The organism is Pseudomonas cannabina, assembly GCF_900100365.1.
GTDB classification, from domain to species: domain Bacteria; phylum Pseudomonadota; class Gammaproteobacteria; order Pseudomonadales; family Pseudomonadaceae; genus Aquipseudomonas; species Aquipseudomonas cannabina.
In genome coordinates, this window is record NZ_FNKU01000001.1 from 3,042,716 (window position 1) to 3,100,386 (window position 57,671).

48 protein-coding genes and 2 pseudogenes (1 of these 50 cut by a window edge) are annotated in these 57,671 nt (G+C 59.1%); 25 read left to right on the top strand and 25 right to left on the bottom strand.

Features of this window, described 5'->3' with window-relative positions:
* A protein-coding gene (locus tag BLT55_RS14325; RefSeq protein ID WP_055001412.1) for a dienelactone hydrolase family protein crosses the window boundary here: on the top strand, positions 1 to 474 show its 3' portion. The gene continues 315 nt to the left of window position 1, outside the view; only the last 474 of its 789 coding nucleotides appear in the window; its start codon lies beyond the left edge, outside the window; it ends in the stop codon at positions 472 to 474.
* A 73-nt stretch (positions 475 to 547) separates the two neighbouring features.
* Here the strand turns inward: BLT55_RS14325 and BLT55_RS14330 are convergent, their stop codons facing one another.
* Positions 548 to 1,081: an REP-associated tyrosine transposase gene (locus tag BLT55_RS14330; RefSeq protein WP_055001413.1), complete on the bottom strand. Its 534-nt coding sequence runs from the start codon at positions 1,079 to 1,081 to the stop codon at positions 548 to 550.
* A 210-nt stretch (positions 1,082 to 1,291) separates the two neighbouring features.
* Between BLT55_RS14330 and BLT55_RS14335 the strand changes: the two genes are divergently transcribed.
* A complete protein-coding gene (locus BLT55_RS14335; RefSeq protein WP_208601281.1) occupies positions 1,292 to 2,017 on the top strand; it encodes a 4'-phosphopantetheinyl transferase family protein in 726 nt (241 codons plus the stop codon).
* Here BLT55_RS14335 and fhuF read toward each other — a convergent pair.
* The 3 genes and pseudogenes from fhuF to BLT55_RS14350 form a co-directional block, all read right to left on the bottom strand.
* Positions 2,018 to 2,764 (bottom strand): annotated as a pseudogene (gene fhuF / locus BLT55_RS14340) (siderophore-iron reductase FhuF). It abuts the gene before it with no gap.
* Positions 2,722 to 4,326 (bottom strand): ATP-binding protein, encoded by a 1,605-nt coding sequence (locus BLT55_RS14345; protein ID WP_055001415.1) that lies wholly within the window; start codon positions 4,324 to 4,326, stop codon positions 2,722 to 2,724. Before BLT55_RS14345 ends, fhuF begins: the two are co-directional and overlap by 43 nt.
* 4 nt (positions 4,327 to 4,330) lie before the next feature.
* The gene (locus tag BLT55_RS14350) at positions 4,331 to 5,068 is read right to left on the bottom strand and encodes a response regulator (protein ID WP_055001416.1); all 738 of its coding nucleotides are present in this window, start codon (positions 5,066 to 5,068) and stop codon (positions 4,331 to 4,333) included.
* Between the two features lie 703 nt (positions 5,069 to 5,771).
* Here BLT55_RS14350 and BLT55_RS14355 point away from each other — a divergent pair.
* Positions 5,772 to 8,684, top strand: coding sequence for a ribonucleoside-diphosphate reductase subunit alpha (locus tag BLT55_RS14355; RefSeq protein WP_055001417.1), 2,913 nt, complete (start codon positions 5,772 to 5,774; stop codon positions 8,682 to 8,684).
* 124 nt (positions 8,685 to 8,808) lie between these two features.
* Here BLT55_RS14355 and BLT55_RS14360 read toward each other — a convergent pair whose 3' ends face one another.
* Together BLT55_RS14360 and BLT55_RS14365 are read right to left on the bottom strand one after the other, a co-directional pair.
* The gene (locus BLT55_RS14360; protein ID WP_055001418.1) at positions 8,809 to 11,316 is read right to left on the bottom strand and encodes a phosphoketolase family protein; all 2,508 of its coding nucleotides are present in this window, start codon (positions 11,314 to 11,316) and stop codon (positions 8,809 to 8,811) included.
* A 63-nt stretch (positions 11,317 to 11,379) separates the two neighbouring features.
* A complete protein-coding gene (locus BLT55_RS14365) occupies positions 11,380 to 12,603 on the bottom strand; it encodes an acetate/propionate family kinase (RefSeq protein WP_055001419.1) in 1,224 nt (407 codons plus the stop codon).
* Positions 12,604 to 12,844: 241 nt separating this feature from the next.
* Between BLT55_RS14365 and BLT55_RS14375 the strand changes: the two genes are divergently transcribed.
* The 7 genes from BLT55_RS14375 (at position 12,845) to BLT55_RS14410 (ending at position 20,170) form a co-directional block, all read left to right on the top strand.
* Positions 12,845 to 13,573 (top strand): helix-turn-helix domain-containing protein, encoded by a 729-nt coding sequence (locus BLT55_RS14375; RefSeq protein ID WP_055001420.1) that lies wholly within the window; start codon positions 12,845 to 12,847, stop codon positions 13,571 to 13,573.
* Between the two features lie 49 nt (positions 13,574 to 13,622).
* Positions 13,623 to 14,096, top strand: a complete 474-nt coding sequence (locus tag BLT55_RS14380; protein WP_055001421.1) for a potassium channel family protein — start codon at positions 13,623 to 13,625, stop codon at positions 14,094 to 14,096.
* A 98-nt stretch (positions 14,097 to 14,194) separates the two neighbouring features.
* The gene (locus BLT55_RS14385) at positions 14,195 to 14,842 is read left to right on the top strand and encodes a BON domain-containing protein (protein WP_055001422.1); all 648 of its coding nucleotides are present in this window, start codon (positions 14,195 to 14,197) and stop codon (positions 14,840 to 14,842) included.
* 105 nt (positions 14,843 to 14,947) lie between these two features.
* Positions 14,948 to 15,517, top strand: coding sequence for a GNAT family N-acetyltransferase (locus BLT55_RS14390; RefSeq protein WP_055001423.1), 570 nt, complete (start codon positions 14,948 to 14,950; stop codon positions 15,515 to 15,517).
* Positions 15,518 to 16,183: 666 nt separating this feature from the next.
* Entirely contained in the window at positions 16,184 to 17,431 is a 1,248-nt protein-coding gene (locus BLT55_RS14400) for a ribonucleotide-diphosphate reductase subunit beta (RefSeq protein ID WP_003393710.1), read from the top strand.
* 120 nt (positions 17,432 to 17,551) lie between these two features.
* On the top strand, positions 17,552 to 18,976 hold the full coding sequence (locus tag BLT55_RS14405; RefSeq protein ID WP_055001182.1) for an IS1182-like element ISPsy6 family transposase: 1,425 nt from the start codon (positions 17,552 to 17,554) through the stop codon (positions 18,974 to 18,976).
* Between the two features lie 228 nt (positions 18,977 to 19,204).
* Positions 19,205 to 20,170, top strand: a complete 966-nt coding sequence (locus tag BLT55_RS14410; protein WP_190934545.1) for an SRA domain-containing endonuclease — start codon at positions 19,205 to 19,207, stop codon at positions 20,168 to 20,170.
* 31 nt (positions 20,171 to 20,201) lie between these two features.
* On the opposite strand, the gene BLT55_RS14415 is transcribed toward BLT55_RS14410, so the two are convergent.
* From BLT55_RS14415 to recQ, 6 genes and pseudogenes are all read right to left on the bottom strand, one after another.
* A complete protein-coding gene (locus tag BLT55_RS14415) occupies positions 20,202 to 21,179 on the bottom strand; it encodes an IS5 family transposase (protein ID WP_007247761.1) in 978 nt (325 codons plus the stop codon).
* 396 nt (positions 21,180 to 21,575) lie between these two features.
* The gene (locus BLT55_RS14420) at positions 21,576 to 22,610 is read right to left on the bottom strand and encodes a methyl-accepting chemotaxis protein (protein ID WP_412778955.1); all 1,035 of its coding nucleotides are present in this window, start codon (positions 22,608 to 22,610) and stop codon (positions 21,576 to 21,578) included.
* Between the two features lie 249 nt (positions 22,611 to 22,859).
* Positions 22,860 to 23,141, bottom strand: a pseudogene (locus BLT55_RS34780) (PAS domain-containing protein); the annotation flags it as partial.
* Between the two features lie 92 nt (positions 23,142 to 23,233).
* Positions 23,234 to 25,417 carry a motility hub landmark protein FimV gene (locus BLT55_RS14425; protein WP_055000168.1) on the bottom strand — a complete coding sequence of 728 codons (2,184 nt, stop codon included), beginning with the start codon at positions 25,415 to 25,417 and terminating at the stop codon, positions 23,234 to 23,236.
* Between the two features lie 95 nt (positions 25,418 to 25,512).
* Entirely contained in the window at positions 25,513 to 25,950 is a 438-nt protein-coding gene (locus tag BLT55_RS14430) for a MarR family transcriptional regulator (RefSeq protein ID WP_007251539.1), read from the bottom strand.
* Positions 25,951 to 26,043: 93 nt separating this feature from the next.
* Positions 26,044 to 28,173: a DNA helicase RecQ gene (recQ, locus tag BLT55_RS14435; RefSeq protein WP_055000169.1), complete on the bottom strand. Its 2,130-nt coding sequence runs from the start codon at positions 28,171 to 28,173 to the stop codon at positions 26,044 to 26,046.
* A gap of 176 nt (positions 28,174 to 28,349) precedes the next feature.
* Between recQ and BLT55_RS14440 the strand changes: the two genes are divergently transcribed.
* The 3 genes from BLT55_RS14440 to BLT55_RS14450 all read left to right on the top strand — a co-directional run bounded on the left by BLT55_RS14440 (position 28,350) and on the right by BLT55_RS14450 (position 29,757).
* Positions 28,350 to 28,937 carry a UPF0149 family protein gene (locus BLT55_RS14440; RefSeq protein ID WP_007251541.1) on the top strand — a complete coding sequence of 196 codons (588 nt, stop codon included), beginning with the start codon at positions 28,350 to 28,352 and terminating at the stop codon, positions 28,935 to 28,937.
* Positions 28,938 to 28,947: 10 nt separating this feature from the next.
* Positions 28,948 to 29,349 (top strand): YbaN family protein, encoded by a 402-nt coding sequence (locus tag BLT55_RS14445; RefSeq protein ID WP_055000170.1) that lies wholly within the window; start codon positions 28,948 to 28,950, stop codon positions 29,347 to 29,349.
* A gap of 174 nt (positions 29,350 to 29,523) precedes the next feature.
* Positions 29,524 to 29,757, top strand: coding sequence for a hypothetical protein (locus BLT55_RS14450; RefSeq protein WP_055000171.1), 234 nt, complete (start codon positions 29,524 to 29,526; stop codon positions 29,755 to 29,757).
* A 51-nt stretch (positions 29,758 to 29,808) separates the two neighbouring features.
* On the opposite strand, the gene pap is transcribed toward BLT55_RS14450, so the two are convergent.
* Positions 29,809 to 31,305: a polyphosphate:AMP phosphotransferase gene (gene pap / locus BLT55_RS14455; RefSeq protein ID WP_055000172.1), complete on the bottom strand. Its 1,497-nt coding sequence runs from the start codon at positions 31,303 to 31,305 to the stop codon at positions 29,809 to 29,811.
* A 148-nt stretch (positions 31,306 to 31,453) separates the two neighbouring features.
* Between pap and mnmC the strand changes: the two genes are divergently transcribed.
* The 4 genes from mnmC (at position 31,454) to BLT55_RS14485 (ending at position 39,005) form a co-directional block, all read left to right on the top strand.
* The gene (gene mnmC, locus BLT55_RS14460) at positions 31,454 to 33,436 is read left to right on the top strand and encodes a bifunctional tRNA (5-methylaminomethyl-2-thiouridine)(34)-methyltransferase MnmC2/FAD-dependent 5-carboxymethylaminomethyl-2-thiouridine(34) oxidoreductase MnmC1 (protein WP_055000173.1); all 1,983 of its coding nucleotides are present in this window, start codon (positions 31,454 to 31,456) and stop codon (positions 33,434 to 33,436) included.
* Between the two features lie 1,349 nt (positions 33,437 to 34,785).
* Positions 34,786 to 35,454, top strand: a complete 669-nt coding sequence (locus tag BLT55_RS14475; protein ID WP_074800569.1) for an ABC transporter ATP-binding protein — start codon at positions 34,786 to 34,788, stop codon at positions 35,452 to 35,454.
* 1 nt (position 35,455) lies between these two features.
* Positions 35,456 to 37,936, top strand: coding sequence for an ABC transporter permease (locus BLT55_RS14480; protein ID WP_055000760.1), 2,481 nt, complete (start codon positions 35,456 to 35,458; stop codon positions 37,934 to 37,936).
* Positions 37,926 to 39,005 carry a lipocalin-like domain-containing protein gene (locus tag BLT55_RS14485; protein WP_055000759.1) on the top strand — a complete coding sequence of 360 codons (1,080 nt, stop codon included), beginning with the start codon at positions 37,926 to 37,928 and terminating at the stop codon, positions 39,003 to 39,005. The genes BLT55_RS14480 and BLT55_RS14485 overlap by 11 nt, the downstream gene beginning before the upstream one ends.
* Positions 39,006 to 39,050: 45 nt before the next feature.
* Here the strand turns inward: BLT55_RS14485 and BLT55_RS14490 are convergent, their stop codons facing one another.
* From BLT55_RS14490 to BLT55_RS14500, 3 genes are all read right to left on the bottom strand, one after another.
* Positions 39,051 to 39,350 (bottom strand): hypothetical protein, encoded by a 300-nt coding sequence (locus tag BLT55_RS14490; protein WP_223862806.1) that lies wholly within the window; start codon positions 39,348 to 39,350, stop codon positions 39,051 to 39,053.
* A gap of 129 nt (positions 39,351 to 39,479) precedes the next feature.
* Positions 39,480 to 40,457, bottom strand: a complete 978-nt coding sequence (locus BLT55_RS14495) for an IS5 family transposase (RefSeq protein ID WP_007247761.1) — start codon at positions 40,455 to 40,457, stop codon at positions 39,480 to 39,482.
* A 67-nt stretch (positions 40,458 to 40,524) separates the two neighbouring features.
* Complete coding sequence (locus BLT55_RS14500) at positions 40,525 to 40,740, bottom strand: hypothetical protein (protein WP_317846206.1); 216 nt, start codon at positions 40,738 to 40,740, stop codon at positions 40,525 to 40,527.
* A 273-nt stretch (positions 40,741 to 41,013) separates the two neighbouring features.
* On the opposite strand from BLT55_RS14500, the gene BLT55_RS14505 reads away from it, so the two are divergent.
* From BLT55_RS14505 to BLT55_RS14520, 4 genes are all read left to right on the top strand, one after another.
* Positions 41,014 to 42,786 carry an N-acetylglutaminylglutamine amidotransferase gene (locus BLT55_RS14505; RefSeq protein ID WP_055001307.1) on the top strand — a complete coding sequence of 591 codons (1,773 nt, stop codon included), beginning with the start codon at positions 41,014 to 41,016 and terminating at the stop codon, positions 42,784 to 42,786.
* Between the two features lie 3 nt (positions 42,787 to 42,789).
* On the top strand, positions 42,790 to 44,538 hold the full coding sequence (gene ngg, locus BLT55_RS14510) for an N-acetylglutaminylglutamine synthetase (protein WP_055001306.1): 1,749 nt from the start codon (positions 42,790 to 42,792) through the stop codon (positions 44,536 to 44,538).
* 82 nt (positions 44,539 to 44,620) lie between these two features.
* Entirely contained in the window at positions 44,621 to 45,817 is a 1,197-nt protein-coding gene (locus BLT55_RS14515; protein ID WP_055001305.1) for an osmoprotectant NAGGN system M42 family peptidase, read from the top strand.
* A gap of 95 nt (positions 45,818 to 45,912) precedes the next feature.
* Entirely contained in the window at positions 45,913 to 46,140 is a 228-nt protein-coding gene (locus tag BLT55_RS14520) for a YheU family protein (protein ID WP_003363315.1), read from the top strand.
* A 25-nt stretch (positions 46,141 to 46,165) separates the two neighbouring features.
* Here the strand turns inward: BLT55_RS14520 and csrA are convergent, their stop codons facing one another.
* The 4 genes from csrA to BLT55_RS14540 all read right to left on the bottom strand — a co-directional run bounded on the left by csrA (position 46,166) and on the right by BLT55_RS14540 (position 48,532).
* Positions 46,166 to 46,360, bottom strand: a complete 195-nt coding sequence (gene csrA, locus BLT55_RS14525) for a carbon storage regulator CsrA (protein ID WP_007248594.1) — start codon at positions 46,358 to 46,360, stop codon at positions 46,166 to 46,168.
* A gap of 170 nt (positions 46,361 to 46,530) precedes the next feature.
* Positions 46,531 to 46,863, bottom strand: a complete 333-nt coding sequence (locus BLT55_RS14530; protein WP_055001304.1) for a YnfA family protein — start codon at positions 46,861 to 46,863, stop codon at positions 46,531 to 46,533.
* A 371-nt stretch (positions 46,864 to 47,234) separates the two neighbouring features.
* Positions 47,235 to 48,050 (bottom strand): SDR family oxidoreductase, encoded by an 816-nt coding sequence (locus BLT55_RS14535; RefSeq protein ID WP_055001303.1) that lies wholly within the window; start codon positions 48,048 to 48,050, stop codon positions 47,235 to 47,237.
* Between the two features lie 104 nt (positions 48,051 to 48,154).
* On the bottom strand, positions 48,155 to 48,532 hold the full coding sequence (locus tag BLT55_RS14540; RefSeq protein WP_055001302.1) for a DUF2784 domain-containing protein: 378 nt from the start codon (positions 48,530 to 48,532) through the stop codon (positions 48,155 to 48,157).
* 323 nt (positions 48,533 to 48,855) lie between these two features.
* Between BLT55_RS14540 and BLT55_RS14545 the strand changes: the two genes are divergently transcribed.
* Positions 48,856 to 49,008, top strand: a complete 153-nt coding sequence (locus BLT55_RS14545) for a DUF3309 family protein (RefSeq protein ID WP_032606058.1) — start codon at positions 48,856 to 48,858, stop codon at positions 49,006 to 49,008.
* A 142-nt stretch (positions 49,009 to 49,150) separates the two neighbouring features.
* Here the strand turns inward: BLT55_RS14545 and BLT55_RS14550 are convergent, their stop codons facing one another.
* From BLT55_RS14550 to BLT55_RS32150, 4 genes are all read right to left on the bottom strand, one after another.
* Positions 49,151 to 50,809 carry a cation acetate symporter gene (locus tag BLT55_RS14550; RefSeq protein WP_054080101.1) on the bottom strand — a complete coding sequence of 553 codons (1,659 nt, stop codon included), beginning with the start codon at positions 50,807 to 50,809 and terminating at the stop codon, positions 49,151 to 49,153.
* Entirely contained in the window at positions 50,806 to 51,117 is a 312-nt protein-coding gene (locus BLT55_RS14555) for a DUF485 domain-containing protein (RefSeq protein ID WP_002552552.1), read from the bottom strand. Before BLT55_RS14555 ends, BLT55_RS14550 begins: the two co-directional genes overlap by 4 nt.
* 408 nt (positions 51,118 to 51,525) lie before the next feature.
* Positions 51,526 to 52,380 (bottom strand): glycine betaine ABC transporter substrate-binding protein, encoded by an 855-nt coding sequence (locus BLT55_RS14560; protein WP_055001308.1) that lies wholly within the window; start codon positions 52,378 to 52,380, stop codon positions 51,526 to 51,528.
* Positions 52,381 to 53,398: 1,018 nt separating this feature from the next.
* Positions 53,399 to 53,815, bottom strand: a complete 417-nt coding sequence (locus BLT55_RS32150; RefSeq protein WP_138936812.1) for a hypothetical protein — start codon at positions 53,813 to 53,815, stop codon at positions 53,399 to 53,401.
* Between BLT55_RS32150 and BLT55_RS14570 the strand changes: the two genes are divergently transcribed.
* The 3 genes from BLT55_RS14570 (at position 53,814) to BLT55_RS14580 (ending at position 56,666) form a co-directional block, all read left to right on the top strand.
* On the top strand, positions 53,814 to 55,112 hold the full coding sequence (locus BLT55_RS14570) for an alpha/beta fold hydrolase family protein (RefSeq protein ID WP_007248600.1): 1,299 nt from the start codon (positions 53,814 to 53,816) through the stop codon (positions 55,110 to 55,112). The genes BLT55_RS32150 and BLT55_RS14570 overlap by 2 nt on opposite strands.
* On the top strand, positions 55,105 to 55,917 hold the full coding sequence (locus BLT55_RS14575) for an MlaA family lipoprotein (RefSeq protein WP_007248601.1): 813 nt from the start codon (positions 55,105 to 55,107) through the stop codon (positions 55,915 to 55,917). Before BLT55_RS14570 ends, BLT55_RS14575 begins: the two co-directional genes overlap by 8 nt.
* A 161-nt stretch (positions 55,918 to 56,078) precedes the next feature.
* Positions 56,079 to 56,666: a DcrB/PsbP domain-containing protein gene (locus BLT55_RS14580; protein ID WP_055001301.1), complete on the top strand. Its 588-nt coding sequence runs from the start codon at positions 56,079 to 56,081 to the stop codon at positions 56,664 to 56,666.
* Positions 56,667 to 56,697: 31 nt separating this feature from the next.
* On the opposite strand, the gene BLT55_RS14585 is transcribed toward BLT55_RS14580, so the two are convergent.
* Positions 56,698 to 57,606 (bottom strand): LysR family transcriptional regulator, encoded by a 909-nt coding sequence (locus BLT55_RS14585; protein WP_055001300.1) that lies wholly within the window; start codon positions 57,604 to 57,606, stop codon positions 56,698 to 56,700.
* Positions 57,607 to 57,671: the final 65 nt, after the last annotated feature.

Genomic DNA, 57,671 nt, shown 5'->3' on the forward strand with positions numbered 1-57,671 from the left:
AAGGACAGCGATGCAGCCGACAAGCGCTTTGATGCCGGGCTTGAACAACTGAAGAAACAACCGCAGACCGATCCGAAAAAGATTGCAGCGGTGGGTTACTGCTTCGGTGGCAAGATTGTTCTGGATGCAGCGCGTCGCGGCGAACCACTGCTGGGCGTGGTCAGCTTCCACGGCGCACTGGTCACCAACACCCCGGCCAAACCGGGCATCAAAGTGCCGATGCTGGTCGAGCATGGTGCCAAAGACAGCATGGTCACACCGGAAAACGTCGCCGCTTTCAAGAAAGAAATGGATGACGCCAAGGCTGACTATAAATTCGTCAGCATCGACGGCGCCAAACACGGCTTCACCAACCCCGACGCCGACCGCCTGAGCCACGGCGAACACGGCGGCCCGGACATCGGCTACGACAAGGCTGCCGATCAGAGCTCGTGGTCGGACATGCAGGTGTTTTTCAAGAAAATCTTCGGTTGATAGAGTTGAAGTATCGTTCCCTGCGCTCCAGCGTGGGAATGCCGTTCTCGACGCTCTGCGTCGCAACAATGCTTTAATACCAACGCTGAATATCGATTAAACCACGCTGTCCCTCGTAGTCTCGAGCGCTGGAGTATCTCCAGTGCTCGCCAACGTCTACATAGCCCCTTTTTACCGGGTTATGGTGAATGTAATCGAGCTTCTGCCGCATGATTTTTTCACTCCACACAAGCTCGGCATGAGTCCCCTCCTGCCAGACCTGATAAACCCTGTCGGTCTTGTGCATGCGCTTGACGAAACGCAGGCGTTGCAACGTACTTTCAGCTTTCGACTTTTCGAGAGAGTCGACTATTTGCCTCGCTGTGAAAGACTTGAAACTACTTACACATTTGTCCAGTTCGGGTGCTTGAGCCACGAAGTGCAGGTGGTTTTCCAGAACGACATACCCATAAAGTTGCAGTCCTTGATGAGCCTGTTGGTAGCGCCATGCACTCAATAGAATGTCCACCAGCGCAGGCCGGGTAAAAAGCGGCAACCACTCCACCACGGTGCACGTTAGAAAGTGGGGGCTTTCAGGTTCGGTGATGGTGTATCTACTCCGGCCCATGCATTCATCCATGAATCATCAGAGGTCCGAACGGTACATCCCGACTGAGTGGGTGGAAATGATGAAAGTGTGACCAGTTTTTTGCTCTACTTGACTAAGAGGACGCAGAGCGTCCAGAACGGCATGCGACGCGGAGCGTCGCACGATAGTTGAGCTCGATGACACCCAGCGCCCTTCCCTCCACTCCATTCCCCCGGCAAAATGCCGCGCATGACTCAACTATCCAATCTCCCGCCCTGCTGCCCCGAGCTCGTCCAGCATTGGCCTTTGCCACATGCCTTGCCGGGCGCTCTGCTGGTCAGTGGGCGTTTTGATCCGCACAAGCTGGGTGCCGACGATTTCCAGCGTTGTGCGATAGAGACGCCGGCGAGCATTCAGCGCTCGGTTGCCAAGCGGCAGACCGAATTCCTCGCCGGACGACTCTGCGCCCGTGAGGCCATGCGTCGTCTTGATGGTCGCCTGCATATCCCCGCGCTGGGCGAAGACCGTGCGCCGGTCTGGCCAGGTGATGTTTGCGGTTCGATCACCCACAGTACCGGCTGGGCCGCTGCGGTGGTGGCGCACAGGCAGCAATGGCGCGGGCTGGGGCTGGACACGGAAAACCTGCTGAGCCACGAACGCGCTGCACGCCTGGCCGGAGAAATCCTGACCGCTGCCGAACTGGCCGATATGGCAGCGGGCCCGCAAGATCAGGTCGCGCTGCGCGTTACCCTGACCTTTTCGATCAAGGAAGCGCTGTTCAAGGCGCTCTACCCGATTGTGCAAAAGCGTTTCTATTTCGAAGATGCACAATTGCTGGAGTGGTCTGCCGACGGCAGTGCCCGTTTGCGACTGCTGATCGATCTGTCCAGCGAATGGCACGCTGGCAAGGAGCTGGAGGGCCAGTTCAGCGTGCTGGGCGATCACCTGCTGAGTCTGGTTGCGGTGCAGGCCTGATCATGCGGGCAGCGGGCAATGCTCGCAGCGTCCGACCCACTCGACCCGATGGCTCAAGCAACACACGCGCCGCTGCCGACGTGGTGTGACGCCCAGCACCTGCGGCACGTAGCGCACCGCCTGAAACAACGGATTGGTCCGTCCATCCGCTCGCCGTTTCTCACTCAATAGTGCAAAACCGGCTTCCAGTGACACACCACTGCACCCGGCCAGTTGAGTCAGACAGCCCTCCAGATAATCTCCGGCGCTGCTCCACAACACCGCGCCCGGCAGTTCGCCATAAGCACTGAGCGCCGCGATGAAAGGCTGCAGGTTATCGTCAAGCAACCCGGCAAATCGCTGAAACGGATCTGCCGGAACATCCCGGCTAACGTCGCCCTGCCCCGCCAGCCTGACGCCACGCGGCACGCCGCGCTCGTCCAGCGCCAAACCGACCTGTTCAAGCGCCAACGGCCAGTGCCAGCCGTGCACTAGACTGGCCACCAGCACCGGCGGAATCAGTTGCATGAAGTAATACTTGGCCCACTGCGAGACCAGCACCGGCAACTGGCCGGGCATCAGTTGCGGCCCGTAAACACTCAGCAGCAGTTGATCCAGACGCTAAGGCCGCAGCACTTCAGGCACCGCCACAACGACCTGCGGATCATCCGCCGCCAACAACGTGCGCCCGAAGTGCTCCAACGACCCGCTGAACAGGTGCGCACTCAACGCGGCACCTGCGTGCGCGGCCAGACCAGACTGAAACACGCACCGCCCAGGCCTCCACTGTGCCCGACCGAAGCGCGGCCTTCGTGCCAGTTGATGATCCGCCGCACAATCGACAAGCCCAGCCCATGCCCGCCCGACGCCCGGGTGCGACTGTCATCGATGCGCATGAATGGCGTGAAAATCTGCTCCCAGGCCTCTTCCGGCACGCCGGGCCCGTCGTCGTCCACGTCGATACGGCACTGCTGCGAACCCAGCCGGTAGCTGATGCGCACTTCGGTTTCGGCATGACGCAGCGCATTGCTGACCAGATTCTGCAGCGCCCGATGCAGGTAGCGCGGCTCGGCCTCGACCCAGGCGGTTTCGTCAGGCGCGAAACACTCGCCCCGCGACACCCTTACATCGGCACGCAACGGCGCCAGTTCGGCGATGACCTGATCAATCAGCGCATCCAGGTCCACACGCTGAAAATTCAAGGTCGGCGCGCCCTGCTCCAGGCGCGCGTAGGTCAGCATTTCATCCACCAGCTTGTCGAGGTCCTGAATATCGCTGTCCATGCCGCGCATGTACTTGAGCCGCGCCTCCGGAGTGGCGGCGTCGCTGACCATCTCCAGTCCGAAACGCAGCCGCGCCACCGGCGTGCGTAACTCGTGAGACACCGCTCGCACCAGTTCGCGCTGGATCATCAGCGAGCGTTGCAGGTTCTCGGCCATGCTGTTGAAGGCCGCCGCCACCCGCCCCACTGAATCGGACCCCTCAGTGGGCACACGGGTTTGCAGGCTGCCCTGAGCGATCTGCGTGGCAGTGGCTTCCAGTTCCAGCACGCGTCGTTCAAGACGCCGCACCAGCAGATACACCACCAGACCGATAAAGCACAGCCCAAGCAGGGCAATCAGCAGCAGCCAATGCAGCGGATAGGGGTTCATCTGGTAGAGCGGGCCGATTTCCAGCACCCAGTTGGTGTCGACGATCCCGGCCAGCACGCGGATCGAATCGCCGCCTTTGCCCAGCGCCATCACCGTGTCGCCTTCATAGATGCGGCGGCGCTGATCGTCATCCAGGTCGGCCTGATCCAGCGCCAGCAGATGCAGGTCGAAACCGAAGCCTTTGTCGATGCGCAGGGCATGCAGGCGCGCCGGTTGCTCATCGACCGGAAAGCGCACCAACTCATCGATCAATAAATACAGCGTCGCACGCGCCAGTTGCTCGGTGATCTGCTGCACTTCGCCGGTCAACAGCAGCGGCTCCTTGTCGCTCAACTGGCGATAGACCCTGGCGGCGTGCGGGCCGATCTGCTCGACCACCACTTGCCCGCGCGCCAGTTGACCCAACGCGCTGCTGTCGAGATGGGCCTCGTCGAGGCTTTGCAGGCTCAGCGGAATACCCAGCAGCCGCTCCCAGATCGCCAGGGCGCGACGGCGCTCGATGTCGTTGAGCGCAATCAGATTGTCGGCCATCACCGTAAACGTGCCGTGGGCCAGACGCTCGCGGTATTGCTCGCCGCGCGCCTGGTTGAGCACATGCAGCGCCAGCACGCCCAATAACGCGACCAGCACCAGCACGCCCAGCACGCCACCGTAGATGCGCAGAAAGATCGAATTCATCAGGTCAGCCGCTGAACACGTGGCCGCTCATGTCCTGCGCCGCTTCGGGCACAAACAGATAGCCCTTGCTGCGCACGGTCTTGATCAGACGCGGATGAATGGGATCGTCGCCGATCTTGGGGCGGATGCGCGAGATACGGACATCGATCGAGCGATCCTGCCCGTCGTAGCCGATGCCGCGCAGCGCCGTGAAAATCTCTTCGCGGGACAATGTGCGCCCGGCATTGGCGACCAGCAGCCAGAGCAGATCGAACTCGGCACCGGTCAGTTCGATGCTTTGCTCGCACAGCCAGGCCTCGCGCAGGGCGTTGTCCACGACCAGCGGACCGAACACCAGCCGCCGCAGCTCGGCAGCCGGCACCTGCGGCGCCTCGCTGCGGCGCAGCAGGGCCTTGATGCGCGCCAGCAAGACACGGGGATGCACTGGTTTGCAGACGAAATCATCCGCGCCAGTGTCCAGGCCTTGAATATGGTCGGTGTCATCGGTACGCGCAGTGAGCATCAGGATCGGCCCGTCGTAACGGTCGCGCACGCTGCGGCAGATGCTGAAGCCGTCTTCGCCGGGCAGCATCAGGTCGAGGATCACCAGATCGGGCTGCTCATCGATGATTCGCGCCGCCGCCCGCGCGCCGTTTCCTTCTATCGCCACGCTCAGGCCGTTGTTCTGCAGGTAATCGCTGGTCAATTCGGCCAGCCGCTGATCGTCTTCGACGATAAGCACGTGCCAGGTGTGTGGCTCCAAAAGACTCTCCCGTTGTGGTTATCGGCCCGTTGTGGTTTCGCCAAGCGGGGGGTTGCGGCGCTTCGTCGCAGGCCAGTGTAGCAAGCGCGAAAAGCATCGGGCGGCGTAGCACAGGGCATGCCAGATCGACCTTTCAACGCCGTTTTTTTGTGATAGGGTTCGCGCCCGCAAAAAACAGCACCATGCCGCCGATGTCTGCAAAATTCGGTGACAAACGGTCAGCTCCAGTAGTTATGCGGCCTACACGCGTGGCGGGCGTTTCATACACAAACTACTCACAAGTTTATCCACAGGCGGTGCGTTGCAATTCATGTCCAAAACGCATTATCTTGTAGCCCGACTGCGAGGGACACCCTACATGTAGGGTTTCCCTCCAAAAACCCAGCACAACTCAATCGAGAAACTCAAGCACTTTTCTTGCGTTTGCGGGGTTGAAATTCAAGTCGTTTTCGATAACCAGATCGCTCGCGCCGGACCGGGGCCGCGCAGTACACGGTTTGCAACATCAAAGACGCATTCTTCATCAGTTTTCAAAGGATCGGGCCTGGCCCGGTCCTTTTTGGCTTCAAAAACTGGCAGCGGTGACAGACCCCGCTTCCACTTTCGTTTTGGAGCCATTGAGTCGCCGTTTTGCGACTCACTGCTCGAAACGAAACGGTGGGCAGCAATGCCCGAACACATTTAAAGGAACGTGGAGTCACACATGCAAACAGACACAACTCGCGAGAACTCGCCGACCGGCGCGCCGCAGGCAAGCCAGACCCAACAGGATCTGTCTGCCACGGCTCCCGGTCAACTGCGTGTGATCAAGCGTAACGGTACCGTCGTCCCTTACACCGATGACAAGATCACCGTAGCCATCACCAAGGCGTTTCTTGCAGTTGAAGGCGGCAATGCTGCTGCCTCGTCGCGCATCCACGACACCGTTGCGCGCCTGACCGAACAGGTCAGCGCCACGTTCAAACGGCGCATGCCTTCGGGCGGCACCATCCACATCGAAGAAATCCAGGATCAGGTCGAACTGGCCCTGATGCGCGCTGGCGAGCAGAAAGTGGCTCGCGACTACGTCATCTACCGTGATTCGCGCGCCAAGGAGCGTGCCGGTCGCGCCACCGAAGAGCAGGTCCAGGCTCATCCGTCGATCCGCATCACCCGCGCCGACGGCAGCTTCGCGCCGTTGGACATGGGTCGCCTGAACACCATCGTCACCGAAGCGTGCGAAGGCTTGGCTGAAGTCGACGCCAACCTGATCCAGACCGAAACCCTGAAAAACCTGTACGACGGCGTGGCGCTGAAAGACGTCAACACCGCACTGGTCATGACCGCGCGGACGCTGGTCGAGCGCGAGCCGAACTACTCGTTCGTCACCGCCCGCCTGCTGATGGACACCCTGCGCGCCGAAGGCCTGGGTTTCCTCGGTGTCGCCGAAAGCGCCACCCACCACGAAATGGCCGACCTGTACGCCAAGGCGCTACCGGCCTACGTCGCCACCGGCATCAAGTTCGAACTGCTCAACCCTGTGCTGGCGGATTTCGACCTCGAAAAACTCGGCAAGGCGATCAACCACGAGCGTGATCAGCAATTCACGTACCTGGGCCTGCAAACCCTGTACGACCGTTACTTCATCCACAAGGATGGCGTGCGTTTCGAGTTGCCGCAGATCTTCTTCATGCGCGTGGCCATGGGCCTGGCAATCGAAGAGAAAGCCCGTGAAGACCGCGCCATCGAGTTCTACAACCTGCTGTCGTCGTTCGACTACATGTCGTCGACCCCGACGCTGTTCAACGCCGGCACCCTGCGTCCACAGCTGTCCAGCTGCTACCTGACCACCGTGCCGGATGACCTGTCGGGCATCTACCACGCGATCCACGACAACGCCATGCTGTCCAAATTCGCAGGCGGTCTGGGCAACGACTGGACGCCGGTTCGCGCGCTGGGCTCGTACATCAAGGGCACCAACGGCAAATCGCAAGGCGTCGTGCCGTTCCTGAAAGTGGTCAACGACACTGCCGTTGCGGTCAACCAGGGCGGCAAGCGCAAAGGCGCTGTCTGTGCCTACCTGGAAACCTGGCACATGGACATCGAAGAGTTCATCGAGCTGCGCAAGAACACCGGTGATGATCGTCGTCGTACCCACGACATGAACACCGCCAACTGGATCCCTGACCTGTTCATGAAGCGCGTCTTCGACGACGGCCCGTGGACCCTGTTCTCGCCCTCCGAAGTACCGGACCTGCACGACCTGACCGGCAAGGCCTTCCAGGAACGTTACGAGTACTACGAAGCGCTGACCGAATACCCTTGCAAGATCAAGCTGTTCAAGACCATCCAGGCCAAGGATCTGTGGCGCAAGATGCTCTCGATGCTGTTCGAAACCGGCCACCCATGGCTGACCTTCAAGGACCCGTGCAACCTGCGCAGCCCGCAGCAGCACGTGGGCGTGGTTCACAGCTCGAACCTGTGCACCGAGATCACCCTGAACACCAACAAGGACGAGATCGCGGTCTGCAACCTGGGCTCGATCAACCTGCAGAACCACATCGTCGACGGCAAGCTGGACACCGACAAGCTCAAGCGCACCGTCGACGTCGCCGTGCGCATGCTCGATAACGTGATCGACATCAACTACTACTCGGTGCCGCAAGCCCGCAACTCCAACCTGCGCCACCGTCCGGTCGGCCTGGGCATCATGGGCTTCCAGGACGCGCTGTACCTGCAACACATTCCATATGGTTCGGATGCTGCCGTGCAGTTCGCCGACACGTCGATGGAAGCGGTCAGCTACTACGCCATTCAGGCGTCCTGCGACCTGGCTGACGAGCGCGGTGCCTACGAGACGTTCCAGGGTTCGCTGTGGTCCAAAGGCATCCTGCCGCTGGATTCGCAACAGATCCTGATCGAGCAGCGTGGCGAGAAGTACATCAGCGTCGACCTGAAAGAAACCCTGGACTGGGCGCCGGTTCGTGCCCGCGTACAGAAAGGTATCCGTAACTCGAACATCATGGCCATCGCACCGACCGCCACCATCGCCAACATCACTGGCGTGTCGCAGTCGATCGAACCGACGTACCAGAACCTGTACGTGAAATCGAACCTGTCCGGCGAATTCACCGTGATCAACCCGTACCTAGTTCGCGACCTCAAGGCTCGCGACCTGTGGGACTCGGTCATGATCAACGACCTGAAGTACTACGACGGTTCGGTGCAACAGATCGAGCGCATCCCGCAGGAGCTCAAAGAGCTTTACGCGACCGCTTTCGAAGTGGACACCAAGTGGATCGTCGACGCCGCAAGCCGTCGTCAGAAGTGGATCGACCAGGCTCAGTCGCTGAACCTGTACATCGCTGGCGCGTCGGGCAAGAAACTGGACGTGACCTACCGCATGGCATGGTACCGTGGTCTTAAAACCACTTACTACCTCCGTGCCCTGGCGGCGACCAGCACCGAGAAGTCCACCGTCAACACCGGCAAGCTCAACGCCGTATCGAGCGGCGGCCACGGCCCGGACGACTCGGCGATCACCGCCCCACGTCCAACCGAAGCCGCTCCGGCAGGCCCGGCCCCAGTGCCAAAGGCTTGCGCAATTGACGAGCCGGATTGTGAGGCTTGCCAGTAACCGTCAAAGCCTGACTTGCCCCCACGTTGGCGACACCAGCGTGGGGGCAAACTGCTCCGCCCCTCACCCGCCTGTAAACGGCTCCCTGCCGTTGCGCAACACCACCATTCGCTCACGCAACCCCTCACGCATCGGTAAACGTCTGCCCCCGGCTATGCCCTTTGGCCAGCGGCGGCGGTGTCTGCGATTCGCTGAAATCGGCCGTCCAGCACCAGTTGCGAATCTCCGGCATGTCCTCAAAATGTTCACGGATCCAGGTGTGATGCTTGCGTAACTGACTCTCGAAAAAATGCACCGCATCCAGACTCTGCGCACGCAAACGGGGTACGTGACTCAACGCGTCGATGGCCAGTTGATAACGACTCAAGCGGTTGAGCACGACCATGTCGAACGGCGTCGTCGTGGTGCCACGATCACTGAAACCACGCACATGAAAGCGTGCCTCGTTGGCGCGACCATGCACCATGGAATGGATCACCCAAGTCGAACCGTGAAAGGCGAACATCACTGGCGCGTCGCGGGTGAACAATGCCTCGAACGACACATGGTCCATACCGTGAGGCCGATCTTCAGGTGCGCTTAAAATGCCGAGGTCGACGACATTAACCAGCCTTACGCGAATACCCGGCACATATTTTTGCAGCAACCAGGCTGCCGCCACCGCCTCAGTGGTCGGCACATCACCCGCACAGCCCAGCACCACGTCCGGCTGCTCTCCGTCGTCATTGCCTGCGAAGTCCCAGATCGACGCACCTTGCGAGCAATGTTTGAGCGCTGCATCGAAGTCCAGCCACTGAAAGTCGGGTTGTTTACCGCAGGTCACCACGTTTATGTAGTTGCGGCTGCGCAGGCAGTGGTCGAAGACGTTGACCAGGCAATTGGAATCCGGCGGGTAATACACCCTCACCACGTCGGCTCGGCGCTGCAACACGTTGTCGACGAACCCGGTGGACTGATGGCTGAAACCGTTGTGGTCGTTACGCCAGGCGTGGCTGCTGATCAGAATGTTGAGTGAGGCCAGCGGACGCCGCCAGGCAAACTCGCGGCTCTGCTGCAACCATTTGGCATGCTGGGTGACCATGGAATCGACCACTTGCGCGAACGCTTCGTAGGTTGACCACATGCCGTGTCGGCCGGTCAGCAGATATCCTTCCAGCCAGCCTTCACACAGGTGCTCGCTCAGCACTTCCATCACCCTGCCCTCTGCGGCCAGGTGATCGTCAATCTCCAGACACGGCCCTGGCGCAGTGCGGTCGCTGGCCTCGAACACAGCGTTGAGGCGATTGGAGTTGGTCTCGTCAGGCCCGAAGACACGGAAGTTATGCGGGTTGTTGCGCATCACATCACGCAAGTATTCGCCCAGGCGGCGCGGTGCTTCGGCGATGACCTGACCGGGGCCCGGCACTTCCAGGCCATAGTCGGCGAAGTTCGGCAAATCCAGCGCCACCAGCACGCGCCCACCGTTCACACTCGGGACAGCGCCCATGCGCAACGCCAATGGCGGGGTCAACGCCTGAAGTTCAGGCAGCAAACGGCCGCTCTGATCGAACAAGGTCTCGGGCGCGTAACTGCGCATCCAGCTCTCCAGTTGCTGGAGGTGCTGCGGGTTACCGATGACATTGGCCAGCGGCACCTGATGAGCGCGGAACGTGCCTTCCACCGGCACACCATCCACGATTTTCGGCCCGGTCCAGCCTTTCGGGCTGCGCAGGATAATCATCGGCCAGCGCGCACGTGCAGCGTCACCGCCGCTTCTGGAGCGCGCCTGTTGTTCGCGGATCGCGTCGTGACAGGTATTGAGCGCGGCCGCGAACCGCTGATGCATGCCCGGCAGATCATCACCCGCGACGATAATCGGCTGATAACCGCGCCCCCGGTACAGCTCGAGCAACTGCTCGTCCGGCAAGCGCGCTTCGACCGTCGGCCCGGAAATCTTGTAGCCATTGAGGTGCAGGATCGGCAGCACCGCCCCGTCCCGACGAGGGTCGAGAAAGTGAACACTTTTCCAGCTGCCTTCCAGCGGACAGGTTTCAGCTTCGCCATCGCCGATGACGCAGGCGACCAGCAGGTGGGGATTGTCGAAAACAGCGCCAAAGGCGTGCATCAGCGAGTAGCCCAGCTCTCCGCCTTCATGCAGGGAGTTGGGTGTGTGCGGGCCGCAATGGCTGGGGATGCCACCGGGGGTGGAGAAGCTGCGAAAGAAGTTCAGCATGCCCTCTTCATCCGCAGAGATGTCGGGATGCACTTCACTGTAAGTGCCTTCAAGCCAGGCGCAGGCGTTCAGGGTCGGGCCGCCATGACCTGGGCCGGAGATGAAAATCGTCTCGATCCGCCGCTCGCAAATCAGGCGATTGAGGTGCACATAGATAAAATTCTGCCCAACCGAAGTGCCCCAGTGCCCCAGCAGTCGAGGCTTGATGTGCTCGGCCAGCAACGGCTCGCGCAGCAGCGCATTGGCTTTCAGGTAGATCTGGCCGACGCACAGGTAATTGGCGGCGTTCCAGTAACGATGCAGGCGTGAGAGCAGATCGGCGTCCAGCGGTCCGGCTTCACTGCCTGTCAGTTCAGGCTGCGTGGCTGATTCAGCATCCGATTGTTCGGCGCTGGAAAGTGTTGAGTTGAAGTGATACATGGCGACTCCATAGGGTGCAATGCACAAGCCTTGCGACTCGCAGGTTCAAATGCATGGAAGGGTTCAGGTGCGGTCGTGCAGCAGCCCGAGCGCATGGCGGGCGATGATGGCGTTTTCGTCGGTGGCGATCGTCCAGGCCGAAACAGCGCTGTCGGGGCGCGACAGCCGGGCCGCAGATCGAGGCGGTGTAACCCGGTCGCGCGTGAGACCCAGCCAGGCGCAACCGTCAATAATCGCGTCGCGCACCTCACAAGCGTGCTCACCGATGCCGCCGGTAAAGACCAGCGCATCGATACCGCCCAAGATCGCGGCCAGGCTGCCTATCTCGCGCACCACACTGCGAACGAACAGCGCGATGGCGTCTCGCGCCTCAGGGGCCTGACTGGCAGACAACTCGCGCATGTCACTGGAAATGCCACCGGAAACGCCCAGCAGCCCGCATTCGTGATACAGCAAATGTTCCAGCGCCTGCACACTCATGCCGCATTCGCGCAGCAGATACAGCAGCACGCCCGGGTCCAGGCGACCGGGGCGCGTGCCCATCAGCACGCCGTCCAGGGTACTGAAGCCCATGGTTGTGCCGCGACTGACCCGGTTGTGCATGGCGCACAGACTTGCGCCATTGCCCAGATGAGCAACGATTGTCCGCCCTTGTGCCGCACGCTGATCGTAGTGCGGGAGCACGCTGGCGATGTATTCGTAAGACAAGCCATGAAAGCCATAGCGCCGAACGCCCTGCGCGGTGAGCGCCGCAGGCAGGCCGAAACGGGTTTCGAGCGCGTCCAGCGTGTGGTGAAACGCGGTATCGAAACAGGCGAATTGCACCAGCCCGCCGTGCTCACGGCTCAAATAGGTCATGGGTGCCAGGCACAACGGCTGATGCAAGGGCGCCAGCGGAACCAGCGCCTGCATGTCAGCGATGAGCGCAGCATCGACTCGCTCTGCGACGTGCGTCCGGCTGCCGCCATGAACGACACGGTGCGCGGCGGCGCAGATTTGCCCGCCCGTGTAGCGTTCGATCCAGTCCATCAGGTTGGCGAGCGTGCCGCTGTCTGGCGAGGCCCTGTCTGGCGAGGCATCGTTACGTAGCCACTCCTCACATTTTTGCGCAAGGCTGTCAGTGCTCTGGAAGATCAGCCTTTCGGTGTCCTTGCGCACCTCGAAACTGCCATTGCCCAGGCACTGCGGCCCGGACGCGGTCAGCGCAGCCGCGTTGTACAAAGAGAACTTGATGCTGGAAGAACCGGTATTGAGCACCAGCAGCACGGGCTGCGATTGATCCGTCATGGAGCACTCCGTCGATGGCTTGGGGTTCGCACTGGCGAAACCTGGCTCAATGCAAACAACCGGGGCCAGTCTGAGCGTCGCAATCACGACGGTATTGATCTGGATCAGAAAGCCACGACAGACTCGTCGATCAGCTCACTCAACACTGAAAACAGCATCCGGTCCCGCTCATCCACATTTCAAATGCCTGCTATCACTGCACGCTCGACGCGCCTATGCTGATTTGAACAGGGAGCACGCCATGACCGCCCATTTGGCAGCCATCAACGGTTCGTACCTCAAGGCAGAGTGCTCAAGTTGCAGTGTTCGAGAGCTGTGCCTTTCAGTCGGCATGAGCGTCAACGACACTGATCGCTTGTCCGCAATCATTCCTCAGCCCGTCAAAGTGAAAAAAGGCGCGGCGCTTTATCGCGCCGGCGATCCGTTGCGGTCGTTGTACGCGGTGCGTTTCGGTTTTTTCAAAACGACGATTTCTTCGCAGGACGGGCGCGACCAACTGACCGGCTTTCAGATGTCGGGAGAATTGCTGGGCTGTGACGCAATCAGCAACAACCGCCACGTATGCGACGCCATCGCACTGGAAGACAGCGAAGTGTGCCCTATTCGTTTCACCCATCTGGAACACCTGTCGCGAGAAATGCCCTCACTGCAGCACAACCTCAATCGCGTGCTGAGCAAAGAGATCGTCCGTGACCATCAGATGTTACTGCTGCTGGGCAACCTCAATGCAGAAGAGCGCATGGCCGCCTTCCTGCTCAACCTGTCCGGCCGAATGAGCAGCCGCGGCTATTCGGCGACAGCGTTTGTGTTGCGTATGACCCGCGAAGACATCGCCTCCTACCTTGGGTTACGACTTGAAACGATTTGTCGTGCCATCGCCAACTTGCGCAAACTGCGCATTGTCAGCATTTCCGGCCGTCAGGTAGAGATCCTCGACCTGGACCGCCTGCAAGCGTTGATTCACGGGTGAAGCTCCCGCGCAAAAACCCTGTGAATCCGTCCGGGCGGGATACCCTCCAATGATCGCTGTCACATTGATCAACGCCCTGATCATCACCACAGTGGTCATCGTTCATTACGAATGCCTGCTGCGCCTGAACCAACTGATGCCCAGACTCAACCTCTGGCATCGGTTCAGGATGGTCTTCGGCGTATTGGGCGCGCTGGTCGCCCATGCCATCCAAGTCTGGATATTCGCGCTGGGCTATTACCTGATGAACCGCTCGGACTCGCTGGGTCGTCTCACCGGCAATTTCGACGGCAGCTTCATGGATTCGGTGTACTTCTCGTTCACGACGTTCACCACCATCGGTTTTGGCGACATCACGCCCACTGGCCCGCTCAAATACCTGACTGGACTCGAAGCCCTGACGGGCCTGGTGCTCATCACCTGGACGGCGTCATTCCTGTTTATCGAGATGCAGAAGTACTGGAGCACACACGCCGACCGTTCGGCGGGCGCAGACCGACGGGCATCAAGCAAAAGGCTTTAACTGACAAAACTCAATGTTTGACGTGTTGGAGGGTATTCAATGGTGTGGCTGCGGCACGCCATGAACTGCCGCGCCGTCAATCATCAAGAGGGCTCAGCATGAGCGACCTGACGCTACGCAGAACGATTCTGGACGAGCTTGAGTTTTTGCCCCACATCGACGCTGCCGCGATTGGCGTCACGATTGAAAACGGCGTGGTGGTGCTCAGCGGGCATGTGAAAACCTTCGCCGAAAAAATCGCGGCCGAACGCGCAGTCAAGAGCGTCAAGGGCGTCAGAGCCGTGGCTGAAGAACTCGATGTGCGAGTGCCGAGCGAGCTCTACATTGACGACAGCGTGATCGCGTCGCGTTGCCTGGACCTGATTCACTGGAACAGCGCATCACGCGAGCAGGCCATTCAGATCAAGGTGCAGCGGGGATGGGTCACGCTTGAAGGCGATGTGGAGTGGCAGTACCAGAAAGAAGCCGCCCAAAAAGCCATCAACACCCTCGCTGGCATCGCGGGCCTCGACAACCTGCTGATCGTCAAACCTGAAAGCGTTGCCCTGGACATCAAGACATTGATCGATCAGGCACTGGCGCGAAGTTCGGAACTGGATGCCAGCAAAATTCGCGTCACCGCCGAAGGCAATCAAGTGACGCTTGAAGGCTACGTTCATCGATGGCGTGAACGCAAAGCCGTCGAGCATGCCGCCTGGGCAGTGCCGGGGGTTAAAAACGTCGACAACCATCTGCTCATCAACTGACCGACTGTCTGCCGACCCGGTCAGCGAGCCGATAACAGCGGTGTCGTACATTGACCGGACTAGCTTGCAAAAGGACATTCCTTTCGTACATCCGGAGCTACTCGCATGCCTCACACAGCAGACATCCTCAAACGTTTCGACGAAGAAACTCACGATCTGACCGACGGTTACTGGATCGAGAAATTAGCCGATGGAACCCCGATGCTGATTCGTCAGCTGGCAGATAAAGACCGAGCCAGGGAATTCACTTTTCTCAAGGATCTGGGCGAGGACATGGCGCATTTCCGCTTTCTGGGCTCTTTCAGCGATCAGGCAGAGGTGCACGATCAGCTCATGGACATCGACTCGCGAAATCGTAACGCCTACCTGGCACTGGCCTTCGAAAACGATGCACTGACGGAAATCGGCGTTGCGCGTTACGGCGCCTATGAAGGCGACGTTCATTGCGAGTTCGCCGTTGCAGTTTCCAAAAACTGGCAACGTCGAGGCGTAGCCACTGCGTTGCTGACACGCCTCATGGAAACAGCGACGAAGAAAGGCTTCCGCAAGATATCGTCGATGGACGCTGCCAGAAATGAGGCGATGGACGAACTGGCGAAGAAAATGGGTTTCACCTGCCGTGTGGACGAAGAACATGGACCGCGAGTTTTTCATGAGTACGTTCTGGTGATGTGAACGGTCCTTCCCGCATCCCCCCTTCACAGGTAACAGCGATGCCTGACCGCATCGCTCATAACCATTCGTCGCCTGTCATGGCGGCTTGATTCCCGCACGCAATCGGTCCGTGTTCGTTACAGCCCGCGATTTGCAGGTAACAGAGAACCTTTGACCGCATCACATCCCGAAAGATAACCGCATATCCGGTTGCGCAGCCGATTGCAGCATTTCACGCATCACTATATGCTGCGCTCCAGTTACGAAACAAACACTACATAAGGGATTTACGCCCCGATATCGCGCAGTCATTAAGCCGCTCACCGGTCGGCGACGTTATCGAAAAACAGGCGAAATTCCCGCATCGAAGTCACGCACGCACGCACAAGAGCCGGACAAAATCTGTATAATCCGCGCTCGCTCAAGGGTACTCAAATGACCATTTGCAAAAGCAAACCTGGCTTGTCTGAAAGCAACCTCGAGTTTTCGATCTGCTCGCCTGTGAGGCACAGCCTCGGCAGCACATTCAAAGAGCGACCGGCACACTCATAAGCCGGCCGATCGCAACAACAGACCCCGAGTAAAAAATTCCATTGCCAGCGCACGTTCAGCGCGACGCTGGCAGCCCATACTTTGAAAATCCAACAGGGGTGCCACAGGCAACCCCTCAGGCAGGAGACGTACACCATGCTGAGCTGGGACGAATTCGATAAGGAAGACGGCGAAGTAGTCGCCAAAGCGACCAACGCCGGTCATGCCAACGAAGCCAACATGGACCGCCTCGACAGCGCCGGTGGCTTGGCTGCGCAAGAAGCACGCGCCGTCACCGCCGCCGACTCCGCTGCCCTGATCCGCGCCAAGAAAGCGCTGGACGCACTGGACGTCGCTGAAGGTCTGGCCGAACTCGAAGGCGCCAGCGCCCGCGTCGCCGTTGATGAAAAAATGATGATCAACTGCCGCGCTGACCTCAACCAGCTCGTGCCTTTCAAGTACGACTGGGCCTGGCAGAAATACCTGGACGGTTGCGCAAACCACTGGATGCCGCAAGAAGTCAACATGACCGCCGACATCGCCCTCTGGAAAAACCCGGAAGGCCTGACCGACGACGAGCGCCGCATCGTCATGCGCAACCTCGGCTTCTTCTCCACCGCCGACTCACTGGTTGCCAACAACCTGGTGCTGGCCGTGTACCGCCTGATCACCAACCCGGAATGCCGCCAGTACATCCTGCGCCAGGCCTTCGAAGAAGCGATCCACACCCACGCTTACCAGTACTGCATCGAATCGCTGGCCATGGATGAAGGCGAGATCTTCAACATGTACCACGAGATTCCGTCGGTCGCGAAAAAGGCAGCCTGGGGCCTGAAATACACCCGTTCGATCTCCGATCCGAAGTTCGAAACCGGCACCGTCGACACCGACAAAGAGTTGCTGCGCAACCTGATCGCCTACTACTGCGTATTAGAAGGCATCTTCTTCTACTGCGGCTTCACCCAGATCCTCTCCATGGGCCGCCGCAACAAAATGACCGGCGTCGCCGAGCAGTTCCAGTACATTCTGCGCGACGAATCCATGCACTTGAACTTCGGCATCGACGTGATCAACCAGATCAAAATCGAAAACCCGCACCTGTGGGATGCCGAGATGAAAGAAGAAGCCACGCAAATGATCCTGCAAGGCACCCAGTTGGAAATCGAATACGCCCGCGACACCATGCCCCGCGGCGTATTGGGGATGAACGCGGCGATGATGGAGGACTACCTGAAATTCATCGCAAACCGTCGTTTGAGCCAGATTGGGCTGAAGGAAGAGTATCCTGGGACGACGAATCCGTTTCCTTGGATGAGCGAGATCATGGACTTGAAGAAAGAGAAGAATTTCTTTGAGACTCGGGTTATTGAGTATCAGACGGGTGGGGCGTTGAGCTGGGATTGATTAGCAACCAGCCAGTTCTACACAAAAGAGGTCGCCGAAACAGACTGTGTGAAAACCTAGCAATCTGCGCAGCGCTCAAAGAAAATGCTCCGTATCGAAAGATACAGAGCATTTTTCGTTATGGCCTACATCCAAGGTGAGTCCCGCAGCCAGACCAGCCTATTCCCGGTCTCGCTGGAAGAGTTGATCCCCGAGGATCACCTCGTTCGTGTCATTGACCTGTACGTTGCCAGGCTCGATCTGGTGCAACTGGGCTTCGATAAAGCGATTCCAAAAAGCACGGGGCGCCCTGCTTATGATCCCGCCGATCAGCTAAAACTCTACCTCTACGGCTATTTTCAGCGGATTCGCTCATCGCGACGTCTTGAAGCCGAGTGTCAGCGCAACATCGAAGTGATGTGGCTGATCAACCGGCTCAAGCCCGACTTCAAGACCATCGCCGATTTTCGCAAGAACAATAAACCCGCCTTCATCGCGACCTGCCGTGCTTTCGTTCGGTTTTGTCGCACGGCAGGCTTGATCGCCGGTGAGTTGGTGGCCATCGACGGCAGCAAGTTTCAGGCGGTCGCATCCTCACGGCGTCATGTGAATTTGAAGCAGCTCAAGCGCCAGGAAGAAAAACTGGATAAGCGCATCGCTCAGTATCTGGCCGAGCTGGATGAGGCCGACAAGGCTGAAACCACAGATTCAATTGATCGCAGCGCAATCAAGGTAGCCCTGGCACAGCTTGAGGCTCGACAACAGGATAATCAGAGTTGCCAGGCACTGATGCGTTCGATGGGCATCGAGCAGTTCAACACCCATGAAAGCGATGCCCGAATGATGCGCACGGCCAAAGGGCCACGTGTGGCCTACAACGTGCAAACCGTCGTGGACGCCGAGCATTGCCTGATTTTGCATCATGAGGTCACCCAAGATGGCGATGACCGAAAGCAACTGGAGCCGATGGCCAAGGCCGCCAAAGCAGAGTTACAGCAAGATGATCTGACGGTCACTGCCGATGCCGGCTACTCCAATGGCAAGCAGTTTCAGGCCTGCGAGGATGCTTCGATTACGGCCTATGTACCGCCCAATCGTTCGAAAAACCCTGGCAGTCAGGAAGAGCAGCTCTTTGAGCGAAAAGACTTTATCTATGAGACCGGACACGATCGTTTCCAGTGTCCGGCAGGCAAATGGTTAACGCTAAAACAGCACAACAAAGGTGATCGGATCTATCAGGCTGAGGTCGATGACTGCGCCAACTGCGCGCTGAAAACGCAATGCACTCGAGCCCGGCGCCGTTATGTCTCACGACATGCCCATGAAGAGGCTTTCGAGCGGATGGAGCAAAGAATGCAGGCGCATCCTGAGATGATGGCCAACCGAAGATCCATCGTTGAGCACCCCTTCGGCAACCTCAAGCAATGGCTATTTGGTAATGGCCGTTTCTTGCTGCGACAACTGGAGGGTACAAAAGCTGAAATGGCCTTGGCGGTGAATGCCTATAACCTGAAACGAGCGATTAAAGTGCTCGGTGTGCGCCATCTGATGGCTTTGATGGGCTGAGCGGACATTTTTTTCGTCTGCTGCCAATACAAAAAAAACGCCCCGAACAAGTCGGGGCGTTTGCTTGGGCCTTCATCAGTGTGTTTTCACACAGTCTGGAAAGGCGGCCTTTTTTATGTGATGCGGAAAGGCATCTGAGAAATTTCTGACCTCAGCAATCGTATCGGTAGCCAAGACGCTGACCAATTTCGTACAGTTGTAGGAGATTTTTCCTACAAGGACGACGAAATGGCTATTCCGGCGGTTGAACAAAAAGCTATCAATCAGGCACTAAAAAAATTCGATAATGAGTTCAGAAAGCAGCCTGAGTGGACTGCATGGGAATCGAATAGATCACATAAATTTGCTATCCGCGTTGATGGTCAGCTGTACCCCGCAAAAAAAATCGTGTCACTCGCGACTGGCATTGCCGTTCATGACTTTACCGGTGGCAGGCCGACAAATGGATATCTTCGCGCCCGAGGGTTCGAGATAGTCGATCTTCGAAAAGCGCCGAGACTCGAATTCATAAAGGGAGAAATATATGACCGTAGATCTGAGATCCACGCTCCTTTTGGTGGAAGTTTTCAGAGCGGGATAGCACCATCAGATAAAGCTCCCGCAGTATTTTTATTTACTGGTTCGTCAGGTGAACAATACGGGTATCGGGATGAAATAGACGCTCGCGGTGTTTACTCATATACAGGCGAGGGGCAGACCGGCGATATGACTCTAACTCGAGGAAATTTGGCTATTCAAACACATGCAGAAACCGGTCGATCACTGCATCTTTTCAAGGCACTTGATAAGAGTAAGGGACAACAATACATCGGTGAGTTTGCATGTGCGGAGATTTCGTGGACCGACGGCCTAGATCAAAAAGGAAACATCAGAAAAATTGTCATATTCCACCTAGTTCCTGCCGCAGATCTATTAGCCCATGAGGAAAGTCCAGGTGAGAATTCGGAAACTGATCACCGCGAATTAAACACTAATGTACTGCGCAACCGTGCGTATGAAGCAGCAATTGCATCGGCTAGCAAAAGCAATATAACAGCCGTTCGCACAGTATATGCTAGAAGCCAAACTGTGAAAGACTATGGAGACGCTGAACAATTAACCCGTTCGCACCGTCCCCATTTCCAAGCCGGTTTTTTTCAACCTGCCGGCCTTATTTTACGTTTCTCGAGCAGATTTCTGCCCTCATTTTGCTGAAAGGCGGGCCAGTCCCGCCTTTCAGACGGATTTATCCTGCCGTCTGTTGTAAATACCGCTTGGCCAGCATCAGATTGGCCAACCCAAACAAACTGAACAACTGCGCTGTATTCTTTTCCAGCCCACGGTAGCGAACCTTGCGATGATTGAAGCGCACCTTGATTACCTGGAAGGGGTGCTCGACCTTGGCACGCAGTTGCGCCTTGGCATATTCAATTTTGCGCTTGACCCGATACAGCACGCTGCCTTCGCCGTGCTGCTTGTAACTGCTTGGCCGTTCTGCAATCGACCAGATAACGTCCCGTTCAGCATGCTCCGGTCGCTTGGCCGCACCGGTGTATCCAGCGTCACCCGAAACATAGGTTTCGTCACCGTGAAGCAACTGGCCAACCTGGGTGACATCCGCCACGTTAGCGGCCGTCCCTACTACGCTGTGCACCAGCCCCGACGTGGCGTCTACACCAATGTGGGCCTTCATCCCAAAGTGCCATTGATTGCCTTTCCTGGCCTGATGCATCTCAGGATCACGCTTGCCTTCTCGGTTCTTGACCGAGGGCGGCGCGGCGATCAGAGTAGCGTCGACGATAGTGCCTTCCTTGAGCAGCAGCCCCCGGCTGGCCAGATGCTGGTTAATCGTTTCAAACAGCAGCCGGGTTAGCTGATGGACTTCCAGCAAGCGGCGAAAACGCAGCAAGGTGGTGGCATCCGGTGCAGACTCGCGACCCAGGTCGATACCCATAAAACCGCGGATGGCCTGGCTGTCGTAGACGGCATCTTCGCAACCTTCATCGGAGAAACCGAAACACTGCTGCACGACGTACATGCGCAACATGCGCGACACCCCTATCGCAGGGCGTCCGCGCTTGCCTGCGGTGTTGCTATAAAACGGCGCCACTTGCGCCTCCAGCAGGGCCCAGGGCACCAACTGTTCAAGGTCAGCCAGGAAGCGATCTCGGCGAGTCTGCTTTTTCTTGCCGGTATATTCGAGTTCGGAGAAGGTCTTCTGCACGCGCGTAACGCTCACGGAGAGGGAGGCTGTTGAAGGAACTTAGTGTGCCAAGGGTGGGGACAGTTGGCTATTTTTGCAGCGCCTCCTTAGGTTCATTAATTATCCGGAGAGGTGAAAGTTGTCCGACAATAATGGATAACGATTGAATGGAGGCAGTAACGAAGAGTGACGCGGAGCGTCATGAACTGCATGCCCACGCGGAGCGATGGGCACGATAGGGGTTGGGGGTTGTGATCAGATTACGGTTTTGCTGCCGGTTCCCGGCAGTTCGCGGACAAGCGAAGCGTCGCCCGGTCCGCTCCCACATAAGCGAAGCGCCGCCCGGTCCGCTCCCACATAAGCGAAGCGCCGCCCGGTCCGCTCTCACTCGCGCTCTGCGGGCAAAAGCCCCGGAGTCTACCGGCTGAACCGTTCCGCCAGGCTGTGCAGGTACTGCGCCATTTCTTCCAGTTCGGTGCTGATCTGTGAGCCTTGTTGCGCCTGGGCGGCGCTTTGGTCGCAGAGTTGGGCGATGCGGGTGATTTGCTGGCTGATGTTTTCCGCAACGTGGCTTTGTTCTTCGGACGCTGAAGCCATTTGCTGGCTCATGCCGGTGATGCGGCTCACGGCCTGGCTGATGCCGTCCAGCGCCTTTTGCACCGCTTCGACGCTGGCGACGCTTTCCAGAGAAATCTGCTCGCCTTTGTTGGCCGTCAGCACAGCCCGGTTGGCGTTGTCGCGCAGGGAGGTGATGATCTGCTGAATCTGCTCGGTCGAGGACTGCGTGCGTGACGCCAGCGAACGCACTTCATCGGCCACTACCGCAAAACCACGCCCCTGCTCACCCGCGCGCGCCGCTTCAATGGCCGCATTGAGCGCCAGCAGGTTGGTTTGCTGAGCGATGGCGTTGATCACGTCCACCACACTGACAATCGACTGCGTCGCGTCAGCCAGCTCGCCCACGGCGCTGCCGATGTCGGTGACCGAATTGGCCATGTGACGAATCGCCAGCAGGCTCTCATCGGCCAGGCCGCGTCCCTGTTGCGCCAGCTTGTCGGCTTCCTCGGCAGCATGGGCGGTGTTCTGTACGTTGTGGGTCACTTCCTGAATGGTTGCGGCCATCTGGTTGATCGCCGTCGCCGATTGATCGGCTTCGCTGCGCTGCTGATCCAGCGACTCTGCCTGACGCAGCGACAGTTGCGCCGATCGCCCGGCATGCTGACGAACGCTTTCGCCGGTGTCGGCCAGTCGCGTCAATGCGGTCTGCAAACGCGCTTCTTCACTGAGCATGGCCAGATCGAGTTGCGCCTGCGGGCCACGGTTGTCGCTGTAAGTCAGCGCGACCAGCGCACTGGTGAACGCTTTGGGATGTTCTGCAAGCGTGTTGCTGATACTGCTGCGCTGGCGCATTTCCAGGAAACCGCCCAAGGCAACCATCACGATCGGAATCATGATGATCGAAGGCAGATCGTCCAGCAGGTAGACGCCGGCAGCGAGCGCCAGGGCGCAGAGGATCATCGGCAGCTGACGAACCAGATGGTAAGCCGCCGTGCTGGTCGCAGACACGGCCGGTTTGCCCGCACGCAGTCGCGCATACAAGGCTTCGGCGCGACGTACCTGATCGCGGGTCGGCAGCGAACGCACGGACTCGTAACCGACGATTCGGCCATTTTCGTACACAGCTGTAACGTAAGCGCTGACCCAGTAATAATCGCCCTGCTTGGAGCGGTTCTTGACCACGCCCATCCAGGGTTTGCCCTGTTTGATGGTTTCCCACATGTGCGCAAACACTGACGCGGGCATGTCCGGGTGGCGCACCAGGTTATGCGGCTGCCCGACCAGCTCTTCACGGGTAAAACCGCTCAGAGTGACGAAGGCGTCGTTGCAATAGGTAATGTGACTGTTGAGATCGGTGGTGGAAATCAGCCGTTCAGATGCCGGAAACGTTCGCTCAGTCTGGGTAATGGGCATATTGACGCGCATGAAAATTCACTCCTTGAAATACTCGATATTCCATGCCGGCCCTGCGCAATGGGCAAGACCGGTTTCGACACATTCTCAGCAGAACGTTGCGTTCAACTAATCCGCGCCAACAATTCCCGCGCCATGCGGCGATGCTCTTCGTCGGACTCGTCAATGACCTGCTGCAGGAGTTCTCGGGCCGACTCGACCTGCCCGTCTTCAATCAGTACCTGGGCCTGATTGATCTGACTCAAGGGCGGCTCTTCAAGATCGAGCAGGTCGAAATCCGAGTCATCGTTCATAAAGCTGTCGAGGAACTCGTCGCTCAGGTCATCGACCGCCGACGGGGCGACGACTTCAATAGGCTCTACAGCATCGGGCTCGGCGAAGTCGCTGAGGAACTGCTCATCAGACAGCTCGAAAACCTCCGGCAGCCGGGTCAGGTCCGAAGAGAAACCGGGGTCCACTTCAACGGGCGGGGTCTCGACTGCAGGTTTGCTGCGCGGCGGCGGGCTGTCGAATGGATCGACCAGATCCCAGTCAGCGTCCATCGACAGGTCATCGAGGTTCAACTGGAACTCATCGGCGTGCTGCGGGTTCAGGGCGGCGGCGGTGGTCTCGTCGAGCTGCGCGACCGGCTCGGGCTGAAGGTCGGCCTGCAAGACATCGTCGGCCTTATCGATGGACAGCGTGCTGGCAGCAGCGACCGCCGCTAGCGGAATGCTCGCAGCAGGCGCGGCTGAAGGCGCGATGTCGGCAGCCTTGAGCTGCGGGAAGCGATCGCGGATGTCCTGAATGGTCTGCGGATCGACACCGTGTTCCAGCGCCGAACGCTCCTCACGGACAAACCCGACGCCATCACCCTGCTCTGCCAACAACTCCAGCAGCCTGACCCGAATGTCGTCCCGCTTCGGCTGCTTCTCGAGCGCGCTGCGCAAAATGCCCATCGCCTCGCTGAAACGCCCGTAGGCGATGTAGATGCTGACGCCGTCCAGCGCATCCGGAACCGCACCGGCCGCACGTTGCGGCGTCGCGGTTCTTGTCGCTGCGGGCGGAGATGACGGCTGCGGCGGCGCGACGGCAGGCACTTCGAAAACCGGGAGCATGGCGGCCTGCGCAGGTTTGATCAACGGCTCGTCCGGCGTCGCCGCCGAGGTCGCAGCCAGTTTGCGCTGACGACGCTTCGAATAGACCAGCGCCAGCAGCAGCGCCACGATCAATAAAGCCGCGAGCAGAATCGGCACGCTGATAAACGGTTCGCTCGATGCCGTAGCGACCGGCGTCTGCACGGATGCAACAGGCACGGCTGGCGGATTGACCGGGGTGGCAGCAGGTCGCGCGGCGGACTGCGCCAGCGCCAGGTCGCTGCGCAGCGCGATGATCTGCTTGTCCTTGCCGCTCATCTGCTCTTGCAGGTCCTGAGTCTGGGCTTTGAGGGCTTCCAGCGACTGGGTCAGCTGCTGGTTTTCAATCGCAGCGGTCGATAGCTGATCGGCCGTGCGCTGCAATTCGGCAGGCGGCGTTGGCGCGGCAGCAGGCGCAACGGGATTGCTAGCCGTGGGCATGACCGCCGAGTCCGGCAGCAACAGGTCCTGACCCACTTTAAGCCCGCTGCTCGCGCCACCGGCGAACGCCTGCGGGTTGAGCAAGCGGATACCCTCGGCCAACTGACTCGCAGAGACCTTGTTGCCCGGGCCTTGCAGCCGGCTGGCAATGCCATTCAGCGTATCGCCGCTGACCACTGTGTAATGCTTGCCTTGCACCGCTGCGGGCGGCGCCACCGGCATGCGGCTTTCCGGAGCCGAGCTGGCCGAGCGCGGCTGATTGCGGCTGCGCGTGGCGGCCAGGCCCTGGGGCGAAGTGGCAGGGTCGAGCAGCACGGTGTATTCGTGCAGCAAGTCGCCATTCGGGCACGCCAGTTGCACGAGGAAGCTCAGATAGGGTTCGGTCACCGGCTTGCTGGAAACCACCCGGATGACACCGCGATCACCCCGCAGCACTGGCGTGAAGCGCAGATCGTTGAGGAAGAACACCCGCTCGATGCCGGCTTTGGCGAAGGCCTCGGGCGAAGCGAGCCTGGCGACGATGTCTTCGCTGCTCAGGCCACCGGTCTCCAGCAGCTCGATCTCGGCATTGAGCGGCTGGTTGAGTGCCGAATGCAGGCTGATTTCGCCCAGCCCCAACGCAGACGCCAACGTGGAACAGCTCAGCAGCGAGATCGCCAGCACGCTCTTGCGCACTACGTTGCGCGCCGTGCGGCCTGCACCTTCGACAGCAGCCAGGGAATTCTTGAGCATGCGAACCCTTATGGAAACCACTGCAGGCTTCTCACGTAATCAGATGGACTTCAGTATCCGTCGCCAGAGTATGGTTGAGAACTCGCTGCTTCGTCTCAGGATCTTTCCAGATTGGCCAGAATCTGTGAATGCACACGCATGCTGACAAGCAGGTCTTCCTCGCTCACCCCCTCGAACAACTCTTTGCGCAACACATTGGCGATGGTTTCGATCTTTTCGATCAAGGGCAGCGCCGTGTCGCACAACAGGATTTTCTTGGCGCGCCGATCTTCGGCCACCGCCACACGCTGCACCAGCCCTTGAGCTTCAAGGCTGTCGAGCAGCCGGGCCAGGGTCGGCCCTTCAACGCCGACGCTTTGCGCCAATTCGCGCTGGGTAGGCGGTTCGCTGAAGAAGCGTGCAAGGTGCAGAAGAACCAGCCAGCGCGCCTGCGACAGGCCCAGGCCGGCCAGTCGACGGTCCAGCTCGGCGCGCCAGCCGCGAGTCAGGTGTCCGAGTTGCATCCCGAAACGATGGTCTTCAGTCAATGGCATAAGGAAACTCATGATAAAAACTAATTATTAGCGAGCTAAGCATGGTCCTTATGATCAGGCAAGCAGGAAGCGGTGACGATTCGTCGCACGCCGTTATACCTCAAACTCCGATTGCAGCGCCGCACGCACGCAATACAGCACGCCTTCCGGGACCCGTCCGGCAAATTGCTCGGCAATCGCCGAGACCGGCGGCAGCTCGCCTTCGCCGTCGAGAAAGGCATCCTGCACCTCACCCAACAGGTCTTCCGGCAGATCGAGCGCCTGCTCGATGGACAATTGCTGCTTGCCGATGGCCTCGGCCAGCAGGGTGTAGACATTCTTCTCCGAGCACTGCAATTGCCCGGCGATCTGCGTCGGGGTCATGCCCGCACGCGCCAGGCTGATCAGTTCGTGGCGAATGTCGGCAACCACTCGCGGCGCCTCGGCCTTGCCGCTGAGCACTTCGAGGAAAGCCTCGCCGTAGCGGTCCAGCTTACGTGCGCCGACACCACTGACTTTGGCCATCTCGGCCATCGAACCCGGTTTGCTGCGCAGCATTTCCAGCAGGGTCGAGTCGGGGAAAATGACATACGGCGGAACGCCATGCTCTTCGGCCAGTTTGCGCCGCAGGGTGCGCAGCGCTTCCCATTGCTCGCGCTCTTCGCCACGCACCAGTTGACTGGCCGGGCTGCCGGAGCTGCTTCGCGAGGTGGTTTGTGGCTTGAGATCACGGCGCAGTTCCAGAGACACCTCACCGCGCAGCAACGGCCGACAGGTGTCGCTCAGGCGCAGGCCGCCGTAGCCTTCAAGATCGATGTCTGCCAGCCCGCGCGCCACCAGTTGGCGGAACAGCGAGCGCCATTCAGCTTCGCTGCGCGCCTTGCCGACGCCGAACACGGACAAGTGCTGATGACCGAAGCTTTCTACTTTATCGTTGGACTTGCCGAGCAGCACATCCACCAGATGCCCGACGCCGTAGCGCTGGCCGGTGCGGTAGATGGCCGAGAGCGCCTGACGCGCAGGCTCGGTAGCGTCCCAGGTCTGCACGCCATCGACGCAGTTATCGCAATGGCCGCACGGGTTGGGCATGTCTTCGTCGAAATAGGCCAGCAAGGTCTGACGCCGGCAGCGGGTTTCTTCACACAGCGCCAGCATGGCATCGAGCTTGTGCTGCTCCAGACGCTTGTGGCGCTCGTCGCCCTCAGAGTTCTGCAACATCTGCTTGAGCATCAGCACGTCTTGCAGGCCGTAGGCCATCCACGCATCGGCCGGCAGACCGTCGCGCCCTGCCCGCCCGGTTTCCTGATAGTAGGCTTCCAGGGATTTGGGCAGGTCCATGTGCGCCACAAAACGCACGTTGGGTTTGTCGATGCCCATGCCGAACGCGATGGTTGCTACCATGATCAGGCCTTCCTCATTAAGGAAGCGCTTCTGATTGGCGGCGCGGGTTTCCGATGGCAAACCGGCGTGGTACGGCAACGCCGGGTAACCGTTGTCGCTGAGAAACACCGCCACTTCGTCGACTTTCTTGCGTGACAGGCAATAGACGATACCGGCGTCGCTACGCCGCTCGGAGAGAAACGCCAGCAGCTGTTTGCGCGGCTGCTCCTTGGGCACGATGCGGTAAAAGATGTTCGGCCGGTCGAAGCTGGACAGAAAGCGTTCGGCGTTTTGCAGATGCAGGCGGGTGACGATTTCTTCCCGGGTGCGCTTGTCGGCGGTGGCGGTCAACGCGATGCGCGGCACATCCGGAAACAGTTCAGCCAGTTGCCCCAGTTGCAGGTATTCCGGGCGGAAGTCATGCCCCCATTGCGACACGCAGTGCGCTTCGTCGATGGCGAACAGGGCAATTTTCAGGTTCTGCAGAAATGACAGCATGCGCGGCTGGACCAGCCGCTCGGGGGCGAGGTAGAGCATTTTCACTTCGCCCAGACGAATCCGGTTAGCCAGCTCGCGCTGCTGTTCGGCGTTAAGGGTCGAGTTGAGGGCCGCCGCGGAGACGCCCAGCTCATCCAGCGTGGCAACCTGATCGTCCATCAGCGCGATGAGCGGCGACACGACCACGCACAGGCCGTCACGCAACAGACCCGGCACCTGGAAACACAAGGATTTGCCGCCGCCGGTAGGCATCAGCACCAGTGCATCGCCGCCGTTGGCTACACGCTCAATAATGGCACCCTGGCGACCACGAAAGCTGTCGTAGCCGAAGATGTCTTTAAGTACGCGTTGTGCCTGCTCAAGCATAAAAACCCCGGAATATCCTGCTGCACTGCAAAACGCAGGAGTATACCCGAGCGCTCGGGGGCAATGGATGAAGGAGACATGAGTGGTCGAAATTAACTGCAATTGACCTGCGCGCTGGCGCCTCGGACGCTCAGGGCCTAGAATTCAGCATCGTTTATTTCCAAGGTAGTGCCTCCATGTCCTTCGCTGAGCAATTGACCCGCCTGCAAGTCTTCCTCGATGCAGATGAACTGCACGATGAAGCACTGGACTACGTGGCCGCGCATGGCTATCTGACCGCCCTGTCCATCTGCTCCGAAGAAGTACCGGAACGTGAATGGATAGACGCCCTGTTCTCCGAACCTCCGCATTACGCCAGCGACGAGCAGCAGATAGAAGTCGAAGCGACACTGGTTGCACTGAAGGCGCACATTGCCCGCCAGCTGGCGTCGGACGAAGAGTTCGACCTGCCCTGCGAGCTGGACCTGGGCGACGACCCGGATGATTCGGACCTGCGTGGCTGGTGCATCGGTTTCATGGAAGGCGTGTTCTTGCGTGAAAATGCCTGGTTCGAAAGTGCCGAGGAAGAAGTCAGCGAGATGCTGTTGCCGATCATGGTCGGTTCGGGCCTGTTCGACGAGCAGCCGGAGTTTGCTGACATCGCTCAGGACGCCAACCTGATGGACGACATGATCGTGCAGATCCCCGAGGCGCTGACCGCGCTGTACCTGCTGTGCCAGGCGCCGGACGAAAAGCCGGCGATTCTCAAACCCCGTCACCACTGAGTCGGCGCCTATGGCGCAAGATGCACCGCGCACTAGCCGCCATTGGTGGGTGCGCTATCTGCTTACAGCGGTCGGCTGGCTGAGCGTTGCGCTGGGCGTCATCGGTATTTTCCTGCCGGTGCTGCCTACCACGCCCTTCCTGCTGCTGGCCGCCGCCTGTTTTGCGCGCAGTTCTCCACGCTTCTATCACTGGCTGATCAACCATCGGCAGCTCGGCCCGTGGATTCGGGATTATCTCGAAGGCAACGGCATTCCGCTCAAGGGCAAGATCTACGCGATTGGCATGATGTGGGCGAGCATCAGCCTGTCCTGTTACCTGGTGCCCTCGAACTGGGCTCGCGGGTTCATGCTGACCAGCGCCGTGCTGGTGACGCTCTATATTCTCAAGCAGAAGACGCTGCAAAAGCGTTGAGCACGACTGCCGTGTATCTCCCATGAAACAGCATGTTTTCTGGCATAGCGCCTATGCGAAAACCGTCTGAGGTCGCGCTGAAACTCGCTTAGGCTTCAGTGACACGTCGCGAATGGACTGAGGCGGTTGATTCGCCAGCGACAGGCCGTCTGACCTGTCTCAGGGAGAAAAAACATGCGAGATCTGACCCCCCTTTACAGCGCCGTCCTGCAAGCGGTGGAGGCGATGGCTCCTTCCGGACAACCGCCAATGCCCGAAGACATGACGCCGGACGAGCACGTACCCCAAACGCAGCACTACACTGAGTCCCAATTGCGCCTGCATCGATTGCTGAACGGCGACTTTCAGCCAACAGCTGAACGGGTAGACACCGACCCGATTGCGCAGCCTGCAAGTGAACAGCAATGACCGTTCACTCTGCGCGCACTCAAACCGCGTGGCGAGAGGCGTTGAAGACGATCACTTCTTCCTGTCCTTGGCAAAGGCCTTCTCCAGCGCTTCATTGATCGTGCGCAACACCTTGACCCTCGCCCAGCGCTTGTCATTGGCTTCGATCAGGGTCCACGGCGCAATCTCGGTGCTGGTGCGATCCACCATGTCGCCGACGGCCTGACGATAGTCGGGCCATTTCTTGCGGTTGCGCCAGTCGTCCTCGGTGATCTTGTAGCGTTTGAACGGGATCTTTTCACGCTCCTGAAAACGCTCCAGTTGGGTCTGCTGATCAATCGCCAGCCAGAACTTGACGACCACCACACCCGCCTCGGTGAGCTGCTCTTCGAAATCGTTGATTTCAGCGTAGGCACGCTTCCAGTCGGACTCGCTGCAAAAGCCCTCGACCCGCTCGACCAGCACCCGGCCGTACCACGAGCGGTCGAAGATGGTGAATTTGCCGCGTGCCGGTATCTGTCGCCAGAAGCGCCACAGATACGGCTGCGCGCGCTCGTCCTGGGTGGGCGCAGCAATCGGCACGATGGCGTATTGTCGCGGGTCAAGCGCTGCCGCGACCCGGCGGATTGCCCCGCCTTTGCCCGCCGCGTCATTGCCTTCGAACACCGCCAGCAGCGCATGGTGTTTCATGCGCTTGTCACGCATGTTGCCCGCCAGCCGCGCCTGCTCGGTAATCAGTTGCTGCTGGTAGTCATCCTTGCTCAGTTGCAGGCTCAGGTCGAGGCTGTCCAGCAACGTGCGTTCGTCGTTATGAATGGCCAGCGGCCCGACCGTCAGCGCGCTGGGCTCGGGTTCAACCTTATTTAGCGCGGCCTGCATGCCTTCCAGCAGCAGGCGACCAACCGTCAGGCTGCGATAGTTGGCGTCCACGCCTTCGATCACATGCCAGGGCGCGTACTCGCGGCTGGTGCGACGCAGCACCCGCTCGCCGAAGCGCACGAATTTGTCGTAGGTCTTGGATTGCTGCCAGTCCAGCGGGCTGATCCGCCAGCTGTGCAGTGGGTCGTCCTTGAGGGTCTTGAGGCGCAGCTTCATCTGTTTCTTGGACAGGTGAAACCAGAATTTGAAGATCAGTGCGCCTTCGTCACAGAGCATCTTTTCCAGACGCTCCGCGCCGCTGATGGCCTGATCGAGCACCGCATCCTTGTAACGACCGTGCACGCGATCCTGAAGCATCTGGCTGTACCAGTTGCCAAAGAAAATCCCCATGCGCCCCTTGGCGGGCAGTTGTCGCCAGTAACGCCAGGCCGGCGGGTGCGCCAGCTCTTCGTCGGTCTGCTGGTCGAAGGTGCGCACCTCTATCAGGCGCGGGTCCATCCATTCGCTGAGCAGTTTGACCGTCTCGCCCTTGCCCGCGCCTTCGATGCCGTTGATCAGCACGATGATCTGTCGCCCGGCCTGCTCGTGCAGGTCGATCTGTGCCTCCAGCAGCGCTTCACGCAGGTCGGGCAAGTCTGCCTCATAAGTGTCATCGTCAATGGCATGACCGATTTCAGCGGATTCAAACATGCACAGCTCCTGATTGATGTGGGCTCGGAGAACGCCTGATGCAGAGTGTGACCACTGATGACGGGCATCGGTCAATCCGCACATCCTTGATAGCACTTTTACCTGCGCAGACGGCTAAAATGCGCCCACTGCCTTTGCTGAGCCTGACATGACTATGACCCGCCACGCCCGGATCGACTGGGACGAACAAGGCAATCCGCGTTCCCGCGACTTTTCCGACGTGTACTTTTCCACCGAATCCGGTCTGGACGAGACGCGCCATGTGTTTCTGGTGCAGAACGACTTGCGTCGACGTTTCACCGAACTGCCGGTCGACGGACGACTGATCATTGGCGAGACCGGGTTTGGCACCGGGCTGAATTTTCTGTGTGCCTGGCAGTTGTTCGATGAATGCGCACCGGCGGGTGCGCGCCTGCATTTCGTCAGCGTCGAAAAATACCCGTTGAGCCGCGCCGATCTGCAACGGGCCCTGGCGCTGTGGCCTGAGCTGTCGACGTTCGCTCGACAATTGCTCGATCAGTACGTTGCAATACATGAAGGCTTTCAGCGTCTGGTGTTCGATGACGGCCGGGTCAGCCTGACGCTGCTGGTCGGCGATGCCTTGCAGATGCTGCCGCAGCTCGACGGGCCGGTCGATGCGTGGTTTCTCGACGGCTTCGCTCCGGCGAAAAACCCGGAAATGTGGACCCCGGAGCTGTTCGCCGAACTGGCGCGGCTGTCCACCCCGAACACCAGCATTGGTACGTTTACCAGCACCGGTTGGGTGCGGCGCTCGCTGAACGCGGCGGGCTTCAAGATGAAGCGGGTGCCGGGTATCGGCCATAAATGGGAGGTGCTGCGCGGTGTTTTTATCGCGTGGCCAGAGAACGTCGCATCGGCACCTGCGGCCAAACCCTGGTTCGCCCGCCCGGCCCCGCGTGTAGGCGATCGCAAGGCGCTGGTGATTGGCGCCGGGCTGGCAGGGTGCGCGACGGCGCAAAGTCTCGCGCAGCGCGGCTGGCACGTCAGCCTGCTGGAACGCCATGCGGCACCGGCGCAGGAAGCGTCGGGCAATCCGCAGGGCGTGCTGTATCTGAAGCTGTCGGCGCATGGCACCGCGCTGTCGCAGTTGATCCTCAGTGGCTTTGGCCACACGCGCAGGCTGCTTGAGCGCTTGCAGCGGGGTGTCGACTGGGATGCTTGTGGCGTGCTGCAACTGACCTTCGACGACAAGGAAGCGCTGCGTCAGCAGCAACTGGCCGAGGCTTTTCCCGAATCGCTGCTGCACTTGCTGGACCAACCCGCCGCCGAGTTGCAGAGCGGCGTTGCGCTGAACAGCGGCGGGCTGTTTTACCCTGAGGGCGGCTGGGTGCATCCGCCCGCCTTGTGTCACGCGCAGATCAAGCATCCGAATATCCGCCTGATCGCTCATCACCAGGCGCTCGCGCTGCGGCGTGTCGATGATCAATGGCAGGTTTGGGATGACGCGCATCTGATCGACAGCGCGCCAGTTGTGGTGTTGGCCGGGGCGGCGGATATCAAGCAGTTTTCGCAGAGCGCCGACTTGCCGCTCAAGCGCATTCGCGGGCAGATCACGCGCTTGGCGCAGACTCAGGCCAGTACCGCGTTGCGCACCGTGGTGTGCGCTGAAGGCTATGTCGCACCGGCGCGTCTGGGCGAGCATACGCTGGGCGCCAGCTTTGATTTCAACAGCACTGATCTGACCCCGAACCTGGCCGATCACCTGGATAACCTGGGATTGTTGCGAGAGATTTCGCAAGACCTCACCGCACGCCTTGAGGCCGCCGACCTGCCGCCCGAGCAGTTACAGGGTCGCGCGGCGTTTCGCTGCACCAGCCCGGATTATTTGCCTATCGTTGGGCCGTTGGCAGACCGCGAGGCATTCGTTCAGGCCTATGCCGTGCTGGGCAAGGATGCGCGTCAGGTGCCGGACATCGCCTGCCCGTGGCTGGATGGTCTTTACGTCAACAGCGGTCATGGCTCACGCGGCTTGATCACCGCCCCGCTGTCCGCAGAGTTGATCGCCGCCTGGCTCGACAACGAACCGCTGCCCTTGCCACGTAGCGTCGCCGAGGCGTGTCATCCCAATCGCTTTGCGCTGCGCGGGCTGATTCGGGGTGGCGGGAAGTAGCGCCAGGGTGTCGTGCCAATGCGAGTTTTTACAGACAAGCTCTGAAGAGCCCAAAAAAGGGGCTCAAACCACGATGGTTATCGTGCCCATGCTCCGCGTGGACATGCCATCTCGTGACGCTCCGCGTCACACAGCGGTTCTGCGATGTCAGTGATGTCTGCTTACGACTCAAGGCACCTTTTCACCCCTCGGCGAGTTACTTTGATGGGGCCAAAGTAACCAAACCCCTTGGCTCCGTTTCCGGCCCGACTTCGTCGGGTTCCTTCGTCCTGACACTGATCCGGGGGTCGCTGCAACGGGCCATCCTTGGCCCGGTGCAGCTTGCTCGGCGTCCTGCCTCGCATCCCCCGGATCAGTGTCAGGACTCAGCCGTCACTTACGTCGCAATCGGCGTTGTCAGTGCCATCGCGATAAAAAAGCGTTTTCGTTTATGTGCAGTGCCAGCGGGCAGGGCATGACGTTGTGCGGCAACGCAGATGTGACGCTCCGCGTCACACGGTTATGCGATGTCAGTGATGTTTGTTTCTGACTCAGGTCACTTTTGCGCCCTTACGGCGCCCTACTTTGAGGGACCAAAGTAGGCAAAGTCCCAGCTCCATTTCCGGCCCGACTTCGTCGGGTCCCTTCGCCCTGTCACTGATCCGGGGGCCGCCGCAACGGGCCATCCGTGGCCCGGTGCGGCTTGCTCGGCGTCCTGCCTCGCATCCCCCGGATCAGTGTCAGGACTCAGCCGTCACTTACGTCGCAATCGGCGTTGTCAGTGCCATCGCGATAAAAAAGCGTTTTCGTTTATGTGCAGTGCCAGCGGGCAGGTCATGACGTTGTGCGGCAACGCAGATGTGACGCTCCGCGTCACACGGTTATGCGATGTCAGTGATGTTTGTTTCTGACTCAGGTCACTTTTGCGCCCTTACGGCGCCCTACTTTGAGGGACCAAAGTAGGCAAAGTCCCAGCTCCATTTCCGGCCCGACTTCGTCGGGTCCCTTCGCCCTGTCACTGATCCGGGGGCCGCCGCAACGGGCCATCCGTGGCCCGGTGCGGCTTGCTCGGCGTCCTGCCTCGCATCCCCCGGATCAGCGCCAGGACTCAGCCGTCACTTACGTCGCAATCGGCGTTGTCAGTGCCATCGCGATAAAAAAGCGTTTTCGTTTATGTGCAGTGCCAGCGGGCAGGGCATGACGTTGTGCGGCAGCACAGATGTGACGCAGAGCGTCACGAGATGGCATGACGACGCGGAGCGTCGCACGATAGCCAAGGAGGATGCAGAGCGTCGTTAAGGGCATCTACCCGCGACGCGCACGCGTTCAGGCGCTACTCTTTGAACTCAGTCAGGAATGTAGAGCCGCTCATGCTGCAAGTGCGAAACGTATTCAAGCGCTACACCACGGTCCAGGGTCCGCTGGCTGTTCTGCGCGGTGTCGATCTGCAATTGGCGCAGGGTGAGAGCCTTGCGCTGATGGGGGAATCCGGCAGCGGCAAGAGTACGTTGTTGCACCTGATCGCGGGCCTTGATCAGGTTGATGAAGGCAGTATCGAGGTCGCAGGCCAGCGTCTGGACCTCATGAATGAAAGCCAGCTGGCTAACTGGCGGCGCACCGAAATCGGCCTGGTGTTTCAGCAATTCAACCTGATCGGCAGCCTTAAAATCGCCGACAACCTGGCGTTTCAGGCACGACTGGCCGGGCGATTCGACGCTGCCTGGCAGGCACACTTGATCGAGCGGCTGGGCCTGGGGGCTTTGCTGGATCGCTATCCAGAGCAATTGTCCGGCGGTCAGCAGCAGCGTGTCGCGATAGGTCGCGCCCTGGCCTCACGTCCCGGTCTGTTGCTGACCGACGAGCCTACCGGCAATCTTGACGAAGCCACCAGTGACGAAGTGTTGCAGCTGTTGCTGGATCTGCTCGGCGACAGCACCACCAGCCTGCTGATGGTCACCCACAGCCCAAGGGTTGCCGAACGCTTGTCGCGCCAGGTGACACTGCAACATGGGCGACTGGCCAGCGAAGGCGAGCACTGAGATGCGCGTTTTTTACTGGACGTTGCGCGCCCTGCTGAGCCACTGGAGACGCCATCCGGTGCAGTTTTTCAGCATATTGACCGGCCTGTGGCTGGCCACCGCACTGCTGACCGGCGTGCAGGCGCTCAACAGTCAGGCGCGAGAAAGCTATCAGCGAGCCAGCCAGTTGATTGGCGGCGAACCGCAAACCAGCATTTCGGCCACCAGCGGCGGGCTGTTCGCTCAGGACCTGTTCATCCAGTTGCGCTGCGAAGGCTGGCCTGTGTCGCCCATGCTGCAAGGTCGCGTCGTGCTTAAAGGGCTCGAAGATCGCCGCTTGCAGTTGATGGGTATCGAACCGGTGACGCTTCCCCCTGGCTCGGCCCTGGCCGGACAAACCCTGGACTCCGATCAGGTTGTTGACTTCCTCACACCGCCGGGCATGACCTGGATTGCGCCGCAGACCCTGCAAACACTGGGGTTTAAGGAGGGCCAGCAACCGCTGACCGAAACCGGTGTTCCACTGCCCCCCTTGCACGTCAAAGCCGACATGGCGCCCGGCGTGCTACTGACCGACATTGGCTTCGCGCAAGCGCTGCTCGACCAGCCGGGTCAGTTGTCCCGAATGCTGGTGGCCAAGGATTTCGCCCAGCAGAGCCCGGCATTGCCACCCGCGCTGAATAACCTGCTGGTTATCAAGAAAAGTGGCGAAGAGAACAACCTGGAACGCCTGACCGAAAGCTTTCACCTGAATCTGAATGCACTCGGGGTGCTGTCATTTATCGTTGGGCTGTTCATCGTCCACGCGGCCATTGGCCTGGCACTGGAGCAGCGCCGCGGCTTGCTGCGCAACCTGCGCGCCTGCGGGGTGAGCGCCCGTTTGCTGATGACGACGCTTGGCGTCGAGCTCGGCGTGCTGGCCCTGATCGGTGGTATTTTCGGCGTGATCAGCGGCTATCTGCTGGCCAGCCTGCTGCTACCGGATGTCGCGGCCAGCCTGCGAGGGCTTTATGGGGCTGAGGTCGCCGGCCAGTTGAATCTGAGTCTGTGGTGGTGGTTGAGCGGGATTGGCCTGAGTCTGTTTGGCGCACTGCTGGCGGGTGCGAACAGCCTGTTGCGTGCGGCACGCTTGCCCTTGCTGGCGTTGGCCGATGCGCAAGCGTGGCAACAGGCTCATGCGCGCTGGCTGCGACGGCAGGCTTGGGTGGCCGCGACCGGGGCGCTGGTTGCTGCAGCGGCCTTGCTGTTCGGCGATACGCTGATGCTGGGTTTTGTGATGATGTCTGCTCTGTTGCTCAGTGCGGCGCTGGGCCTTCCGGTATTGCTGGATGCCATGCTTGGTGGCCTGCTCAAGCGCAGTCGTTCGGTGCTAGGCCAGTGGTTTTTCGCCGATTGCCGTCAACAGTTGCCAGCCTTGAGCCTGGCGCTGATGGCATTGCTGCTGGCGATGGCTGCCAATATTGGCGCAGGCAGCATGACCTCGGGGTTTCGTGAAACCTTCAACAGTTGGCAGGAGCAACGCCTCACCGCCGAACTGTATGTCAGCCCGCAAGACCCGGCGCAGGCCGAGCCCTTGCAAACCTGGCTGAGCCAGCAACCGGAGGTCAGCGCAGTGCTGCCCAACTGGCAGGTGCCGGTGCAAATTCAGGGCTGGCCTGCCGATCTGTTTGGCGTTATCGACCACAGCACCTATCGCCAGCACTGGGAATTGCTCGAATCGGTCTCCGGCGATCCGTGGAATCTGTTGCGCGATGAAGACACGGTGATGCTCAGCGAACAGTTGGCGCGCCGCCTTGGTCTGGGGCTGGACGATACGCTGAACATTCCGGTGCCCAACGGCACGTGGGCGGTGCGTATCATCGGGATCTATGCCGATTACGGCAATCCCAAGGGCCATCTTCTGGTTAATTCGAACCATCTGCTTGCCCACTGGCCGCAACTGACGCCGGTTCGTTTCAACCTGAGGATGGATCATTCGGCAACCACACCCTTGGCCGCCAGACTGCAAGACCGCTTCAAGCTGGACGACAACCACATCATCGATCAGAGCCAGCTCAAGCGCTGGTCAAGCCAAGTCTTTGAGCGCACGTTTGCTGCCACTGCTGCACTCAACAGCCTGACCCTGGGTGTGGCCGGTGTCGCACTGTTCATCAGCTTGCTGACCCAGAGCCAGAGCCGGCTCGGGCAACTGGCTCCGTTGTGGACGCTCGGTGTGACGCGACGGCAACTGATGCTGTTGAATCTGGGACAGACCTGGCTGCTGGCGGTGCTGACGCTGGTCCTCGCGCTGCCGCTGGGCCTGACGCTGGCATGGTGTCTCGATGCGGTGATCAACGTTCGGGCCTTCGGCTGGCGGTTGCCATTGCAGGTGTTTCCGATGCAATTGCTGCAACTGATGGCGCTGGCGATGCTGGCGACCTTGCTGGCCTCAGCCTGGCCACTGTTGAAGTTGTACCGCAGTCGCCCGGCTGATTTACTGAGGACATTCGCCAATGAACATTAACTGGCTGATGCCGCTGGCGTTCGCCTTGCTGCTCGTTGCCTGCGATGACAAACCGCAACCCGAAAGCGGTTTCGCCGGGCTGGGCAATGCCGCCGACGCCTACACGCAGGTGACGCCGGGCAAGGTTTTTTCATTTCCCGAGGATCACGGCCAGCACCCGGGCTTTCGCATCGAATGGTGGTACATCACCGCCACCTTGAAAGATGACACCGGGCAACCCTTCGGTGTGCAATGGACCCTGTTCCGCAGCGCTCTGCGCCCAGGCAAGCAGCCCGGCAGCGGCTGGAATGACGGCACGATCTGGCTGGGCCACGCGGCTGCGACTTCAGGCAGCGGCCATTACGTGGCGGAGCGCTACGCACGTGGCGGAATCGGGCAGGCCAACGTGACGCTGGCGCCCTTCTCGGCCTGGATCGACGACTGGGGGTTCACCAGCGATGCCAAACCCGGTGACCCGCTGGTCACGATGCAGTTGAAAGCCAGCGGCAAGGGTTTTCGCTACGACCTGCACCTCACTTCCAGCAAACCGCTGGTGCTGCAAGGTGAACAAGGCTACAGCCAGAAATCCGAGGCCAGTCAGGCCTCCTACTATTACAGCCAGCCGTTCTTCAAGGCCAAAGGCAGTGTAGAAATCGAGGGCAAAACCCATCAGGTCACCGGCAACGCCTGGCTGGACCGGGAATGGAGCAGTCAGCCATTGACTGCCAATCAGAGCGGCTGGGACTGGTTCTCCCTGCAACTGGCCGACGGCGACCGCCTGATGCTCTACCGCATCCGCTACAAGAACGGTACACCCTACCTGACCGGCAACTGGATCAGCGCCGACGGCACGACCACATTACTGCACGCCAGCGAGATCAGCCTTGAACCGTTGAACGAAACCTCGATCGGCGACCACAAGGTACCCACCCGCTGGGCGATCAGAATTCCCGGCAGGAACCTGAACATCACCACCGAAGCGCTGAACCCCAAGGCCTGGATGGGCACAAGCATCCCCTACTGGGAAGGCCCGGTGAAGTTCAGCGGCAGTCAGCAGGGGGTCGGGTATCTGGAGATGACGGGGTATTAATAGTCTTTATTGAGACTGCGGCGTCTCACAGGACCGGGACGCGGGCTAGCCGTTATGAGGAGCGAATCTTGCCATTCCCAAAACGTTTCCGCGAGCATCGACAGCGGGCCTGAACTCTTGCGGAATATCGGATTGAGCGCGCATTGCTTCATCAAGTGCTTCACGCATATCGCTCCACTCAGTCAGCTTGGTGCTAATCTGCTGGACAATATTTTCAGAAGTATCACCGGTGTTAAAACCGGTATCGTTGGTCAGGTATCGATGATGCGCAGCAGCTGTTTGCAGCAGTGCGTCGGTGACCCGGTGAAGCCGATGGTAATGCTCTCTAAGGAGACGCTGAACAATTAACCCGTTCGCACCGTCCCCATTTCCAAGCCGGTTTTTTTCAACCTGCCGGCCTTATTTTACGTTTCTCGAGCAGATTTCTGCCCTCATTTTGCTGAAAGGCGGGCCAGTCCCGCCTTTCAGACGGATTTATCCTGCCGTCTGTTGTAAATACCGCTTGGCCAGCATCAGATTGGCCAACCCAAACAAACTGAACAACTGCGCTGTATTCTTTTCCAGCCCACGGTAGCGAACCTTGCGATGATTGAAGCGCACCTTGATTACCTGGAAGGGGTGCTCGACCTTGGCACGCAGTTGCGCCTTGGCATATTCAATTTTGCGCTTGACCCGATACAGCACGCTGCCTTCGCCGTGCTGCTTGTAACTGCTTGGCCGTTCTGCAATCGACCAGATAACGTCCCGTTCAGCATGCTCCGGTCGCTTGGCCGCACCGGTGTATCCAGCGTCACCCGAAACATAGGTTTCGTCACCGTGAAGCAACTGGCCAACCTGGGTGACATCCGCCACGTTAGCGGCCGTCCCTACTACGCTGTGCACCAGCCCCGACGTGGCGTCTACACCAATGTGGGCCTTCATCCCAAAGTGCCATTGATTGCCTTTCCTGGCCTGATGCATCTCAGGATCACGCTTGCCTTCTCGGTTCTTGACCGAGGGCGGCGCGGCGATCAGAGTAGCGTCGACGATAGTGCCTTCCTTGAGCAGCAGCCCCCGGCTGGCCAGATGCTGGTTAATCGTTTCAAACAGCAGCCGGGTTAGCTGATGGACTTCCAGCAAGCGGCGAAAACGCAGCAAGGTGGTGGCATCCGGTGCAGACTCGCGACCCAGGTCGATACCCATAAAACCGCGGATGGCCTGGCTGTCGTAGACGGCATCTTCGCAACCTTCATCGGAGAAACCGAAACACTGCTGCACGACGTACATGCGCAACATGCGCGACACCCCTATCGCAGGGCGTCCGCGCTTGCCTGCGGTGTTGCTATAAAACGGCGCCACTTGCGCCTCCAGCAGGGCCCAGGGCACCAACTGTTCAAGGTCAGCCAGGAAGCGATCTCGGCGAGTCTGCTTTTTCTTGCCGGTATATTCGAGTTCGGAGAAGGTCTTCTGCACGCGCGTAACGCTCACGGAGAGGGAGGCTGTTGAAGGAACTTAGTGTGCCAAGGGTGGGGACAGTTGGCTATTTTTGCAGCGCCTCCCTAAGTGTCTGTGGAGCCTCATTGTTAATAAAATGCAACTGAGGCCGAGTGAGGCCAGCCGCATTATCCAGAGCATCTTTTGCACTGAGCAACTGAGCAGGCGTGACTTCGTCATCGACCTCTGAACCCTGGCCAACCCGTTCTGGAGAATTGACCTGCCGAGCCATGCTGGCCCCACCAACGCATACGTTTCCCATTTAAATAAGTCCTCTCAGGGTGAAATGATTCGCATCGTTTACGTGGTCGCGGGCACCCGACTGGTTCCATGCCTGTCACAAAAATTGGCACTGGCGGGCACAAGATTTCGAGACAGGAATTGACCAATACTTTTATTTTTTACACACGCTCGAACCATCCACCGACGAACGCTTATAACTTTTTGATCTAAAACTACGCCGCCCTCACTGGGTCAGTTTCTGGGTGACTGCACTTTCTCAGTCACCTCCCCAACGGAAACCCGGTAAGGACTTATGTGCGGATTAGCAGGTGAACTTCGTTTCGACCATCAACCAGCGGACCTTGCCGCTGTTGAACGCATTACCCATGAGCTGGCGCCTCGCGGCCCGGATGCGTGGGGTTTTCATAGCCAGGGACCGATTGCCCTTGGGCATCGCCGTCTGAAAATCATGGACCTGTCGGATGGCTCGGCGCAGCCGATGATCGACAGTCATCTTGGCCTGTCGATGGCCTTCAACGGTGCGATCTACAACTTCCCCGAATTGCGTGCCGAGTTGGAAAGCCTTGGCTATCAGTTCCATTCCGGTGGCGACACCGAGGTGTTACTCAAGGGCTACCACGCGTGGGGCGCAGAGATGCTGCCCAAGCTCAATGGCATGTTTGCCTTTGCCATCTGGGAGCGCGACAGCAAGCAGTTGTTCATTGCCCGTGACCGTCTCGGCGTAAAGCCGTTGTACCTGTCGAAAACCGACAAGCGCCTGCGCTTCGCGTCTTCGCTGCCTGCCCTGCTCAAGGGCGGTGATATCAGCGGGATGCTTGATCCGGTGGCGCTCAATCATTACCTCAACTTCCATGCTGTGGTGCCTGCACCGCGTACGCTGCTGGCCGGCGTCGAGAAGTTGCCGCCTGCCAGCTGGATGCGCATTGACGCCAGCGGCAAGGTCGAGCAGAAAGTCTGGTGGACCCTGCCTTACGGTCCCCACGAGGACGAGAAAAATCTTACGCTGGAAGACTGGCGCGACCGTGTGCTGGACAGCACCCGCGAAGCGGTTGCCATTCGTCAGCGTGCGGCGGTGGATGTCGGCGTGCTGCTTTCAGGTGGTGTCGATTCGAGCATGCTGGTCGGTCTGCTGCGTGAAGTAGGTGTCGAAGACTTGTCGACCTTCTCCATCGGCTTCCAGGATGCTGGCGGTGAACGTGGCGATGAATTTCAGTACTCGGACCTGATCGCCAAGCATTACGGCACGCGTCACCATCAGTTGCGCATTCAGGAAAGCGAGATCATCGAGCAGTTGCCTGCGGCGTTCCGCGCCATGAGCGAACCGATGGTCAGCCACGACTGCATCGCCTTTTATCTGCTGTCGCGCGAAGTGGCCAAGCATTGCAAGGTCGTGCAGAGCGGCCAGGGCGCTGACGAGCTGTTTGCCGGTTATCACTGGTACCCGCAAGTCGATGGCGCAAGCGACCCGGTCGCGGCCTACCGTGACGCCTTTGTGGACCGCAGCTACGCCGAATACGCCGATACCGTTCAGCCTAAATGGCGCACTGCCAACGACGCCGCCGGTGACTTCGTTCGCGATCATTTCGCCCAGCCGGGTGCCAGCGCAGCGGTCGACAAAGCCTTGCGTCTGGACAGCACGGTGATGCTGGTCGATGACCCGGTCAAACGGGTCGACAACATGACCATGGCCTGGGGCCTGGAAGCGCGCACGCCGTTTCTCGACTATCGTCTGGTCGAGCTGTCTGCGCGGATTCCCGGCAAGTTCAAACTGCCCGATGGTGGCAAGCAGGTATTGAAAGAAGCGGCGCGTCTGGTCATCCCGTCAGAAGTGATCGACCGCAAAAAAGGTTACTTCCCGGTGCCCGGCCTCAAGCACTTGCAAGGCGACACCCTTAACTGGGTACGCGACCTGCTGACCGATCCGAGCCAGGACCGTGGTCTGTTCAACCCGACCATGGTCGACAAACTGCTGACCAACCCCGAGGGCCAGCTTACGCCACTGCGTGGCTCCAAGTTGTGGCAGTTGGCAGCGCTGAACCTGTGGCTCAGCGAACAAGGACTGTGATTGATGAAACAGAACGCGACGACTTATAGCCAACGCCTGTTGCGCGGACAGTCGCCCTCGTATGAACGTCTGCAAGCGCGCCTCGCCGAAGATGGCAGCCAGATCGATGCAGAGCCTCTGGCGCTGCATTGTGGTTGGGGGCGCCTGCTGATCGGTCACACCTATCCTGATCCGGCAGCGCTGGCCCAAGAGCTGTTGAATGAAAAACCCGGCGAGCGCGACATTGCCCTGTACGTGGCCGCGCCACAGCAGGTGCTGGCGCAGGCGCCGCAACAGTTGTTTCTCGACCCGTCGGACACGTTGCGTTTATGGTTCAGCGACTATCGCCCTGCACAGCGTGTGTTCCGCGGTTATCGCATTCGCCGGGCACATAACGAAGCCGACTGGCAGGCGATCAACAACCTGTACCTGGCGCGCGGCATGCTGCCCATCGCCCCTGCCCTGCTCACCCCGCGTCATCAGGGCGGCCCGGTGTATTGGGTGGCCGAGGACGAGGGCAGCAACACGATCATCGGCAGCGTCATGGGCCTGAATCATCAAAAAGCCTTCAACGACCCGGAAAAAGGCAGCAGCCTGTGGTGCCTCGCGGTGGATCCGCAATGCACCCGGCCTGGCGTCGGTGAAGTGCTGGTGCGCCATCTGATCGAGCATTTCATGAGTCGCGGTCTGAGTTACCTCGATCTGTCGGTGCTGCATGACAACGAGCAGGCCAAAGCGCTGTACGCCAAACTGAATTTTCGTAACCTGCCGACCTTCGCCATCAAGCGCAAGAACGGCATCAACGAATCACTGTTTCTCGGCCCGGGCCCGCAGGCGGATTTCAATCCGTATGCGCGCATCATCGTCGAAGAGGCGCATCGTCGCGGTATCGACGTGCAGGTGGACGATGCGGATGCCGGGCTGTTCACGCTCAGCTATGGTGGCCGCCGCATTCGCTGCCGGGAATCGCTGAGCGACCTGACCAGCGCGGTCAGCATGACCCTGTGCCAGGACAAGAGCCTGACTCATCGCGCGTTGAAAGCGGCCGAGCTGCGTCTGCCGGCGCAACAACGAGCAGGTGACGAGGCGGACAATCGTGCGTTTCTCGAAGAACACCAACGCGTCGTGGTCAAGCCGCTGGATGGCGAGCAAGGCCAAGGCGTTGCAGTGGATCTGCGTACCCTCGAAGATGTGCAGAACGCCATCGAGCAGGCACGCCAGTTCGACAGCCGGGTGATTCTGGAAAGCTTCCACGAGGGTCTGGACCTGCGCATCGTCGTGATCGGCTTCCAGGTGGTAGCCGCCGCGATACGTCGCCCGGCAGAAATCATTGGCGATGGCCGTCACACCATCAAGCAGTTGATCGAAGCGCAAAGCCGTCGTCGTGCAGCAGCCACCGATGGCGAAAGCCGTATCCCGATGGATCAGGAAACCGAGCGCACAGTGCGTGAAGCCGGTTTTGACTATGCCGACATCCTGCCGATGGATCAGCGTCTGGCCGTGCGCCGCGCGGCCAATCTGCACACCGGTGGCTGCCTGGAAGACGTCACCGCGATCCTGCACCCGGTGCTCTGCGATGCAGCGGTACGTGCCGCCCGAGCACTGGATATTCCAGTGGTCGGCCTGGACCTGATGGTGCCTGCCGCCGATCAGCCCGAGTATGTGTTCATTGAAGCCAATGAACGCGTCGGGCTGGCCAACCATGAACCGCAACCCACTGCCGAACGCTTCGTCGATCTGCTGTTTCCGCACAGCCTGCCTGTGCATATCTGATCGCAGCTGCAAGTTTCAGGCTGCAAGCGGGTGTTTCAACCCTTGCAGCCTGTGGCTTGCAACTGCTCCATAAGGAGCATTCATGACCCCTGCAACCATTCCCGATCCGGATCTGAAGTACCTGCAGAAAGTTCTGTTGGAAATGCTCGCGATCCCAAGCCCCACAGGCTTCACCGACACCATCGTGCGCTACGTGGCCGAGCGTCTGGAAGAACTGGGCATCCCTTTCGAATTGACCCGTCGCGGCACGATTCGCGCCACGCTCAAGGGCAAACAGAATAGCCCGGACCGAGCCGTATCAGCGCACCTGGACACCATTGGTGCCAGTGTTCGTGAAGTCAAAGACAATGGCCGACTGGCATTTGCGCCAGTCGGTTGCTGGTCGAGCCGCTTTGCCGAAGGTAGCCGGGTCAGCGTGTTCACGGACACCGGCGTGATTCGCGGCAGCGTGCTGCCGCTGATGGCGTCCGGCCACGCGTTCAATACCGCTGTGGATGAAATGCCGATCAGCTGGGACCACGTGGAGCTGCGTCTGGACGCTTATTGCACCACGCGTGCCGACTGCGAATCGCTGGGCATCGGCATTGGCGACTTCGTGGCCTTCGACCCGTTGCCGGAGTTCACCGAAAGCGGCCATATCAGCGCTCGTCACCTGGATGACAAAGCCGGTGTTGCGGCGCTGCTGGCGGCGCTCAAGTCGATTGTCGAAAGCGGCGCAGAGCCATTGATCGACTGCCATCCGCTATTCACCATCACCGAAGAAACCGGCACGGGTGCTGCGGGCGTGCTGCCGTGGGACGTCAGCGAATTCGTCGGCATCGACATCGCGCCAGTCGCACCGGGCCAGCACTCCAGCGAACATGCGGTCAGCGTGGCCATGCAGGATTCGGGCGGTCCTTACGATTACCACCTGTCCCGTCATTTGCTGCGTCTGGGCGTGGAAAACGAGCTGCCGGTGCGCCGCGACCTGTTCCGCTATTACTACAGCGATGCGCATTCTGCGGTAACGTCGGGGCATGACATTCGTACCGCCCTGCTGGCCTTCGGCTGCGACGCAACGCATGGTTACGAGCGCACCCACATCGACAGCCTGGCGGCGCTCAGCAAGCTGCTTGGCGCGTACATCCTCAGCCCGCCCGTGTTTGCCAGCGATGCCAAGCCGGCGCAGACATCACTGGAGCGGTTCAGCCATCAGCTCGAACACGACGCGCAGATGGAGTCCGATACCCGCGTGCCGCCGGTCGACAGCCTGATCGGGCAGAATCGCGAGGAGAGTTGAGGCCAGGGGTCTGTTCCCACAGACCTTGGGTGAATTGAATTGCGGTGCCTGGCACCGCAGTTCTATCATCGCCGCTCATCGATAAGAGAACCGCCATGCTCATCCCCTACGATCAACTGGAACCTGACCCCCTCACCCGCCTGATCGAGGATTTTGTCACCCGCGAGGGCACTGACAATGGCGATGAAACGCCACTGCAAACTCGCGTACTGCGCGTCAGGCATGCGTTGACCAAAGGTCAGGCGGTGATCTTTTTCGACCTTGAAAGCCAGCAATGCCAGTTGATGCTCAAGCATGATGTGCCCAAAGAATTCTTTGAGTAAGCCCTGACTGAAGCCGGCATGCTGCCTATTGCGGTGGTATCGGCTCTTGCTGTGACAGCATGTTGGCAATTCGCTTGTAGACCTCGGCACGATGAACCTTGATGTCTTTGGGCGCACTGATCCCGAGCCTGACCTGATTGCCGTTTATCCCCAGGATCTGCACGGTGATGTTGTCACCGATCGAAAACGTCTCGCCAATTTCCCGTATCAGTACCAGCATGGTCCTACTCTCTCGTTGCGCAAAAGAGGCAGGGTGCACGGCACATGCGAGGGCTTCAATGTGGTAATGGCAAATCAGTAACGTCCTTCAAGGTCATCGGAAAAGACCGAAGGAAAGATCTGACTTTATAGCCAGACCTGTAGGAAAACTCTGCGCGACTGCGCGTTTTCTCAGGACGCCGACCAGCGCGGCCCCAGCAAAATGATGGTCGCGCCAATAACGCAGAACGCCAGACCCAGCCAGTCGCTGCCAAGCGGTCGGACCCTCTCGACCAGCCCCAGCCAGGCGATCGACGCAACGATGTAGATTCCGCCATACGCCGCGTAGGCACGCCCGGCATACGCCGCCTCCACACGCGTCAACAGCAAGGCGAACACAGTCAGGCTGATCAGCGCCGGAATGACCCACAGCGCACTTTTACCTTGACGCAGCCACAGCCAGAAGGCGTAGCAACCAGCTATCTCGAACAGGGCGGCGAGGAAAAACCACAGGTAATTGAGCATGAAAGGTTCTCGGGGCAGAGCGAAACGATGCGCGCAACCCTATCAGAAAACCGTGCGGTCATGACCGAGATGGCGCCGGGCATCTCAACCAAGCCCACTATCGTGCGACACAGAGCGTCGCGAACTGCATTCCCACTTGTGGGAGTGAGCCGGGCGACGCTTCGCTTGCTCACGAAGAGACCATTACAGTCTCCAGAGATCGCTGATCTGACAATCCGCCTTCGCGAGCAAGCTCGCTCCCACAAGCTCAGTAAAACCGCAAAACTTTTACAAGCCTCTGGTCCTTGTGAGAACCCCGCGGGATTGAGCCTGCTCACGAAAAGGCCATTGCAATCGTGCCCACGCTCCGCATTCGGTGCTGGCGCCCCGCGTCAGGCATGCCCTTTCTGCGCCTTGGCGCGCATTTTTGCGCACATGACGGTCATCTCGTCGTACATCGCCTGCGGCTGTTTACGCTTCATGTCCCAAGCCATCCGGCCTTCTTCGTGGGGCAGGATCATGAACTCGCCTTCGGCCACCTGCCTGAAGATATGGTCGGCGATATCTGCAGCGCTGATCGGCGATTTCTCCAGCAGCCTGCCGATCTGCGCTTTCATCGCCGGGGTCGGACCGCGGAAGGAGTCCAGCAGATTGGTTTGAAAGAACGACGGGCAGACCACGTGCACGCTCACCTCCTGATCGCTCAACTCAACCAGCAGGCTCTCGGAAAGCGCCACAACCCCGGCCTTGGCAACGTTGTAATTGCTCATGGCCGGCGCCTGCATCAGCGCGGCCATCGAAGCGATGTTGATGATCTTGCCTTTACTGGCCAGCAGCATCGGCAAAAACGCCTTGCAGCCTTTGACCACGCCCATCAGGTTGATCGCGATCTGCCAGTCCCAGTCTTCCAGTGACAGCTCGTTGAAGAAACCACCCGACGCCACACCTGCATTGTTGACGATAACGTCGATGCCGCCGAAGCGCTCGTCGCAAGCCTGGGCGAACGCGGTGAGCTGGCTGTAATCGCGAACGTCGCAGCGCAGAACAAAACCGTCACCGCCCGCCTCGCGCACCAGCCTGATGGTTTCCTGCAGACCGACATCGTTAACGTCCGACAAGGCCAGCCGCCATCCTTCGCGCGCCCAGCGCAGGGCGATTTCACGGCCCAGACCTGAGCCGGCGCCAGTAATCATGATGCGGTTTTGCATAGCCGAGTGCCTTGTGATGTGCAGGAATCGCCTGAGTGTAATCACAGTCGCAGTCTGAAAACCCCACCATCAGGGTGCTGAATGCCTGGAGCAAACCCGCAGCCTCATGAACGCCGGAACCGAGCCCCATAGCGCACCAGCAGAACGCCATACACCGCCACATTGATCACCACAACAACAGCGCCCAGCCAGAGCTGTATGTCCGGCGTCAGCCCTGCGGGATAAATCAGCGGAATCAGATAGTGCTCCACGAAACCGCCGTCATAACCCTGCTCGCCAGCCTGGCTGCGCAGTGCATTCTCAAGTGGTGTCAGCGGGCAGTACAGGTGCAGAAACTCGACCGCCGTGCCCCAGGCAATGGCCGGAATATGCAGCAACACCAACCCGGGCTTTCTCAACACCAGAAGACCGCCAAACAGCACGAACAGGATAAACACCAGATGGAACACGACCACCGCGTCCGCTGCCACTCGATACCCCATCTGCCCACCCTCTAACGGCTCATGTTAATGCGCAGGTTGTACGCAATGCGGACGCTGAAAAAGACTGTTAGTTCAACGCCTTTTAAGACCATTTAGTTCCCTGAACGCCACTCTCTGCGCTATTTATTGTAGGACAAATAGACACTAAGCCCCTGATTCAAAAGAATTTTAATATTTGTAAGCATTTATTAAAAATACGTCGAACCTTTCGCCTGCCTGCACAGTCGGATACGTCAAGCTGATCAATTACACACTCAGCGGTGTGAAAAGCTGAAAAGCACTCGTTATCTAACTGGACTTTAAAGAGGGAACTCACCACGGGCATCGGCACTATTCTTATCATCGTTCTGATTCTGCTGCTGGTCGGCGGTCTTCCAGTATTCCCGCACTCGCGCAGCTGGGGCTACGGTCCGTCGGGCATCATCGGTACGATCCTGGTGATCCTGCTGATTCTGGTGTTGCTCGGCAAGATATAACCCGCCGCCACCAACTCAGTCGTCAAAGAAACCCCGCTTTCCCAAGCAGGGTTTTTTATTGTCAGGAAAAAGCAGTGCCCGGTAAAAAATCGCGCCCATGAAAAAGCAGCCCGAAGGCTGCTTCGTTCATGACACGTGCTGCTTAGTGCGAAACCGCACCGCTGGCACCCAGCCCCGTTTGCGACCGGACGAACTGCGGGTAGAACAAGGCGCGCTCGCCTTCCGCCGCTTTCGACTTATCGGTGATGGAGAAGAACCAGATCCCCACGAATGCGATGGCGATAGAGAACAGAGCCGGGTATTCGTAAGGGAAGATGGCTTTAGGGTTGTGCAGGATCTGCACCCAGATGGTCGGACCCAGCACCATCAACACCACGGCGCTGATCAGGCCCATCCAGCCACCAATCATGGCACCGCGAGTGGTCAGGTTTTTCCAGTACATGGAAAGCAGCAGGATCGGGAAATTGCAGCTGGCCGCAACCGAGAACGCCAGACCGACCATGAAGGCGATGTTCTGGCTTTCGAAGGCGATGCCCAACAGGATCGCCACGACGGCCAGCGCGATGGTGGTCATTTTCGAGATGCGAATCTCGTCTTTCTCGTTGGCCTTGCCCGCTTTGATCACGCTGGCATACAGGTCATGGGAAACCGCCGACGCGCCTGCCAGGGTCAGACCGGCAACTACCGCGAGGATGGTGGCGAAGGCCACCGCCGAAATGAAGCCCAGGAACAAGCTGCCACCCACCGCATCGGCCAGGTGAACCGCTGCCATGTTGTTACCGCCCAGCAAGGCACCTGCTGCATCCTTGAACGCCGGGTTGGTGCTGACCAGCAGAATCGCGCCAAAACCGATGATGAAGGTCAGGATGTAGAAGTAGCCGATGAAGCCCGTGGCATACAGCACGGATTTACGCGCTTCCTTGGCATCGCTCACGGTGAAGAAGCGCATCAGGATGTGCGGCAGACCCGCCGTACCGAACATCAATGCCAGGCCCAGCGAGAACGCCGAAATCGGGTCTTTCACCAGACCGCCCGGGCTCATGATCGCCTCACCTTTAGGGTGAACCTTGATCGCCTCGGAGAACAGCATGTTGAAGTCGAAGTTGACGTGTTTCATGACCATCAGCGCCATGAACGACGCGCCGGACAGCAACATGACCGCCTTGATGATCTGCACCCAGGTGGTCGCCAGCATGCCGCCAAACAACACGTAGAGGCACATCAGGATACCGACCAGCACCACCGCAACGGTGTAGTCCAGACCAAACAGTAACTGGATCAGCTTGCCGGCACCGACCATTTGCGCAATCAGGTAAAACGCCACCACCACCAGCGAACCGCAGGCAGACAGGGTGCGAATCTCTTTTTGCTTGAGGCGATACGAAGCCACGTCGGCAAAGGTGTATTTACCAAGGTTGCGCAGGCGTTCGGCGATCAGGAACAGAATGATCGGCCAGCCCACCAGGAAACCGATCGAGTAGATCAGGCCGTCGTACCCGGAGGTGTAGACCAGCGCGGAAATACCCAGAAACGACGCCGCCGACATGTAGTCACCAGCAATCGCCAGACCGTTCTGAAAACCGGTGATCTTGCCGCCCGCCGAGTAGTAGTCCGACGCAGTCTTGTTCTTTTTCGACGCCCAGTAAGTGATGTACAGCGTGAAGGCAACGAACACCACGAACATGACGATCGCAGCAACGTTGAGGGGTTGTTTCTGTACTGCGCCAGTCAACGCGTCGGCCGCCCAGAGGGTCGGAGCGAATGCGGCCAGGCCAAGTGCTGCCGATAGGCGCCGGATCATTGCTGAGCCTCCTTCAGGATCGCGTTGTTCAGGTCATCGAATTCGCCGTTTGCGCGGCGAACATAGATGGCGGTGAGCACAAACGCTGAAAGAATCAGCCCTACGCCTATCGGCATCCCCCAGGTAATGGTCGATGTGGGGCTCAGCTTGGCACCCAGAATATGGGGCCCGTAAGCAATCAAAAGGATAAAGGCTGCGTACAGCCCAAGCATGATCGCCGAGAGAATCCAGGCGAAACGCTCTCTTTTGGATACCAGCTCCTTGAAACGGGGGCTGTTTTGAATCGAGAGGTAAATGCTGTCGTTCATTGTTTTTGTCCTCGCAGCACAGATGAGATGTCACGTAACGCACTTTAGTCGGGTCCGGCGCGCACTCCAGACGACCTTAGTATTAGGTTCTGTACGAAAAGTCGGCGAGCGAAGGTCAGGCAAGGCAAAAACAGGCGAGGAACGGCCGGGGTCGCGTTCGACTCTACGTGTTGTAAATGAGCATTCCGATTGGACTCGCATCCGAGCCTGTTTTTAACGCAGCATCACCGAGCGTAGCCACTTTACGTACAGAGCCTAGAACGACATTAGCCTGCGATTCCACTACCCGCACGGCCACAACGCACCGCCAGTCGGTCGCATGCAAAACCGGCTGTCCCAGAACGGCAAAAGGCCGCCTGGCGTTAACATCAGACGGCCTCGGGAAGCTTGTTGCAGAGCGTTTCGAGATTATTTAGCGGTCCATTCAGCGACTCGATCCGGGTGTTTGGCGACCCAATCCCTGGCGGCGGCTTCAGGCTTTGCGCCGTCCTGGATGGCCAGCATCACTTCGCCAATTTCATCCTTGGAGGCCCACTGGAATTTCTTCAGGAAGGCCACGACGTCCGGGGCTTTTTTCTCCAGACTCAGGCTGCCGACGTTGTCGACCGTTTCAGCAGCCCCATAGACACCTTTGGGATCGTCCAGAAAACGCAACTTCCACTTGGCGAACATCCAGTGCGGCACCCAGCCGGTGACAACAATGGCTTTCTGCGCTTTCTCGGCACGCGTCAGCTCGGCAATCATGCCCGCGCCGGAACTGGCCTGCAGTTTGTAACCGTCCAGCCCGTAGTCCTTGATCGCCTGATCGGTCTTGAGCATCACACCCGAGCCGGCATCGATACCGGTGATCTTTTTATTGAAGGAGGTATCGGTCTTGAGGTCTTCGATACTTTTGGCTTTCACGTATTCAGGCACGATCAGGCCAATCTTGGCGTCCTTGAAGTTGGGCCCGTAGTTGACGACCTGATCCTTGTACTTGGCGTAATACTCGCCGTGGGTGCCTGGAAGCCACGCAGACAGCATCAAGTCCAGTTTGTCGGTGGCCACCGCCTGCCACATGATCCCGGCCGCGACAGACTGCAACTTGACGTCATAGCCGAGCTTTTGTTTGATCACTTCAGAAGCCACGTAGGTAGTGGCGACACTGTCGGACCAGCCTTCTACGTAGCCAATGGTCAGACTTTTGGTTTCAGCAATCGCCAGCGTGGAGCTGACAGCAAGTACCAGAGCGGCACCCGCCCCCAGTATTTTTCGCATCATCATCGTCACTTCCCCGGAAGTCTGCACCGACTGTTGTCGGATATGGTCAACGTTGTTTTCAAGACCGCACCCATGCTTGGTGCTCGTCGTCATACACACATTTGCTTGTGATTCTGGCCGCAGGCCGTGGGAGCGAACCGGGCGATGCTTCGCGTGTTCGCGAAAGGGCCGGTATGCTCAACGAAATGCATCGTCTGAATGATCGTCTTCGCGGACAAGTCCGCTCCCACAGCCTGCCATCCTGTCACCCTGCACGCTTTGATCGCTGCCGCGCGCAATGGCACGTATAGCAACGCCACCTGATCATCAACCTGCTGGCCAAGCGGACATGCTCTGGCTGCGACACTCGGGCAACGGGAAACGACAACAAGCAGTCACCAGCGACAAGACCTGCATAAAAACGTCTGAGCCTGGCTGGTTTTATAAAAGGAAACAGGATGTGTTACCGCCGACTCACATCCACCGACCCGAACGGGTAACACGGGAACAGTTTTTCTAGCGCAGCCCGTTCACCACCATCCGCAGTACAGATAAGTATCTGTTTTAGAAGGATTTTAAAAAATTGGCACAGCTTCTGCTATATCTCTTGCATAACAAAAACAAGAAATGACGCAGCAACCCATAAAAACAAGACGTAACGGCTCTGACACAACAAGAACAAAACGGACAGAGGCGCAGCTAACAGATTTTTTTGGAGTGGACCCGCTTTACAGAGACCTTTTAGGGAGGCGCTGATTTATTCGATTTTTCGTCCCTGCAACGCTCTGGAGGCCTTGATTTATCTGGGGGCAACAGCTGGGTTTTAGAATAAATCAGCGTCTCCTTAGGGAAGGTCTGAAAAAGCCTTTTCTTCAAAAGTCGAAGCCAGTAAATACAGGCGCTCCAGCCCGGTTCCTCTCCAAAAAAATGGGCTTTTTCAGAGGATACTTAGTGAAAGGCCTCGCGACCGGACAGAGAACAATAAAACTACCGACAGGTAGCTCCAGAACCGGTGGGATCAAGCTGTTGTGCAGACAGATGATTAAAGTGAATCAGCGCTCAAAAAAATACGTTTGCTCTTGACCCTGATTGGGGGTCGCACAAAAACGCTGTAAAGGGATTGGTCGCCAACAACAATAACAGGCCGCCCTATAACAATAAAAAGAGCAGGTAAAACACATTGGAGGAGAGCCACGGCTCTCCTTTGTGCTTTGCGCCTTTTGAAAACCCGCCCCGGAACTGGATGTAGCGGTGTTGAGCCCCCGCCTGCGTGAGCAAAGCGGCCAATCTGCGCTGCGTGCGAAAAAATAAACCGCAGATCTGCATTGAAAAATCCCCGGAGCGTGTATTGTTCCGTCATATTTACACGGTTACCCGGTGAGATGCGGCACTTTGGCACTACACCTTGGTCATAGCCTGCGTATTTCATCAGCACTTCTTTCCCAAGGGATTTAGTCATGCTCCGTTTTCTGCGCTTCGCTACCGTTATAGGTGGCTTGTGTTTAAGTGCGTCCGCTCTGGCGACCAATGTCGACCCAGCCACCTATGGCTACCCGCTGACTAATCCGTTTGAAGCGACCATTGCCAGTACGCCGCCCGATCTGCGTCCCGACCTGCCTGATGATGAAGACATCGACCAGGACGTCTATACCCTGAACCTGCACCCAGAGCGCGAGTTCACCCTGCCCGACAACTTCTGGGCCGTTAAGAAGCTGCACTATCTCCTGGCCGAACAGGATCATGCTGCACCGCTGATCTTCCTGATTGCCGGTACAGGTGCACCGTACAACAGCACCATCAACGAATTCCTGAAAAAACTGTATTACGGTGCGGGTTACCACGTCGTGCAGTTGTCCTCGCCGACCAGCTACGACTTCATGAGCTCGGCTTCGCGCTTTGCGACGCCGGGCGTGTCCACGGAAGACGCTGAGGACATCTACCGGGTCATGCAGGCCATTCGTGCCCAGCACGCGCAACTGCCAGTGACCGATTATTACCTGACCGGTTACAGCCTCGGGGCGCTGAATGCTGCATTTGTCAGCAAGCTCGACGAGACCCGCCGCAGCTTCAATTTCAAGAAAGTGCTGCTGCTCAACCCGCCGGTCAACCTCTACACGTCGATCACCAACCTCGACAAACTGGTGCAGACCAACGTCAAGGGCATCAACAACACCACCACGTTCTATGAACTGGTACTGGCCAAACTGACGAGCTATTTCCAGAAAAAAGGTTATATCGATCTTAACGACGCGCTGTTGTTCGACTTCCAGCAGTCCAAGCAGCACCTGACCAACGAGCAGATGGCCATGCTGATCGGTACGACGTTCCGTTTCGCGTCGGCCGATATCGCCTTCACCTCCGACCTGATCAACCGTCGCGGTTTGATCACGCCACCGAAATTTCCGATTTCCGAAGGCACCAACCTGACGCCGTTCCTCAAGCGTGCCCTGCAATGCGACTTCGATTGCTACCTGACCGAGCAAGTCATTCCGATGTGGCGTGCGCGCACTGACGGTGGCAGTCTGCTACAGATGGTGGATCAGGTCAGCCTGTATGCACTCAAGGATTACCTGCACAACAACACCAAGATCTCCGTCATGCACAACGCTGACGATGTGATTCTGGGCTCCGGTGATCTGGGCTTTCTGCGCAAGACCTTCGGCGATCGCCTGACCGTTTATCCATACGGTGGTCATTGCGGCAACCTTAATTACCGCGTCAACACCGACGCCATGCTGGAGTTTTTCCGTGGCTAAACGTCTTTTACTCCTTGCCGCCCTGCTCTGCGCAGGCACCGCTCAGGCCGCTGACGCGGACACCGGCAACAAGGCTCAGCACCCCGCCACCGTGGCTCGCCAGACTGACGCAGATGGTTTCACTCAGCCACTGAAGTCGCTGCAGTTCAACCCTGGGCTGGATCAGCGCGAGTTCGAGCGCGCGTCCATTAACGCCCTGGAAGTCTACGACCCGCTGGAGTCGTGGAATCGCCGGGTTTACCACTTCAACTATCGCTTTGACGAGTGGGTGTTCCTGCCGGTCGTGAATGGCTATCGCTATGTGACGCCGGGCTTCGTGCGCAGCGGTGTGAGCAACTTCTTCAACAACCTGGGCGACGTGCCTAACCTGCTGAACAGTTTGCTGCAGTTCAAGGGCGAACGCTCGCTGGACATCACCGGTCGCCTGCTGCTCAACACCACCATCGGTATCGCCGGCCTGTGGGACCCGGCCACCATGATGGGCCTGCCGCGCCAGACCGAAGACTTCGGCCAGACACTGGGTTTCTACGGTGTTCCTGCCGGCCCTTACCTGGTATTGCCGCTGTTCGGCCCGTCGAACCTGCGTGACACCGGCGGCATGCTGGTCGACTACACGGCTGAAAACCAGATCAACTTCCTGAACGTTGCCGAAGTCAGCAACGACCATCCGGAAATCATCGTACTGCGCGCGGTCGACCGTCGTTACGTCACCAGCTTTCGCTACGGTCAGTTGAACTCGCCGTTCGAGTACGAGAAGGTCCGCTATGTCTATACCGCATCGCGCAAATTGCAGGTTGCCGAGTAAGTAATACGCCGCAGCAAAACGGCCAGCCGGAGTGATCGGGCTGGCCGTTTTTTATGGGCGCTTTTTTATAAGCCCTTTACAGGCACTTTCCTGGCGCCTGACCACTCCCATACGGCAGGCACCCGATGCCTCAGTCCATTCCCCGACAAAAAGGAATTTTCATGCGTTCTTTCGGTTTCAAGGCCATTGTTGTTTGCATCGCGCTGGCTGCCTGCCAGAGCATGATCAGCGTCCAGGCCGCCACCAAACCGCAGGCGGCAGCCCCCGCCACTGCGGCGCAAAAGGTTTCGCTGCTGGGCGGCAAACTGGCGTTTAGCGTGCCTGCCGGTTTCGTACAGGGCGAAATGCCAGAAATTGACGCGAAAGCCAAAGCTCAAGGCGTATCAGGCGCGTTGTACACCAATGCCACCGAGAAACGCGTGCTGATCGTTACCGAGACCCCAATTCCGATGGATGTTCAGGCCAGCGACAACGACGGCGTGGTGCTGGATGGCCTGGTAACCGGAATCCTTGCCCAGCAGAGCACCGGCTACAAAGACTTCAAAAAGCTGGGCGACCGCAAAATCGTCAAGAAAAATGGCCTGGGCGTGCGTCAGGTCGACACCTCGGCCACCATGAGTGACACGCCGGTGTTGAGCACCTCGATTGTCACCGCATCCGGCACTCGGGCCGCAGTGCTGAACGTGGTCTCCAACGCGAAGAATGCAAAAGAGCACGCGGCACTGGTGAAGACCGTCATCGGTCAATGATGCAAAAACATCCTTAGCGTTTCACCGCCCCTCAATCCACCCGCAATACGCCGGACAGCCGTTCAACCAGCGCCTGCACCTTGGGCAAGGATTCGCGGCTGCGCGGCCAGGCCAGATGCAGGGCCAGACCTTCGGTAGCCAGTTGCGGAAGGATTTCCACCAGTTCACCGCGCTGCAATTGGTCCTTGATCAGCCAGGTCGCCAGTTGCGCGATACCCCAGGCTGACTTGACCGCCGCAACCTGCGCTTCACCGTTGCCGATAACCAGCCGCGCTTCTACAGCGCGGGCTTCGGCCTGGCCCTGATCGTCGACAAACAACCATGGGCTGGTACTGCCATCGCCCCTGCCGAACAAAATGCAGGCGTGATCGGCAAGGTCCTCGAACGTCTCTGGCGTACCGTGTCGATGCAGATACGCCGGTGCCGCGCAGAAGATCACCCGCTCAGTACCCAGATAACGATGCGCGACACCGGCTGGCCAGACCTGCGACCCGCCGATGCGTACCGCCAGATCAATGCCGTCTTCAAGCAGGTCGACGAAGCGGTCGGTGAAGGTCACGCGCGGGCGCAGCTTCGGGTGCTGGCCTGCAAATTCGAGAATAAGCGGCAGTACGTGCAGGCGACCAAAGGTGGCTGGCAAATCGATACGCAATTGCCCGGCAGGCTCGGAGCGCTGCGCCGCCAATGCGGTTTCGGCGTCTTCCAGTTCGGTGAGCATCCGCGTGCACACCACGTAATAGGCCGCGCCCTCTTCGGTCAGCGCCAGACTGCGGGTAGTGCGCTCGAACAGTCGCATGCCAAGGCGATTTTCCAGACGTGCCACGCTTTTACTAAGGGCAGAATTGGTCAGGTTCAAGCGCTCTGCCGCTGCGGTAAAACTGCCTGCATTGGCAACGGCGACGAACGTTTCGATGCCCTTGAGGCGATCTGTAGACAGCACACGAACCCCTATTATTGAATTTAAATCCATAATGTACGGAATATTTGCCAAAGATAGGAAACCAT

Coding starts and splice junctions, on each gene's coding strand:
- ngg (WP_055001306.1), top strand. CDS start 42,790: ATGAAACAGAACGCGACGACTTATAGCCAACGCCTGTTGCGCGGACAG.
- BLT55_RS14580 (WP_055001301.1), top strand. CDS start 56,079: ATGCGTTCTTTCGGTTTCAAGGCCATTGTTGTTTGCATCGCGCTGGCT.
- BLT55_RS14365 (WP_055001419.1), bottom strand. CDS start 12,603: ATGACGGATCAATCGCAGCCCGTGCTGCTGGTGCTCAATACCGGTTCT.
- BLT55_RS14335 (WP_208601281.1), top strand. CDS start 1,292: ATGACTCAACTATCCAATCTCCCGCCCTGCTGCCCCGAGCTCGTCCAG.
- BLT55_RS14375 (WP_055001420.1), top strand. CDS start 12,845: ATGACCGCCCATTTGGCAGCCATCAACGGTTCGTACCTCAAGGCAGAG.
- BLT55_RS14355 (WP_055001417.1), top strand. CDS start 5,772: ATGCAAACAGACACAACTCGCGAGAACTCGCCGACCGGCGCGCCGCAG.
- BLT55_RS14410 (WP_190934545.1), top strand. CDS start 19,205: ATGGCTATTCCGGCGGTTGAACAAAAAGCTATCAATCAGGCACTAAAA.
- BLT55_RS14520 (WP_003363315.1), top strand. CDS start 45,913: ATGCTCATCCCCTACGATCAACTGGAACCTGACCCCCTCACCCGCCTG.
- BLT55_RS32150 (WP_138936812.1), bottom strand. CDS start 53,815: ATGACTAAATCCCTTGGGAAAGAAGTGCTGATGAAATACGCAGGCTAT.
- BLT55_RS14425 (WP_055000168.1), bottom strand. CDS start 25,417: ATGCTCAAGAATTCCCTGGCTGCTGTCGAAGGTGCAGGCCGCACGGCG.
- BLT55_RS14540 (WP_055001302.1), bottom strand. CDS start 48,532: ATGGGGTATCGAGTGGCAGCGGACGCGGTGGTCGTGTTCCATCTGGTG.
- BLT55_RS14330 (WP_055001413.1), bottom strand. CDS start 1,081: ATGGGCCGGAGTAGATACACCATCACCGAACCTGAAAGCCCCCACTTT.
- BLT55_RS14475 (WP_074800569.1), top strand. CDS start 34,786: ATGCTGCAAGTGCGAAACGTATTCAAGCGCTACACCACGGTCCAGGGT.
- recQ (WP_055000169.1), bottom strand. CDS start 28,173: ATGCTTGAGCAGGCACAACGCGTACTTAAAGACATCTTCGGCTACGAC.
- BLT55_RS14515 (WP_055001305.1), top strand. CDS start 44,621: ATGACCCCTGCAACCATTCCCGATCCGGATCTGAAGTACCTGCAGAAA.
- BLT55_RS14505 (WP_055001307.1), top strand. CDS start 41,014: ATGTGCGGATTAGCAGGTGAACTTCGTTTCGACCATCAACCAGCGGAC.
- BLT55_RS14385 (WP_055001422.1), top strand. CDS start 14,195: ATGAGCGACCTGACGCTACGCAGAACGATTCTGGACGAGCTTGAGTTT.
- BLT55_RS14555 (WP_002552552.1), bottom strand. CDS start 51,117: ATGAACGACAGCATTTACCTCTCGATTCAAAACAGCCCCCGTTTCAAG.
- BLT55_RS14570 (WP_007248600.1), top strand. CDS start 53,814: ATGCTCCGTTTTCTGCGCTTCGCTACCGTTATAGGTGGCTTGTGTTTA.
- BLT55_RS14560 (WP_055001308.1), bottom strand. CDS start 52,380: ATGATGATGCGAAAAATACTGGGGGCGGGTGCCGCTCTGGTACTTGCT.
- BLT55_RS14550 (WP_054080101.1), bottom strand. CDS start 50,809: ATGATCCGGCGCCTATCGGCAGCACTTGGCCTGGCCGCATTCGCTCCG.
- BLT55_RS14450 (WP_055000171.1), top strand. CDS start 29,524: ATGCGAGATCTGACCCCCCTTTACAGCGCCGTCCTGCAAGCGGTGGAG.
- BLT55_RS14430 (WP_007251539.1), bottom strand. CDS start 25,950: ATGCCATTGACTGAAGACCATCGTTTCGGGATGCAACTCGGACACCTG.
- BLT55_RS14445 (WP_055000170.1), top strand. CDS start 28,948: ATGGCGCAAGATGCACCGCGCACTAGCCGCCATTGGTGGGTGCGCTAT.
- BLT55_RS14440 (WP_007251541.1), top strand. CDS start 28,350: ATGTCCTTCGCTGAGCAATTGACCCGCCTGCAAGTCTTCCTCGATGCA.
- BLT55_RS14535 (WP_055001303.1), bottom strand. CDS start 48,050: ATGCAAAACCGCATCATGATTACTGGCGCCGGCTCAGGTCTGGGCCGT.
- BLT55_RS14390 (WP_055001423.1), top strand. CDS start 14,948: ATGCCTCACACAGCAGACATCCTCAAACGTTTCGACGAAGAAACTCAC.
- BLT55_RS14405 (WP_055001182.1), top strand. CDS start 17,552: ATGGCCTACATCCAAGGTGAGTCCCGCAGCCAGACCAGCCTATTCCCG.
- BLT55_RS14485 (WP_055000759.1), top strand. CDS start 37,926: ATGAACATTAACTGGCTGATGCCGCTGGCGTTCGCCTTGCTGCTCGTT.
- csrA (WP_007248594.1), bottom strand. CDS start 46,360: ATGCTGGTACTGATACGGGAAATTGGCGAGACGTTTTCGATCGGTGAC.
- BLT55_RS14345 (WP_055001415.1), bottom strand. CDS start 4,326: ATGAATTCGATCTTTCTGCGCATCTACGGTGGCGTGCTGGGCGTGCTG.
- BLT55_RS14380 (WP_055001421.1), top strand. CDS start 13,623: ATGATCGCTGTCACATTGATCAACGCCCTGATCATCACCACAGTGGTC.
- mnmC (WP_055000173.1), top strand. CDS start 31,454: ATGACTATGACCCGCCACGCCCGGATCGACTGGGACGAACAAGGCAAT.
- BLT55_RS14530 (WP_055001304.1), bottom strand. CDS start 46,863: ATGCTCAATTACCTGTGGTTTTTCCTCGCCGCCCTGTTCGAGATAGCT.
- BLT55_RS14480 (WP_055000760.1), top strand. CDS start 35,456: ATGCGCGTTTTTTACTGGACGTTGCGCGCCCTGCTGAGCCACTGGAGA.
- BLT55_RS14420 (WP_412778955.1), bottom strand. CDS start 22,610: ATGATTCCGATCGTGATGGTTGCCTTGGGCGGTTTCCTGGAAATGCGC.
- BLT55_RS14360 (WP_055001418.1), bottom strand. CDS start 11,316: ATGTATCACTTCAACTCAACACTTTCCAGCGCCGAACAATCGGATGCT.
- BLT55_RS14500 (WP_317846206.1), bottom strand. CDS start 40,740: ATGGGAAACGTATGCGTTGGTGGGGCCAGCATGGCTCGGCAGGTCAAT.
- BLT55_RS14400 (WP_003393710.1), top strand. CDS start 16,184: ATGCTGAGCTGGGACGAATTCGATAAGGAAGACGGCGAAGTAGTCGCC.
- pap (WP_055000172.1), bottom strand. CDS start 31,305: ATGTTTGAATCCGCTGAAATCGGTCATGCCATTGACGATGACACTTAT.